The 46,522-nt window shown below is 57.0% G+C and carries 65 protein-coding genes; 35 read left to right on the top strand and 30 right to left on the bottom strand.

Annotated elements, in window-relative coordinates:
- On the top strand, positions 1-2,385 hold a 2,385-nt coding region (locus tag G7020_RS19105; protein WP_219852763.1), incomplete at its 5' end, for a conjugal transfer protein TraG N-terminal domain-containing protein.
- A 27-nt stretch (positions 2,386-2,412) separates the two neighbouring features.
- Here G7020_RS19105 and G7020_RS19100 read toward each other — a convergent pair.
- The 7 genes from G7020_RS19100 to G7020_RS19070 form a co-directional block, all read right to left on the bottom strand.
- The gene (locus tag G7020_RS19100; protein WP_043859881.1) at positions 2,413-2,718 is read right to left on the bottom strand and encodes a hypothetical protein; all 306 of its coding nucleotides are present in this window, start codon (positions 2,716-2,718) and stop codon (positions 2,413-2,415) included.
- A gap of 184 nt (positions 2,719-2,902) precedes the next feature.
- A complete protein-coding gene (locus G7020_RS19095) occupies positions 2,903-3,274 on the bottom strand; it encodes a hypothetical protein (RefSeq protein ID WP_169715582.1) in 372 nt (123 codons plus the stop codon).
- Positions 3,275-3,292: 18 nt separating this feature from the next.
- On the bottom strand, positions 3,293-4,594 hold the full coding sequence (locus G7020_RS19090) for an RNA-guided endonuclease InsQ/TnpB family protein (RefSeq protein WP_028621615.1): 1,302 nt from the start codon (positions 4,592-4,594) through the stop codon (positions 3,293-3,295).
- 82 nt (positions 4,595-4,676) lie between these two features.
- Entirely contained in the window at positions 4,677-5,711 is a 1,035-nt protein-coding gene (locus G7020_RS19085; protein WP_013100922.1) for a hypothetical protein, read from the bottom strand.
- Between the two features lie 10 nt (positions 5,712-5,721).
- Positions 5,722-6,291, bottom strand: a complete 570-nt coding sequence (locus G7020_RS19080) for a transglycosylase SLT domain-containing protein (protein ID WP_013100924.1) — start codon at positions 6,289-6,291, stop codon at positions 5,722-5,724.
- Positions 6,284-6,556 (bottom strand): hypothetical protein, encoded by a 273-nt coding sequence (locus G7020_RS19075; protein WP_080922816.1) that lies wholly within the window; start codon positions 6,554-6,556, stop codon positions 6,284-6,286. Before G7020_RS19075 ends, G7020_RS19080 begins: the two co-directional genes overlap by 8 nt.
- A gap of 36 nt (positions 6,557-6,592) precedes the next feature.
- Positions 6,593-7,573, bottom strand: coding sequence for a ParM/StbA family protein (locus G7020_RS19070; RefSeq protein WP_181086671.1), 981 nt, complete (start codon positions 7,571-7,573; stop codon positions 6,593-6,595).
- A gap of 260 nt (positions 7,574-7,833) precedes the next feature.
- Between G7020_RS19070 and mobI the strand changes: the two genes are divergently transcribed.
- The 13 genes from mobI (at position 7,834) to G7020_RS19005 (ending at position 17,367) form a co-directional block, all read left to right on the top strand.
- A complete protein-coding gene (gene mobI / locus G7020_RS19065; RefSeq protein ID WP_124097840.1) occupies positions 7,834-8,328 on the top strand; it encodes a conjugative transfer protein MobI(A/C) in 495 nt (164 codons plus the stop codon).
- An 822-nt stretch (positions 8,329-9,150) separates the two neighbouring features.
- Positions 9,151-9,318, top strand: coding sequence for a hypothetical protein (locus G7020_RS19060; protein ID WP_181086670.1), 168 nt, complete (start codon positions 9,151-9,153; stop codon positions 9,316-9,318).
- Positions 9,308-9,664: a hypothetical protein gene (locus G7020_RS19055; protein WP_181086669.1), complete on the top strand. Its 357-nt coding sequence runs from the start codon at positions 9,308-9,310 to the stop codon at positions 9,662-9,664. The genes G7020_RS19060 and G7020_RS19055 overlap by 11 nt, the downstream gene beginning before the upstream one ends.
- A 94-nt stretch (positions 9,665-9,758) precedes the next feature.
- Positions 9,759-10,235 carry a hypothetical protein gene (locus G7020_RS19050; RefSeq protein ID WP_011154398.1) on the top strand — a complete coding sequence of 159 codons (477 nt, stop codon included), beginning with the start codon at positions 9,759-9,761 and terminating at the stop codon, positions 10,233-10,235.
- Between the two features lie 29 nt (positions 10,236-10,264).
- Positions 10,265-10,966, top strand: a complete 702-nt coding sequence (locus G7020_RS19045; RefSeq protein WP_124097842.1) for a DUF2786 domain-containing protein — start codon at positions 10,265-10,267, stop codon at positions 10,964-10,966.
- A 319-nt stretch (positions 10,967-11,285) separates the two neighbouring features.
- Positions 11,286-11,915, top strand: a complete 630-nt coding sequence (locus G7020_RS19040; protein ID WP_103406875.1) for a hypothetical protein — start codon at positions 11,286-11,288, stop codon at positions 11,913-11,915.
- 73 nt (positions 11,916-11,988) lie between these two features.
- Positions 11,989-12,201 carry an exodeoxyribonuclease VII small subunit gene (locus G7020_RS19035; RefSeq protein WP_013100931.1) on the top strand — a complete coding sequence of 71 codons (213 nt, stop codon included), beginning with the start codon at positions 11,989-11,991 and terminating at the stop codon, positions 12,199-12,201.
- Entirely contained in the window at positions 12,188-13,582 is a 1,395-nt protein-coding gene (xseA, locus tag G7020_RS19030) for an exodeoxyribonuclease VII large subunit (protein ID WP_147811511.1), read from the top strand. The genes G7020_RS19035 and xseA overlap by 14 nt, the downstream gene beginning before the upstream one ends.
- An 89-nt stretch (positions 13,583-13,671) precedes the next feature.
- Positions 13,672-14,142 carry a ParB/RepB/Spo0J family partition protein gene (locus G7020_RS19025; protein ID WP_147811510.1) on the top strand — a complete coding sequence of 157 codons (471 nt, stop codon included), beginning with the start codon at positions 13,672-13,674 and terminating at the stop codon, positions 14,140-14,142.
- A gap of 15 nt (positions 14,143-14,157) precedes the next feature.
- Positions 14,158-14,388, top strand: coding sequence for a hypothetical protein (locus G7020_RS19020; RefSeq protein ID WP_181086668.1), 231 nt, complete (start codon positions 14,158-14,160; stop codon positions 14,386-14,388).
- A gap of 105 nt (positions 14,389-14,493) precedes the next feature.
- Positions 14,494-16,434 carry an AAA family ATPase gene (locus G7020_RS19015; RefSeq protein WP_128655747.1) on the top strand — a complete coding sequence of 647 codons (1,941 nt, stop codon included), beginning with the start codon at positions 14,494-14,496 and terminating at the stop codon, positions 16,432-16,434.
- Positions 16,435-16,640: 206 nt separating this feature from the next.
- Positions 16,641-17,138, top strand: a complete 498-nt coding sequence (locus G7020_RS19010; protein WP_060765407.1) for a hypothetical protein — start codon at positions 16,641-16,643, stop codon at positions 17,136-17,138.
- 34 nt (positions 17,139-17,172) lie between these two features.
- Positions 17,173-17,367, top strand: a complete 195-nt coding sequence (locus G7020_RS19005) for a hypothetical protein (RefSeq protein ID WP_060765406.1) — start codon at positions 17,173-17,175, stop codon at positions 17,365-17,367.
- 324 nt (positions 17,368-17,691) lie between these two features.
- Here G7020_RS19005 and G7020_RS19000 read toward each other — a convergent pair whose 3' ends face one another.
- The 14 genes from G7020_RS19000 to G7020_RS18935 form a co-directional block, all read right to left on the bottom strand.
- Positions 17,692-19,467 carry a phosphoadenosine phosphosulfate reductase family protein gene (locus G7020_RS19000; RefSeq protein ID WP_128655749.1) on the bottom strand — a complete coding sequence of 592 codons (1,776 nt, stop codon included), beginning with the start codon at positions 19,465-19,467 and terminating at the stop codon, positions 17,692-17,694.
- Between the two features lie 123 nt (positions 19,468-19,590).
- Positions 19,591-20,709 (bottom strand): phosphoadenosine phosphosulfate reductase family protein, encoded by a 1,119-nt coding sequence (locus G7020_RS18995; protein WP_128655751.1) that lies wholly within the window; start codon positions 20,707-20,709, stop codon positions 19,591-19,593.
- A 205-nt stretch (positions 20,710-20,914) separates the two neighbouring features.
- Entirely contained in the window at positions 20,915-21,103 is a 189-nt protein-coding gene (locus G7020_RS18990) for a hypothetical protein (RefSeq protein ID WP_084341291.1), read from the bottom strand.
- Between the two features lie 18 nt (positions 21,104-21,121).
- Positions 21,122-21,532, bottom strand: a complete 411-nt coding sequence (locus G7020_RS18985; protein WP_084341292.1) for a hypothetical protein — start codon at positions 21,530-21,532, stop codon at positions 21,122-21,124.
- 73 nt (positions 21,533-21,605) lie between these two features.
- Entirely contained in the window at positions 21,606-22,067 is a 462-nt protein-coding gene (locus G7020_RS18980) for a hypothetical protein (RefSeq protein ID WP_128655753.1), read from the bottom strand.
- Between the two features lie 48 nt (positions 22,068-22,115).
- On the bottom strand, positions 22,116-22,370 hold the full coding sequence (locus G7020_RS18975; RefSeq protein WP_161565788.1) for a hypothetical protein: 255 nt from the start codon (positions 22,368-22,370) through the stop codon (positions 22,116-22,118).
- Between the two features lie 233 nt (positions 22,371-22,603).
- Positions 22,604-22,909, bottom strand: coding sequence for a hypothetical protein (locus tag G7020_RS18970; protein ID WP_128655755.1), 306 nt, complete (start codon positions 22,907-22,909; stop codon positions 22,604-22,606).
- Positions 22,910-22,979: 70 nt separating this feature from the next.
- A complete protein-coding gene (locus G7020_RS18965) occupies positions 22,980-23,162 on the bottom strand; it encodes a hypothetical protein (RefSeq protein WP_128655757.1) in 183 nt (60 codons plus the stop codon).
- 94 nt (positions 23,163-23,256) lie between these two features.
- Positions 23,257-23,418 carry a hypothetical protein gene (locus G7020_RS18960; RefSeq protein ID WP_161565789.1) on the bottom strand — a complete coding sequence of 54 codons (162 nt, stop codon included), beginning with the start codon at positions 23,416-23,418 and terminating at the stop codon, positions 23,257-23,259.
- Positions 23,419-23,550: 132 nt separating this feature from the next.
- Positions 23,551-23,799 carry a hypothetical protein gene (locus tag G7020_RS18955; RefSeq protein ID WP_124097854.1) on the bottom strand — a complete coding sequence of 83 codons (249 nt, stop codon included), beginning with the start codon at positions 23,797-23,799 and terminating at the stop codon, positions 23,551-23,553.
- Between the two features lie 203 nt (positions 23,800-24,002).
- Complete coding sequence (locus G7020_RS18950) at positions 24,003-24,692, bottom strand: hypothetical protein (RefSeq protein ID WP_124097855.1); 690 nt, start codon at positions 24,690-24,692, stop codon at positions 24,003-24,005.
- A gap of 105 nt (positions 24,693-24,797) precedes the next feature.
- Positions 24,798-25,106, bottom strand: coding sequence for a hypothetical protein (locus G7020_RS18945; RefSeq protein WP_124097856.1), 309 nt, complete (start codon positions 25,104-25,106; stop codon positions 24,798-24,800).
- A gap of 56 nt (positions 25,107-25,162) precedes the next feature.
- Positions 25,163-25,453: a hypothetical protein gene (locus G7020_RS18940; protein WP_124097857.1), complete on the bottom strand. Its 291-nt coding sequence runs from the start codon at positions 25,451-25,453 to the stop codon at positions 25,163-25,165.
- A 194-nt stretch (positions 25,454-25,647) separates the two neighbouring features.
- The gene (locus G7020_RS18935; protein ID WP_124097858.1) at positions 25,648-26,205 is read right to left on the bottom strand and encodes a hypothetical protein; all 558 of its coding nucleotides are present in this window, start codon (positions 26,203-26,205) and stop codon (positions 25,648-25,650) included.
- A 128-nt stretch (positions 26,206-26,333) separates the two neighbouring features.
- Here G7020_RS18935 and G7020_RS18930 point away from each other — a divergent pair, with 128 nt between their 5' ends.
- Positions 26,334-26,633 (top strand): helix-turn-helix domain-containing protein, encoded by a 300-nt coding sequence (locus G7020_RS18930; RefSeq protein WP_124097874.1) that lies wholly within the window; start codon positions 26,334-26,336, stop codon positions 26,631-26,633.
- A gap of 1 nt (position 26,634) precedes the next feature.
- On the opposite strand, the gene G7020_RS18925 is transcribed toward G7020_RS18930, so the two are convergent.
- The 6 genes from G7020_RS18925 to G7020_RS18900 form a co-directional block, all read right to left on the bottom strand.
- On the bottom strand, positions 26,635-27,408 hold the full coding sequence (locus G7020_RS18925) for a PRTRC system ThiF family protein (protein ID WP_124097859.1): 774 nt from the start codon (positions 27,406-27,408) through the stop codon (positions 26,635-26,637).
- The gene (locus G7020_RS18920) at positions 27,405-28,109 is read right to left on the bottom strand and encodes a PRTRC system protein B (RefSeq protein WP_124097860.1); all 705 of its coding nucleotides are present in this window, start codon (positions 28,107-28,109) and stop codon (positions 27,405-27,407) included. The genes G7020_RS18925 and G7020_RS18920 overlap by 4 nt, the downstream gene beginning before the upstream one ends.
- Entirely contained in the window at positions 28,099-29,373 is a 1,275-nt protein-coding gene (locus G7020_RS18915; RefSeq protein ID WP_181086667.1) for a hypothetical protein, read from the bottom strand. The genes G7020_RS18920 and G7020_RS18915 overlap by 11 nt, the downstream gene beginning before the upstream one ends.
- A gap of 195 nt (positions 29,374-29,568) precedes the next feature.
- The gene (locus tag G7020_RS18910) at positions 29,569-29,781 is read right to left on the bottom strand and encodes a PRTRC system protein C (RefSeq protein ID WP_017516400.1); all 213 of its coding nucleotides are present in this window, start codon (positions 29,779-29,781) and stop codon (positions 29,569-29,571) included.
- Between the two features lie 11 nt (positions 29,782-29,792).
- Positions 29,793-30,266, bottom strand: coding sequence for a hypothetical protein (locus G7020_RS18905; RefSeq protein ID WP_181086666.1), 474 nt, complete (start codon positions 30,264-30,266; stop codon positions 29,793-29,795).
- A gap of 14 nt (positions 30,267-30,280) precedes the next feature.
- Positions 30,281-32,041 (bottom strand): PRTRC system ParB family protein, encoded by a 1,761-nt coding sequence (locus tag G7020_RS18900; protein ID WP_128655761.1) that lies wholly within the window; start codon positions 32,039-32,041, stop codon positions 30,281-30,283.
- Positions 32,042-32,211: 170 nt separating this feature from the next.
- Here G7020_RS18900 and G7020_RS18895 point away from each other — a divergent pair, with 170 nt between their 5' ends.
- Together G7020_RS18895 and G7020_RS18890 are read left to right on the top strand one after the other, a co-directional pair.
- Positions 32,212-32,484, top strand: a complete 273-nt coding sequence (locus G7020_RS18895) for a hypothetical protein (RefSeq protein ID WP_033039663.1) — start codon at positions 32,212-32,214, stop codon at positions 32,482-32,484.
- 9 nt (positions 32,485-32,493) lie between these two features.
- Positions 32,494-32,835, top strand: coding sequence for a hypothetical protein (locus tag G7020_RS18890; protein WP_128655763.1), 342 nt, complete (start codon positions 32,494-32,496; stop codon positions 32,833-32,835).
- A 78-nt stretch (positions 32,836-32,913) separates the two neighbouring features.
- Here the strand turns inward: G7020_RS18890 and G7020_RS18885 are convergent, their stop codons facing one another.
- From G7020_RS18885 to G7020_RS18875, 3 genes are all read right to left on the bottom strand, one after another.
- Complete coding sequence (locus G7020_RS18885; RefSeq protein ID WP_128655765.1) at positions 32,914-33,252, bottom strand: hypothetical protein; 339 nt, start codon at positions 33,250-33,252, stop codon at positions 32,914-32,916.
- A 97-nt stretch (positions 33,253-33,349) separates the two neighbouring features.
- Positions 33,350-33,619 (bottom strand): nicotinamide mononucleotide transporter, encoded by a 270-nt coding sequence (locus G7020_RS18880; protein ID WP_078459335.1) that lies wholly within the window; start codon positions 33,617-33,619, stop codon positions 33,350-33,352.
- 285 nt (positions 33,620-33,904) lie between these two features.
- A complete protein-coding gene (locus G7020_RS18875; RefSeq protein ID WP_096079078.1) occupies positions 33,905-34,138 on the bottom strand; it encodes a hypothetical protein in 234 nt (77 codons plus the stop codon).
- A gap of 214 nt (positions 34,139-34,352) precedes the next feature.
- Between G7020_RS18875 and G7020_RS18870 the strand changes: the two genes are divergently transcribed.
- From G7020_RS18870 to G7020_RS18785, 18 genes are all read left to right on the top strand, one after another.
- Positions 34,353-34,808 (top strand): RDD family protein, encoded by a 456-nt coding sequence (locus G7020_RS18870; protein WP_083377966.1) that lies wholly within the window; start codon positions 34,353-34,355, stop codon positions 34,806-34,808.
- Between the two features lie 115 nt (positions 34,809-34,923).
- On the top strand, positions 34,924-35,343 hold the full coding sequence (locus G7020_RS18865; protein WP_084341312.1) for a hypothetical protein: 420 nt from the start codon (positions 34,924-34,926) through the stop codon (positions 35,341-35,343).
- A 7-nt stretch (positions 35,344-35,350) separates the two neighbouring features.
- Positions 35,351-35,575 (top strand): hypothetical protein, encoded by a 225-nt coding sequence (locus G7020_RS18860; protein ID WP_084341313.1) that lies wholly within the window; start codon positions 35,351-35,353, stop codon positions 35,573-35,575.
- Positions 35,576-35,787: 212 nt separating this feature from the next.
- The gene (locus tag G7020_RS18855) at positions 35,788-36,621 is read left to right on the top strand and encodes a hypothetical protein (protein WP_084341314.1); all 834 of its coding nucleotides are present in this window, start codon (positions 35,788-35,790) and stop codon (positions 36,619-36,621) included.
- A gap of 7 nt (positions 36,622-36,628) precedes the next feature.
- Positions 36,629-36,871, top strand: coding sequence for a hypothetical protein (locus G7020_RS18850; RefSeq protein ID WP_033039694.1), 243 nt, complete (start codon positions 36,629-36,631; stop codon positions 36,869-36,871).
- A 114-nt stretch (positions 36,872-36,985) separates the two neighbouring features.
- Complete coding sequence (locus tag G7020_RS18845) at positions 36,986-37,357, top strand: hypothetical protein (RefSeq protein WP_181086665.1); 372 nt, start codon at positions 36,986-36,988, stop codon at positions 37,355-37,357.
- 67 nt (positions 37,358-37,424) lie between these two features.
- Entirely contained in the window at positions 37,425-38,195 is a 771-nt protein-coding gene (locus tag G7020_RS18840) for a hypothetical protein (protein ID WP_084341315.1), read from the top strand.
- A 23-nt stretch (positions 38,196-38,218) separates the two neighbouring features.
- Positions 38,219-39,463 (top strand): DUF1173 family protein, encoded by a 1,245-nt coding sequence (locus G7020_RS18835; protein WP_124097871.1) that lies wholly within the window; start codon positions 38,219-38,221, stop codon positions 39,461-39,463.
- Positions 39,464-39,556: 93 nt separating this feature from the next.
- Positions 39,557-39,991 carry a hypothetical protein gene (locus G7020_RS18830; protein ID WP_047296950.1) on the top strand — a complete coding sequence of 145 codons (435 nt, stop codon included), beginning with the start codon at positions 39,557-39,559 and terminating at the stop codon, positions 39,989-39,991.
- Between the two features lie 11 nt (positions 39,992-40,002).
- Positions 40,003-40,239: a hypothetical protein gene (locus G7020_RS18825; protein ID WP_047296951.1), complete on the top strand. Its 237-nt coding sequence runs from the start codon at positions 40,003-40,005 to the stop codon at positions 40,237-40,239.
- A gap of 16 nt (positions 40,240-40,255) precedes the next feature.
- Positions 40,256-40,510, top strand: coding sequence for a hypothetical protein (locus tag G7020_RS18820; RefSeq protein WP_047296953.1), 255 nt, complete (start codon positions 40,256-40,258; stop codon positions 40,508-40,510).
- 32 nt (positions 40,511-40,542) lie between these two features.
- A complete protein-coding gene (locus G7020_RS18815) occupies positions 40,543-40,866 on the top strand; it encodes a hypothetical protein (RefSeq protein WP_047296954.1) in 324 nt (107 codons plus the stop codon).
- Between the two features lie 415 nt (positions 40,867-41,281).
- Positions 41,282-41,731, top strand: a complete 450-nt coding sequence (locus G7020_RS18810) for an antitoxin Xre/MbcA/ParS toxin-binding domain-containing protein (protein ID WP_011078033.1) — start codon at positions 41,282-41,284, stop codon at positions 41,729-41,731.
- Positions 41,728-42,165 carry an RES family NAD+ phosphorylase gene (locus tag G7020_RS18805; protein ID WP_011078034.1) on the top strand — a complete coding sequence of 146 codons (438 nt, stop codon included), beginning with the start codon at positions 41,728-41,730 and terminating at the stop codon, positions 42,163-42,165. Before G7020_RS18810 ends, G7020_RS18805 begins: the two co-directional genes overlap by 4 nt.
- Positions 42,166-42,516: 351 nt before the next feature.
- Complete coding sequence (locus tag G7020_RS18800; protein ID WP_016502323.1) at positions 42,517-42,876, top strand: hypothetical protein; 360 nt, start codon at positions 42,517-42,519, stop codon at positions 42,874-42,876.
- Positions 42,877-43,081: 205 nt separating this feature from the next.
- Positions 43,082-43,855, top strand: coding sequence for a tellurite resistance protein (locus G7020_RS18795; RefSeq protein ID WP_011600753.1), 774 nt, complete (start codon positions 43,082-43,084; stop codon positions 43,853-43,855).
- Between the two features lie 10 nt (positions 43,856-43,865).
- On the top strand, positions 43,866-44,984 hold the full coding sequence (locus tag G7020_RS18790) for a toxic anion resistance protein (RefSeq protein ID WP_086223399.1): 1,119 nt from the start codon (positions 43,866-43,868) through the stop codon (positions 44,982-44,984).
- Positions 44,984-46,372, top strand: a complete 1,389-nt coding sequence (locus G7020_RS18785) for a tellurite resistance protein (protein WP_124097872.1) — start codon at positions 44,984-44,986, stop codon at positions 46,370-46,372. The genes G7020_RS18790 and G7020_RS18785 overlap by 1 nt, the downstream gene beginning before the upstream one ends.
- Positions 46,373-46,522 lie beyond the last annotated feature (150 nt).

Raw genomic sequence — 46,522 nt, 5'->3', positions numbered from 1 at the left:
CCGGTTGAGTGGCCGGATGGCCGTGGAATCAGTGGCCGGATGCGCGTGGAATGGGTGGCCGGATCAGCGTGGAATCGGTGGTCAGATGCTCATGGAATGGGTGGCCAGATGACCGTGGAATCCGCAGTCGATGCCATGAACCATTGGCAAGAGCAAAGAGCCGCAATGGCTCTTCGCGAATCGCTCAACCAGCAAGAAATTCAATGGGCGGGGAAGGGCGACAGCTTCAAACACTACATGAGACCGATGATCGCCTTCTTCGAGGGCATGCTCTATGCGATGACGCCGTTCATGGCCTTTGCTTTGCTCCTGGGTGGGCCTGGCCTTTCTATCCTCGGCAAGTATCTCGTGTTGCCGCTGGCGGTGGGTTTGTGGATGCCGCTGTTGAGTATCGTGAATGCTTTTACCCTCTGGTATGCAGGCTCCCAGATGGAAGCCGTATTCAACGGCTACGACCCCACAGGTTCTGGTTTCGCAATGCTCCAACTCATGGACATAGACAAAGCCATCGGCAAGGCACTGGGTATTGGCGGTCTGCTTGCGGCGTCCGTGCCTCCATTGGCACTGTTCATCGTTTCCGGCTCTGCCATGGTTGCCAACAGCGTCATGAGCCAAATGACGGCAGGCGACAAATTCAAGTCCGAAGACGTGAATCCTCGGGCCCAGGATAGCGCACCTGTTCTCAGTCAAAATGCCTCGTTTACTTCCGACCAGGTAAGCTCCGGGGTGAGCAGAACGGGATCGCCGCAGCTTGCTGAGACGATAACCGGCGACCAAGCTGCGAGTGCAGTCCTTCAGAGCGCCCAAACCGCCTCGCAAACGGCCACGAGCCAGTACCAGAGCAACCTCTCAGCGGCAGGCCAGCAACTAGCCTCGACGAGTACAGGGCGCGAAGCGATGACGCAAATGGGCGAAAGCATCAAAGCTAGCGATGCTCTCAAGCAAAGCTCTTCCTATAACCAGGCAGTTGAGAATCTTCGAAGCAGTGGTTTCTCTGAGTCGTCGATAAACATGGCAACCGCAGCCTCAGCGCTTGGTGGGCAAGCCGGCCTGAAAGGCATCATGGCCAACCTCAAAACCAGTGATGGCAAGTCGCTTTCCGAAATGAGCGGCACAGAGCGTCGAACTGCCGAAAAATCTCTCTCGCAGTTAAGTTCTTCCGTGGAGAGCGCTAACACCCGTGACCTGACATTTGCCACCGGTGATGCCTTCCGTGACTCGTCGATGGCCCAAAGTAGTGTTAGCAACACTGATCAGATAAATCAAAGCCGCACTGAAGCTCTACAGGCACAGAATACGTACAGCCAAGCGGCTTCTCAGCAAGACACCATCAGGGCAAGTCAAGGCCTCAATCTTCGCGATGCAGCGATCAAGTCGCTATCGAGAGGCGGGGTATCTCGAGCAGAGTCTGGCTTAGAACTTCAGCGCATGGCTGGTGCAACTGATGAAGGGAAAAAGCTCTTCGCTGAAGCATTTAATAGCCAAAGCATCAAAGATATGTCGTCGAATACGGACGAGCAGAGGGCGATGGCGGCAATCCGGGCGATTAACCAGCAAGGCAGGCTCGGCGAATTGGTCATGAGCCAATTCAATCCATTCGACTTCAACGTAGCTCAGGGTAATGCGGGAGAGTTTGCAAACATAGCAGACAAAGCCGGCGCAGCAACGGCCGGGAACTCAGGTTTGCAAGGCGAGTTCAATTCAAGATGGCAGGGTAACAGTGACGCATATGCAGGTGCTCAGGACATGAACATTTCTGCTAAGGAAGCGGCTGAAGACCAAGGTGCTGAGCTTGTCGGAAACCGTCATGCGGAGAACAGCCTAGCCCCACAACTCGCGCATGCTCGCAACAGTGAGGATGTTAGAGGGGCGGCAGATTCAGAGGCCGCGCAGCAACTATCGACCTTCGGTAAGAACTACGATGATAAGGGCTTGATGATCAAGGCCGCATCGGCGGTTCAGAGCATCCAGTCGGGCGGCAAAACGCTTACGAACTTCCTGGCTGGCAACGAGAACACACAATTCAGCAATGACGTTTCTGAAGGGCAGCAACTGGGGCTGACAGATAGCCAAGCCGCACTTCGAGCAGCTAGCCGGGCAGGCATGCCAACGGACTCTGATATTTATCAGTGGTCCTCCTACCACACCTACTCGGAAGCCATGATCGCGTCTGGCGGGGATGAAGACTATGCGAAGGGCGTCCATGCTTCATTGACGTACCAGGCAGCAGGAAGTGATGGAACATCTGCTGACCGGCCGGTTGTGGAAACTGTCGCTGCGGGCAATCGTCACAATCCCCTGCCCAAAAACTTTAGACCTGCGGCAATTGAAAATGCTGAACAACCCAAACAGGCCAGCGGACCGAGGAGACCGTCAATCGAATGAGTAAAAAAGGGGCTTTATAGCCCCTTTTTAGTTGAAGCCGACAAAGACAAATCGGTAGATCGCCATGACAGCGAAAAAGAGGGCGATTCCACCAATGATAGTCAGCTCCAAAGAAATCGCTCGAAGCCCAAGAATGGCATCACGACGCAAGCGAGCAAGCCCGCTTTTCCGAGGCATCCCATTCCACTCCTCGCTCAAACAGAAGGGGCAGATGCTTTTGAGAGGCTTCTCACCCCCGACCTGCACACCATCGACATAAATCGATCGCTCCATAACCACACGTGGAACCATCATTTTCTTGCAGCATTGGCACTCAGCCTTGTCGTTTCGCATCTCGTTCACCCCTCGAAAGTTCTTACCCTAAGAATCTCACAGCGCGCTGTAAACCCAAGCGAATCTACGTAATGGCAGGAACTGGCTAGGGCAGGCCTCTCCCTGGATGGGTAGACACCTCACCTTCGCGACTGCGGGCGAGCCTGGCGCACAACGAAACCTTTCTCTCTATCGACTGCCCAATTCATCCCTTGAAGAGTTCGGCCAGCCAACCCTTCACCGCGATGGCAATTCGCTCCCGCAACAGGAACATCAAAACAGACAGGCCAAGGCTCACGCCCAACGCCTCGGCACCCAAGCGGGCGAACACGACGATGTTGATCAGAAGCAACACCATGATGCCAAAAAACTCAGCATTCGCTTTTGCTCCAGTGAGAACCTGCTGCTCAGTCAGCATCCACTTGGGCGACAGGCAAAACGGACAAACCGAAGACTCCGGGTCCCGGCCACCAACGGGGACGCCGCTGATGTAGAAGGGGGCGCTAGTGACCACCTTCGGGACCATCATTTTCTTGCAGCACTGGCACTCAACTTTGTCGTTTCGCATCTCGTTCACCAATGAACTCTTCCGCCACTAAACCGCATGTGCGGTTGTCGTCGGAATTTCGCGGGTCGTTGACTTGGGCTTGACCGCTTGCGCGGACAGCGGCTTGAGTCTCGCCGTCACGCCCGTCCCAGGCGTGTCTTGCAGTATCCAGGCGTCGAGCAGTACGACCCTGGCGCTGTTCTGATCCCTCGGCAGCACGCAGCCACAGGCACAGCGGTGCATGCGCTCACTGAGCAGTTTGGGCACGATGGCCCAGCAGGCTGAACAGCGCTGCGAGGGTTTTAATCGGCGCGTATCGGACAGATGCAAAACGGAACCAGCTTCGTGCGCTTTGTAGGTGAGCATCTGATGCGCCATGCTGAAGCCGGCCGAGAGAATTTCCCGGTTCAGTCCAGCCTTTTGCCGCACGCGACGGCCCGGTTTCTCAACCGTGCCCTTAGCGCTGCGGCTCATGTTCTGGGGTTGCAGTTCTTCCGTGGCGATCAGGGCGCAGCGCTGCACCAGGGAAGTCGTTTGTTTATGCAGGAAGTCGCGCCGTCCATCTGCAATGCGCTGGTGCAGACGGATGATTTCCTGGCTTAGCAGCCGATAGCGGTGCGAACCCCGCTTCCTTCTGGCGCGTTGTCGTTGCAGGTTGGCCAACTGGGGCAGCGCCTCGCGCAGCCAGCGGGGGTTTTCGATCTGGCTGCCATCATCAAAGTTGGCCCAGTGACTGACGCCCAGGTCGATACCAATTGCATCGTCGCCTGTTCGCTCACGCCGACAGGCGGACTCGGGCACCCGTAGGGTGATCGAGGCATACCACTGATCTTGGCCGGTGGCGTGATTGCGGCGGCGGCTGAGGGTCAGGTCATTCGGCGTGAAATCGGCGAAACGGTGGCGGCCCCGCAGACGAATCATCATCGCGCCCTTGCCGCTGCCCAGCCGCAACGTGCCGCCGCGCTGGCCGAGCTGCTGGAGCTTCCAGCCGGCTGGATCGGGGTAGGAGAAGCCCGAGTAGCGGGCGCTGGATTTGAAGCGGGGAAATCCCGGTGACTGGCCAGCTTTGACCCGGCGAAAGAACGCCTGAAAGGCTCGATCCAGTCGGCGCAGGGTCTCTTGCAGGGCATGACTACCCAGCTCGACCAGCTCCGGCCGAAACTGTTTTATGACGGGTAACGTGTTCTGTTGGTCGTAGTAGCTGATACTGATACCAGCTTTGCGGTACGCCTCGATGCGCTCCTGAAGCGCAGCGTTGTACAGTTCGGCGTGCAGGCGCACCCAGCCGTCCAGCCGTTCTTGCTGGCTGACATTGGGGTAAAGCCTAAAGGTCACTTTTCGCCTTTGCATGCTTCCGACCCTACAGCATCTCACCCATAACCCAAGTCGTCCGCTTGGCATGCCGCCTGGCTACGGGCCTGGCAGAGGATGTTCAGTGGTTGCACCAGATGCATCGGCCGGGCTTGAGCGCGTAACGAGCATTGATCTCCTTGCACTTGCTGCATGGGGTGAGAGTGATGTCTCCGGTCTTCATTGCGTTGCTGAGCTGGTAGCCATTGGAAGGGGAGATCATATCGCTGGCCTCGACGCCAACCGCTTTACACAGCTCCACATACTCACGATGAGCCGCAACCACCGCGCGAGCATTCGTCCGCCGAAGAGGATTGTCGGCGAGCAGCCTGTACACAGTGAGGTAGAGCAGGCTGTGAAGAGGGCTTTCAGCCAGTGTCTTATTCGGTGCCTGTATGCGCCCGCTTTGGGACTGGACAAGGGGGGTATCCCGTAGCAAGGAGCGCTTCATCCGAACTACCTCGTCTGCATTCAATCCTGTCCATTGCGCGACCAGCTTCGGCTGTAGCTTCTGCTGAAGCAACTCGGTCGCAACCACATCGAGGGGCATCGTAGACGGATAGTCTTTAACCCGGCCTATGCCACTTACGCCAGGCTTCAGGAAGTACCGAAGGTCGCCAAGCAATACGGTGGTCACGTCTCTCAGTTGATCATCTGGCGATGATAAGTTCATCCTCAGCTTCCTGAGGTTGCACCTGGTGCCAATCGAGAACCCGCCGCGGCTCACCAGCATCATGCGAGAGTCGAAAGATCCTGCCTCGAACACCCGATACCCAACATCGTCGAGGCCTACAGCCAGAATAGGGCTTGTTTCGTTGACGCGGGAGAAATGACAAAACTCCATGAACATGACCATCTTGTTGCCAATCTCCCTGAACTCCTCATCGTCCAGGTAGCCCCTGCCGACTTTCAGGGTGTTGTAGTGAACACGGTAGAGAGAAACGGGAAGGGCATCTACAGCGTTCAACTGACGCTGGTTCGCGCTCAAAGACGAAAGCCAAACCATATCGCTTTGAGTCAAGCGCTGCTCGGCGAGAATGACATTGAAATCCCGCAAGCCAGATGTCAGCCAGCGCAGGCCCATTTGTATCATCGATGCGTTGATCTTAACTCGCATGTCCCTGCCCTTACTTTAAACGCTGTAGTGAACGCCAAATGCTGAGCACATTACTCGCATACTCGCGTGCGTCAAGTTCACGCTTTGGGTTTCGTGTATGGTACCCACCAATAGCAAGTTGCATATCGACAGGATATTGAGCAATCGACTCGCAAAGTATCTGAGCACCAACGCGGATGTTCACCTCGGGGTCAAGAAGAAACTCCGGGCGCGCTACTCTATTGCCGTTCCAACGATAGTTTATTTGCATAATCCCTATGTCGGTGAGGATGTCTTCGGCAATATATTTGCCGAGTACAGCCTTGGCATCCATGTAGGTATTAGGGTACAGAGCGCCACTAGGTTCATTGCGAAGCGCAAACGGGTGTGGTGCAATCATCCCTTTTCCGGCAGATGTTTTAGATTCCTTTAGAGCTAGTGAATATAGAAGCAGAGGGTCCGGCTTGCATGCGGAGGCCATTGACGCTCGCTCCCACATCGTTCCTTTTAATGAAAAGCCATTAGCTTTAGCGCTCACTGAAGTACCTATGGCAATGCATGCAGATACTGCAATAAAAGAACTGATACGGATATTAAACATTTGCCCCCCTTATCCAGCTGGCAACTGGACGAGAGGCTGGCTCATTACTGACCTGTTCCTTTTTGTCATCAGCAACAATATTATCTTGCTGAGTATCTGCTTGCTTGCTTTTAGCATCTTCGGTCGCACTAATCATGCTTAGATATAGCGCTGCCATTGCAACAAGTCTTTTACCCCGATAATCGGGGTCAATAGTTTCAAGATGCGCGTGCAATTCTTGTGTCGCTGGCGTGACTCGACATTGTAGTCTCATCGTTTTATCCACATTCCCTCCTTAGCGCGTCCTTGCGCACCCGTTAAATTAAGAGCGTGCGATATGCCAGAAACCTTCGGCATTGCTTTTTACGCTGTTCGCGGGCTTGACTACCAATGCGTCGGGAAATTCTTTTCTGGCAAACTGCTCATACAGTGAGGCTCCCCCGCCGCCGAGGATCACGCAGTCGATCGCACGGCCTTTCAGGAATCGAAGGCCTTGTTTAATCTCAGTGAAAACGGATGGGATAACACGCTCGGCAGCACGCTCAAGATATTCTGCAAGTTCAACCTTGCGGCCATAAACAAGGATGTATGACTTACCCGACTGGAGTGCATGTTCAATCTTTTCAACGCCAGGAATGCCGCCATGATCCTTCGCAATTTCTTCATTGCACGCTTCAAGTACAACAGACATAGCCTTGAGGCTGCTGCTGCTGGAGTTGACTACCAGCTCGCGGTGGTCAAATACGACCCAATCAACACTGAAGAATCCTGGATCGATAATGATCGAAACTGACTCCTCAATAACTTCAGATGCATCTGAGTTGCAGTAGATCTCCGTCAGAGTCCCGATCGGTTGAGCAACCACCTCGACGCGCTTAACGGTAACCTCTCGCTTTGGCGTAATGCGATGTGTCCCAGTCATACGCTTTACTAGGGCTTCCACGTAGGCCTTATCGCGAGCCTGCGAGACAGGAAGACCAGTTACCAAGCAGTCAACCACGTCTTTATCACCCGCGGCATGCAGCAGAGCCCCCTTAAACAGGGCCTCATAGGCGTGCGAAGACGTGTAATCCTCGTGCAGTTCACGTCCATCTTGAACACGGCCGGGCGCGGCAAATGCCACCCAGGGCGCGCCATCAACCTCCACGATTACCTCACCAGCACGTAATCCAGAATCCCCAGGCAGAACGCTCAGGGGAGCGGCCTGCGAGGGGCGAATAATCGACTCAGGATGCCCATCCCCGCTGCCAAAAACGCCAATCACGTTGCTGTAACCAATATCCAGACCCAAGGCGTTACCCATTTGAATGCCGCTCCCAGCAAATAATGACAAAAGAAGTGCGCCAGATGACGACGCGTATGACCCCGTAGCACATGAAACCCCACACCCACAGAATCCCAAGCGCTATACCTGCATCAACCGGTCACCAGATGACGACGCACCGTAATAATCAGTCTTCCTGAAAGCTTTGGGCTCCGTTTTCAGGACGTTTTTGCGTCTGAAAACGAGCCACGCCCTCTCTGTCGACCCGCAAAATGCTCCCATCCACAAAGGAGCAACATATGAACTCACCCTGTGAAGCCCCAAAGCACCCAGCAGTAGCTGAGCTTGATCGTGTCTATTCCAGCCTGGTAGGCCGAGCGGAGGAGCTGCGCGACTCTTTCTTCCAGACAGCCCTTTCACTGCACGCAGGTAAGCCAGGGCACATACCGATCGTGATCCGTATCCGGCAATCCAGCCCGAATGCCGTCACCATCGAATGGGCGAAAGTCATCTTGCCGAGGCTCAGGGAAGGCGAAGCCAAGAAGCCGCGGGTCATCCGGACAATCAACAAGGGCCAAGGAAGCAAGTACCAGGTCTCGTCGTTCTCATTCGTGAAGGAGCCCTTGAAGAACATAGTTCGGGCCTACGAAATCCAGCTCGCCGAGATCCGGGAAACGTGTTCAGTCATTCAGCGAGTCCGCCGTCAGCTTGTCCCTGCGGTAAAGAAAGCTGGCGTGGTTGACGGCTCAATTTCTGCGTTCATCACTCATGATTACCCCGCAACGTCCGACTAAGCGTGTCGACTGTGAACGGTGCCGAAAAAATGCTGGAGCCCAACAAAATCAAGGGTTCCGGCCTACAACACCCCTTCACGACACCCCTTCACGACGCCCTTCGGCAATGACGACACCTCTTCACAGTACCCTTTGCTGCAAACCGACCCGGCTGAATAGCCGCGACGCCTTAACGGGCGGGCGTTTCAGGCCAGCAACACCCCTTCACAACACCTCTTCACAACACCCCTTTGGCGATGACGACACCCCTTCAAGGCAACCATCTGAGGTGGATATCCCTACACCCCACGTGGCGCGGGCCTTTCAAAGCGGTGAGCATGAAACCAGCCCCAATGCGATTTTCTCTCTATGTGAGGTGAACCGTCAGACTCCCATAAGCAAGCGAGGTGGTGTGAGGGTCGCTTTCCTGAACATGTGTCGCGAAGCGGATGAAGGCTGTGTGTCGGAAGTGAGCAAACACCAGCGGGCGGTAAGAGGGCGGCGATCGGAATCAGGACGCATTAAATCCTTGGGATTGGATGCGATGGTGGGAGCATTGGCACAGCGCAAATTTGCGGGCTGGAGAAAGCGGCCAGGATTGAGGGGGAGTAAATCTCATGCTCGGGAGCGAACAACTGGAACTGCTGCTTGGATCAATCGGCGCATTGAGTGCCGGGTTAGCAACCGCCTGGCTGACCTACTACGGATCGAGGTATGTACTCAGCGATGCGAAAACCGACTGCGCGAAACTGCGGGCGGCGATGAAAGCCTTGGCTGGCAAATCTGCGAGCGCAAGGGGAGGGTCTAGCGAATGATTTTCGTGAACTTGCCACAACTGGGAGCATGGACATCAGCCGTCCACGGGATGATTTTCGCTGGCATGTGCGTGATCGGCCTGGCTTGCTGCGTAAGCCTGTTGATCAAGTCAGCATTGGTTGTCACCAGCGTGATATCGAACATAAAGAGCCGGCTAAACACGGCAATGAACAGGCGGTGACATTTGGAGTTTAAAAAGAGAGGTGACGGCAGGTTATTTCCGCCGGTACTACCAAACGGCGATTTCATAGGCGTTGCCCACGGGAGCCAGCTCCGGCAGGTTCTTTTTTCAGTGCGGGATGAAGGCCTGTACGGGGAGGGTGTATTTCTCCTATGGCACGAAATATCCGGCGTATCCATCACTGACGCCAGAGGATTTCAGATTCGGAGCGGAAAATATGCCAGCGGCGGAATTGGATTTTACGCAGGGGCATCTGCTCTGCTCGATTTGACTGGGGAAATCGTTACCCGGATAGATGGATACACTGTCGACTACTGCCTGATGAACCGAATCAGTTACGAATCAAACAGGAAGATCTAGTTCGATGCTGCGTTCGTGCGCTTTTAAACGTGTCGCGAAGCGGATGGATGCATGTTGTTAAGGTGAACCACAAATTTAGGGACAAGGGGATTTTATGTACGGCGTTAATGAGTTGATCGGGGCCAGCGGTAGTTTTTCTCTTGAAGGATACAACCTCCCTGCGGATAAGGAGTGGTCTGAGGAAATATTGGAGGTGCTGCATGCAGACATTCCGGGCAGTCATGATCTTCTAATTGCAATCGTACTCACTCAGGAGTGCGCAGGGTTGCGTGAGCGGAGTTCTATGGCGATGGCGGTAGTGCTTAGTGAATACGAGTCAACGCTCGGGCAAGCGGATGCGTTGCGAGCAAGAACGTTTTTTGCCGCCGCTATCACAGAGCTGAAGATGGTTCTCGATGAACTTAAAGACCAGCCGCAAGCAGAACAGGAAAAAGTGTTGTCGCGTTTGGGGGAGTATTTCGGGGCTGGCGTCCAAAAGTTGGACACCTCTTTTGAGGGGATGGAGCAAGTATACTTGCTGAGCAACCCGAATACGGGGAGATATTGGTTGTCGCTGAAGCGTCATGCTTAATAACGTGTCGCGAAGCGGAGGATTGAGCGGTGAGTGAGTGCGCGACTGGAGACAAGAACAAGCGCGCTCGCGCACTGGACAGAATCAAGAAATGTTTTGCGCTCGCCAAATCCAGCAACCCGCATGAGGCCGAAGCAGCAATGCGGCAAGCCCGCAAACTTATGGATAAGTTCAAGCTGGAAATAGGCGATGTGCATGCCACCCAGACGGAAGAATTTTCCCTGCGGATCGGTAAAGCCAAAAGCGTTCCGCCACAATGGATTCGCATGTTGTCGATGACGGTTTCTAAAGCGTTTGGCTGTGTGAGTTTCTACAGCTATGGCCCTGACGGGCAATCGCTGATTTTTATTGGAGAAATCGGTAGCGCTGAAATGTCGGCTTATGCGTATGAGGTGCTTATCCGGCAACTGAAAGACTCCAAGAGAAAATACCTCTCAGGAGTCAGTATTCAGGGCACAGTTCAAAGGCGCAAAGCGGGGGTGCTGTATGCGGAAGCATGGATCATCGGCGTACACAAACGAGTAGAGGAATTTTCCGGCGTTACGGAAGAAGTGGAAAGGGCAATCCACGCTTATACGCAGAGAAATTATCCAGGTGTTCCGGTCACAAAGATGAAACGCCGAAAACTGGATATGGATGCGTACCGAGCCTACATTCAGGGCAAAAGGGACGGTGAAAGCGTTTCTCTGCACAAACCCATGGGGCGTGACGAGCACATGCAGTTGGAATGAGGTCACGCCAGGAATAAGTCCCGCTCGAGCGGGATTTTTTTCGTCCGAGGTTTGTCCCCGGAAAGTGGGGGTAAGCCTGTGGATAAAGTCCTGGCGTGGCGGCCTGGGAACGCTCCCCCGGCGATGCTCAAATTTCAACCAGCCGGGCGAAATCGACATCACGCTTGACGTTCGCAATCGAGACAGAGATATTCCCCTCGGCACACGGGTAGGTGCCTGCCGTCCACACTGGCAAAGCGAAAGCACTACCGACAAACCAACGGAACCCTTACGGGTGCTCCGAAGTGGACACAGAGCATCAGCCTTTGGAGGCTGCCGTATGCAAAACCCAATCACACTCCGCGATATCGAAAACCTCAAAAAGCTCGCCAAGCAGGCAAAGGTCCGTCACCCAGGACTGAGCCATACGCAGCGTCTCAACCTGATGGCGCAGCATCATCTTCAGGCACGTAGCTACCACGAAGTTCGCAGGTGGGTCGCCCGCTCGCTGGAGCAGCACTACGAGCGGAAGGACGGTGGCGTGGTCTACTGCAAGCTCTGCCGCTTTTCTTTCGTCCCCGGTATAGCCGAGGACTCGACTACTCACGAGAAGCGTCACCTCAATTTTGAGGAAGCTCTTTTCTCCCTCGGTGCGTTACCAGCTGCACATGCCACCCGAGAGCAAAGGAAACGCGAGGCGCATAACCTCATCCATTCCGCGCCGTCCCCCGGCGAGGAACTGGCTGGAGTCGAGCAACTGGTCAACGCCTGGTATGACCGTTCGCTGGAATCCGCGATCGGCAATGGCGACTGGAAGAAACACCCTAGCCTTGCCGAGTATGCCGCGATGATCGTTCCAACCGTTGAGGCCTGGTTGCGGCAGAGCAGGGCGTTGTACCTGTCCAAATACGGCTGCAATCGAGGCGTGATTCCAGAGGGTCAGACAACGTGGGTTCAGCCTGAGAGCTGATAGGGTTGGGTCTTTTGGGGAAGCTGCGACAATCGGCACGTTGATTGATCCCATCTTCCCCAGGACTTCCCACATGAGCCGAGATACCTACGAAGCCAACATCGCCTTCATCGACCAGACGGTAAAGCGCCTGGAGCGCAATGAAGTCAGCATCGACGAGTTGGAAACCCTTGCTCGCGAATTTGCGGATGCCCGTAAGTTCTGCGCCGACCGGCTTACCCGTATCGAGGGCGTTGTTCAAGCAACCTTGGGCGCTGAAGAAGGACAGGCCGGTGAGCGCACCTGATCCGATTGAGCAGCACCTCACTCTCAGCGCATACCTTACCCAGATCCAGAAGGCCATCCGTGCTGCGGTGCCAGACAGCTGCTGGGTTGTTGCGGAACTCAGCGACTTCAAGCGCCGCCCGAACGGCCACTGCTACATGGACATCTTGGAGTCGCGTGAGGGAGCCGAGGTCGCGAAGGCGCGGTGCACCATGTTTGCGAACGTCGCCGGCAAGGTACTTGGTGAGTGGCAGCAGGCAACCGGAGGCCTGCCCCAAGCAGGAATGAACGTCCTGCTGAAAGTGAGGGCGGATTTTTCCCCTCAGTTTGGCTTCTCCCTGATGGTCACCGGCATCGACCCGAGCTACACGCTGGGTGACATGCAGGCCAAGATGCAGAAGATCATTGCCTCCCTGAAGGAGCGGCAGTGGTTCGACCTACAGCGGGGGCTTCCCTCTCCAGGGGGCTTCTGGCGCGTTGCGGTTGTGGCTCCGCACGAGGCCGCTGGACTGGCCGATTTTCGGCGTGATGCAGAGCAGTTGGCTGCGGCCGAGGTATGCGGCTTCGAGTATTTCTCAGCGACGTTCCAGGGTCGTGATGCATCAGATAGCATCCGCTCTGCGTTGCGGACTGTTCATGAACAACATCAACAGCAGCCATTCGACGCCGTATGCATCATCCGCGGGGGGGGAGCGAAAAGCGATCTGGCCTGGCTCAACGACGCGAACCTTGCGGCTTGGGTCTGCCGGTTGCCTGTCCCGGTATTCACCGGCATTGGGCACGAGGTCGACGAGTGCGTGCTTGACCTCGTGGCGCACCGCCGGTTCGACACACCATCGAAGGTCATCGGGTTCATCAAGACAGCGCTCATGTCTGAGGCCTCAACTGCTCGGGCTCAGGTCGAGCGGGCCAACGGCATGATCTTGCGCCTGGTGTCTGGCCAAGCCCCGCATCTGGATCGCGCTTGGGGCACCTTCAGCCGGCGGGTGACGGAAATGCTCCATGGGGAGCACCGGCAACTGTTGCAACAGCAAAGCAGCCTCGACAAAGGCCGGGACCGCCTCATCAGCCAACAGCGCATGGCCCTCCAGCTCGCGCAGGATCGATTTTCAAGGCTCGGGGCTGGTCTGTGTGTAGCTGAGCGCCAAAGGGGGCTGTTTGCCGCCTCGAGGGTGGCTTCCCTGAGTAGGGCGCTGATCACCAAGGAGTTTTCGCGCCTGGAGCTTGCATGCACGGTCTACGACAAGACAAACCCGCTTGCACTGCTCGGGAGAGGCTTTGCCTTAGTCCGTGGCCCTGGTGGGGAGATCATCAGCAGTGCCCAGCAGGCTCGCGATGTCAGCAAGCTCGATCTGGCCTTCGCCGATGGCCATGTCATTGCGGTAGTGGCAAAAGCGCAATGACGCAGCAGAAATATTCCATCTGAATTGCCGAAGAAGGCTGCGAGTGGCGAACCGCAGAGCACTACCCCGAAAGGTCGAGGAAAACAGACTTGAAAAACCCCACGGCGGTCCAAACGAACAAGCTGGTGCGAAGCAAGCTCAGCCCAAAAACTCCCAGTCAGGCCCAAGTCGATGCTATGGCTGAGAGCATTCTCAGTTACGGAATCATGGAGCCCCTTTTGGTTACCCGTCTTGGTGACCGCTATGAGATTACCCCTGGCGGTGGCCAGGTTCGCTGGCTGGCAGCTAAGCAACTGGGTATGGATATAGTCCCTATCCGTGTCGTGGAGCTCGATGATCATTCCAAGGCCGCGGCAGCCCTTATTTGCAACACTGTCCGAGAGAATATTGCGCCAGAAGAGGTCATCAACAGCCTTGAAAGGTTGGTTTCCGAGTTCGGGATAAATGCGGCCGATATTGTGACTGAGCGACTACCTGAGCTTCAGGAGATATCTGCTGAGCACCCAGAGTTTCAAGACCGGATCAAATCCTTACTTGATAGCTGTGAAATCGAAAACTGATCAAGGAAAGCGGATATGGCCAGCCGACGCCAGCCCTTCACCCCATGCAAGCTGTACATCGATGGCGCTGACGACCTGAGCGCTGGCGACTACATCCTCACTTCCGGTGGGTCGGCCTACCTGGTGCAGGCTACTCGGCCCAGCCCGAGCAAACCTGAGCGTCTGTATCTGGATTGCCTGCGCTGGCCACCCGATCAGATTCCCGAGGACGCCAGGTGCTACCAACTCAACTGGTACCGGCGTTGAGACAGTGTGACCTCAGGCTGGCCTGGCATACACTGGATAGCTGGGCCCGCCGCCGGCGATAGTGCTGGTGGCGGTCGACGATGTTCATTTCACCGAGATAAAAGTGTGAGCGACCCGGTTCTTTACATCCCACTGCTGGCTTCACAGGCCGACATCTTGGTTGATCCGAGTAGTTCTGCTCGTGTCCTACTGGGGCAGTGGGACGTGCCCCAAGTGGCTTCGGTGGCTGTCATCCAGAATTTACCGGCCCTGGACGGAAAGCCGAAAAGCGAAATGCTCGTTGAGAAGGCCCTGGCCGAGTTGATCTCAGTCGGAACGGAACTGAGCCAAACGCATCCACCTGGTACGTTTTCTAGCCTGATTGCCGGCCGATTTAAGCGAGAGTTGTTTGAGCGAGGGCTGGCGCTTATGCCTCGGCTGCGGCTGCGCTTCCTGGATGAGGAGACGCTGGACGCGAAGCAATTCCTGAATGGTGGCCACTGGGACTTCAACTTCTGTGCGGCGCACACCCAAAAGCTCAACCCGCTCAAGCATTCGTTCGAGACCCCATCGGGGAAAACAATTTCTCTGTCGAATCAGCAGAGCCGGACGTTTCGCGTTATTCACGCCGAACCCGATGAGAGCATCCATATCCAGGGCCTGGCTGGTACCGGCAAGACCCACATGATCGAACGCTTGGTGGACTCGCTTTCATCATGTCGACCACTCGTGCTGGCGTTCACCGCGGTGCAGCTCCAGGCCCTGATGCAGCGAATCGGAGCCGCGAACGTGAGAGGAATGACGTTCGGAGATCTCGCCAACTACGTGCTTGAACGAAGTGTCGGTTATTACAGGCCGGGCAAGCGGGCATCCGCTCGGCACCAGGTTACCCCGGAAGACATCGCTTCCCGGTTAGGCTTCGGGTCGATAAGTAGGCTCAGTCCAGCCCAAGTAGCCACGGCCTGCGCGAGGATGGTTGCCTCCTTTTGCAACAGCACTGACCTTGCCTTATCAGAGCAGCACATCCCCAAAGGGCTTACCCTCGATGCCGTAGATCGGTTGGTGCTGGTAGGGTATGCGCAAAGGCTGTGGGACCAGACCATAGAACCAACCGATCAGCGCCTTCAGCTCCCGCTTCGCGGCTATCACCGAATCAAGCACATGACCCTTCTTCATGAGGCGGTCATAGGTCTGGAGTTCACCCACATCATTGTCGATGAAGCTCACGACCTGAGCTGGCCACTCTCGGTATTTCTCGACCGCTGTACCCAGCCCGTGATTACCCTGGGTGACGCCTGCCAGCGCCTGGATGGGAGCTACTATCAACGGGCTAGCACACTCCGCAAGCACGAGATCACCCACTCCATTCGCGCCGGCCGGCAGATCGAGGGAGTCATAAACCCCCTCATCGACAAACACCCGATACTGAAATTGGCTTCGCTCGAGGGCAACAACGGCATCGAGACAAAGGTTGTCTACTACGACAAGCCAGAGGTTCCCTCCGGGGCCGTGACGATACTGGTTGATTCCGAGTGGGGATTATTCGAATGGTTTCAGCGCCTGGGGAGCGCTGGCGCGACTTTCAGCTTGCTACCTGGAGCAATCAACACCTTCCGCCGGTTCATTCTCGATTGCATTGGCCTGTTCCATGATCAGGTGCGGCCAACCCACAGCGCGCTCTTCAGGTACACCCACTGGGATGATCTCCGGGCGGACATGGGCAGCAAAAATAGTAGCTTTCAGCGCATCGACCGGATGCTCAGTAAGGGCTATAGCTCATCAGAGTTCGAGGCATCGTTACTCAACCTCGATGCGTCAGGGACAGCCCCACTACAGCTCGGCCGGGTCATGGACGCACGCAATTCAGAGATCGACGCTGTGATGCTCGCACCAGACTTGCTCAGTCAGGTAGGGCCTGGTGACCGCATTGCAGCGAGCAGGGCTTTTGCAGCCCTTTACACGGGGGGATCGAGAGCTCGTCACCAGCTCATCGTCCCTGGTTATCTCCGGGACTGGGCGTCTGATATGTCCACGGCGGCGAAAGCTCAGCCTACTCCATCCCCCTGAAGCCCCCGCCGGCGACCTGGACAGCAGATTGGCCTGGGTCGTACAGGGGCATATCTTCCAAATCCGAGGGAAACGTTTTCTGACCGCTTTGCGACCTGATTACGGCCTTGCTGGCGCTGACGGCGTGGAATAATCGGTCGAAATCAGCGATCAAGGGTTCCCCTCCAATGAATGCTCTATCGAAAGGCCTGCTCGGGTTAGGGGCTATGCCCATCACGCTGCTGGGCTCATTTGCTGTGTTTCCGGTTTTCGATGCGCCCAGCCAGGGAAACTGGATAGTCGCCGGTACCGTCGCTGCTGCTGGCGCTCTCGGGGCCTGGTTTCTTGAATGGACGGAGCGGAAAGTGGTGGCGAATCGCGTCGTCATCGACCTGAAGCCGAATCAGGTGATCGTCAACGGTGTGTCGATCGACTGCGCGTTTTCCTCCATGACTCATTTCTTCAGGAGCCGCGATACGCTTGCCGAGGCTGTTCGTCTCGCCGTCAACGAGGCCATGCTCAAACAGGAGAAATTCCTTGTCGCTCGAAAATCGGCGCTCATCAGGATCTGGCCGGGGAGCTTTCAGGTAACCGACTTCGAGCTGGAGGCGTTATCCGCGGCCATGGGTGCCGAGTTCATCTCACCGGCGTTTGAGCTGATGGGGCAACCGATGGCTCCGCAGGAAAGCCGCAACCTTCCCAGTGCACCGGCAGTGAATCCCTGAGCACACAACACCTTTCGGACGGAGAAGTCGAACAGTGGCCATCAACGAAGAAATTCAGGCGGTACTAAGCAACCCAGGAACCAGTGACTGGCTGAAGAGCAGTTTGGAGAAGGCGATCCACCGCGATTGCGTGGATGCGGCCAATGATGCCGAGCTGCTGCACGACCTGCTGAATCGGCGGTGCGATGCAGTTCTGAACGCCGCAGCCGGGCACGCCATCCCTCGCTGAGAGGGATGGTCAATTACAACAGAATGCCGGGTACTCGCTGGCGATCCATCGACTCGGCTTTCGAGGCAGGTACCAACTCCTGACAGTGCCACCCATCAGCGAGCTGGATGCAACCCGGCGCGATCATCGCAGCCGACCTCACCCCGGCAGGCACCGCCTGGTTTTGTATCGGCGCGCTTGTACAGCCACTGGTGAGAATTGCGAGCAGAGCGAGTAGCAGAGCCTGGCGCGGCATGGGATGTATCCTCTGGGTTGAGTTCGAGCCGAATCATGCCGCTCGGAACGAGAATCCCAAGCTGACCAATGCGTAGCCGAGCGGAACGGTCAGAACAGATCGATCTGGCCCAGTGAGTTACCACCCAGGCGGGCTATCAGCGCAGCGCGGTCATGCAGAATGGGCTGAAGATCGCTTCTGAAAATCTGGTTGGACATCCGCATCATCCGATCCCAGTCGCCATGGTCGCCCTTGTAGATCGCGATGGTTCCCAACCCCATCAGGTAATGGAGTCCCGCAGTCGGAGACTGGTCGAAAGTCACGCGGGACAGGGCGTTATCCAGCTCGAAGTTCACGAACAGCTCTGCACCTTCGCGATCGATCTCGAATCCGCTGCTGGTCACCACGTCCATGACCACCATGCCACTGCGTGTTGTGGTCAGGAACTCAGCATCGGCAGCAGCATGGGAAATACTGCGCAAGCCGTTGAACATCCCCTGGTACTGATCATCACAGAACGGCACTTCGACTTCGGGGTATCGCAGGTCTGCCTCGGTATACTTTGGCAGCGCCGCGATATCTGGGATCTCATAGCGAACACCTTGCTCGTAGACCTCCAGGAACACCCTCATTGCGGTAAACGGCTTCTGGTATCCATACCGGCCCCAAAGCGCCTCGACCGCCAACAGTTGCTGGATATCCAGGAGCGTGAAGCGTGGCTTGATACCGGCTTGCTCGGCGGCGTCAAACTCGTCGAGCTGGATCGTGAGCATGATTCCCAGCAGCTCTTTGGTGAAGGCCGGCGAGTAGGAATTCGGAGCGATTTTTATCGTCCCCGTTTCCTTATCAACCGTGCGAGCCAGCCAGCATCGAGCGCTCGGATCGAAGTGGCGGGCCTTGATGTAGTTCCGCAAGTCGTTCAGGGGCTTGAGCCAGTCGTACTCGCCGCCTTCCTTGGCGATCATGCTCTCGGCCGACGAGTCTCGAGAGACGCGGGTACATGACCAGCAGCCTGTACGATGGCCACACGCGGGGCGTTCGGATTGTTTCCCAGCCAGGTAGACGTTCACCATGCAGTCCCCGCCATTCATGTCGCGGTAGACCTCAACCAGCTGATGAAAGCTGTCGTAGCACTCAATCCGACCTGCTATCACCTGGCCGATGTAGCTGAACACGTCCATGGTGGTCATTTCAGCGATAGGGCTGAGTACCCAGTCGTGCCCGCCGGCGTCGGCGGCGAGATTCACCGCCTCAAATGCGCTCTCGCCGCGCTCGGACATTTTCCGCTCGCGCTGCACCGATTCATCGAACCGGGTACCGATCAGCGAAACGATATCGTCGTCAGTACACTTGCGGCCGAGGCGAGCCGAGACATCCCGGAGGATTGCCTTCTTCACCCGCTTCAGTGGATCTGCTTTGGTCATTTGCTGGCATTTGGCGTTGGAGCCTACGCTGGCGATGATGCGCCCGCCGACCAAGCTAACCAGGTAGTCATTGCTCAGGCCCGGCTTTGCTACCCACACCTTCACCTCGATGCCGGCAGCCTTCGCGTAGGCCTGCATTTGCTGCATCTGGCTCTGGTTGTAGCAATGGATCACCGGGTTTTCCATGCGGGTGTCGGAGTGCATGACGTTCAAGGTTGGCACCGCGAAACCTTCGGTGGCCAGCTCGCGAATTGCAGTGAACGCGATGTTCAGCGTAACGCTTGAGTCCTTGCCGCCACTCCACGCCACAACAGGCTGCTTGCCGGCCCGCACGACGCGCTTCACAGCGTCGACCGCACCGGCAATCTTCTCGGTCAGGGTCTTCTCAGGCCCACGAACAACATTGGCAGGCATCTCCTGGACGCCAGCGGAAGAGAACAGATCGACATCGAACAGCTGCATGACAAGCTCCGTGCTTGAATCCGGCTCCTCACTGGAGCTGATGGATTCAAGGTACGGCAGGCATCGGAAATCCCAAGGAACTGAGGCCGGGCTCGGTTCAGGAGAAATCCGCGGAGGAGTTTTTTAAATCGATCCGCAGCCTTCGGTTACGAATGCTCCAGCTGGCAACTGCCAAGCCTTGCCCTCTGGCGTGAAGATCGGCAGTACGTACTCGCGCTGGCGCGCCTGGGCAAGTGCGTCCAGATCAGTGATATCGAATGCTTCCGCTGTGGCCGACAGATCCACCACGTTGATTTTCTGCCGGCTGATAGTGCAGCCGAACTCGTCCTCGTAACCGGCTATCGGGGTGACCCGCTCAGGGAAGTATTTTCTGATGGTGGCCCATACCTTCGGGGAGTTGTAGATGCACGTCATGCAGCTGAAGCGACCCCAGCCCAAGCGGTAGGGGACAGGTGCCTCCACTCGGTGGCGAGCAAGCAGCTCCCACACCTGTTCTTCGCTGTAGTGCAGCACCGGTCGCCAAGCATCTACGTGCCGGCCGAGGCGACCCTTGCGCCGGTCGACGGCGTGAGGTTCCAGCTGATTGTATTTGCTGCGGTTGCTCGACTCAGCACGGCGCTCACCAGTGACGAACAAGGTCTTGGTACCGAGAAAGCGCTCCTGGTTGGTGATGGCCCGGCGGCCCACGTCGATCTTGGCCGCGGAACTACACCAGCGCGTTGTCAGGCTGGCGCTTTGCTGAGGAAACCGGCGGCGGGTCGCCGGTGAAGTCCGACTGGTATCCCGATCCAAGCAAATAATTCCGCCTGGAGTTTCGACCATGTGAGGTTTGGAGTAGGCGTCCATCTTGAGCATTTCGCCCTCAATGCCGCCCTGCAACCAGGAGAAATAGACCGGCAAATTGAATGCCTCGGCGAATTTCTCAATGAAACTGTCATTAAAAGCCCAGTCCATGAGGGTGCTCCCCTCTGCACCATCCACCCGGTGGTGCCAGAGCTCGACACGACGCAGATCCACCCCCTGCTCGATCAGGGCCAGCAGGCAAGCGATGCTGTCCTTGCCTGATACACAGACTACAACGTGGTCGTAGCTGTCCAGATCCACTGTCGGCGCATCGAAATAGGTGCCATCGGCCAGTACCGTAGGCTCAGGCTCGAACCCAAGCAGGGTGAGCTGCTGGCCCAGTGCCGGGATAACTACCTGGTCGTCGAACTGGTGTGCGCGGGAGATTGACGGGTGCATTGGCTGTCCTCTGAGCACCTACCTGGTGCCTACAGACTCAGCCTACGGCGGCAACCGAGAATCCCAAGTGATGGGTGGCGGAGGTGGGCGGCTCCTCCTTGCGACAGGAGGAAGCCGAGGAGAAATCATCTACAGGAAACAGAGCACGATCGGCTGCTACTTGTCAGCGCTTCTCCTGGATGGGATGGCTCTTTCGTGGCCGGGCTCACCAATCCGACCGACTCAGACGGTACGTGCCTGGAAGGCAGTTCTCGGCATGGCTCAACTTCGCTTCGGCTTCGGCCTGATCGTCCGCGCGGTCGATGGCGATCCAGTCGCCGTTCAGCTGGCGCTCCTCCACGAACCACACAGGGTCATCTTGTTGCTGCATCAAATCGCTGGGTACGTTCGCCATCGTGGTCTCCATTCCGTCTTATTCGTCGATCCAGCCCTTTTCTTTCATCCGCTCAGTCTGGCGCTCCAACCAATCCAGCTGCTCGTAATAGTCGCGCTCTGAGCCTTCGGCATACTGCTTCGGATTGATCGCGCGGTGCTCGGCAACCCGAGCCAGGTGTTGACGGCCGCGCTCGCGGCGATCGCTCCACATGGCCGCACCGACCTCGAGCAGATGCGGATCGTTCTCGCGGTGCTGATGGTAGTAGGTGGCCATCTCGACAAAAATCGCGAAATGCTGTTGGTCGAAGTTGGCCAGGGCGTCGCCCCGGAACTGCCCGAGCTGGCCGTTGTAGCAGCTCAGGGCAAAATCTTGGAGCGCGCCGGCGGCGCTATAGGATTGGTGGAGCAGGATTTCTCGGTGTTTCAGAAAAGGGGACTCACTGGCCATATTGGCACTCCTCCGTGTCGGTACCGCAAAAGCCCGCTGGAAGCGGGCTGGCAATGGATGGCTCGACTGCCGGTTATATCGCGCCAGTCTGCTTCACGAGAAAGTAGGCCTTGGTACCACTTTTCAAATCTCTGAGGTCTAGGCCAAGAGCGCCACTTTCGTCCACCAGATCGCCGCCGAGAACGATGTCGCTGATCGAGCCGTCACCCTCTGTGCAGGAAAGAGAACCTTCCCCGTTACCGAAGTTACGATAAATCCTGCTTTCATCGAGCTTCCGTATCACCTGGATCGTAATTCGGCATTCGCGCTTGACCAAGTTGTCGATGAGCTTCTTGTTGGCCTGTTGGAAGGTGCCTGCGGCATGGTTCAGCCCATCGAAGTCCTGGACGTTAGCCGTGGTGAGCAACCCCGGAGAAACGACGATGACAGGGATCACTGACATGGAAGGGATTAACGTCAGCTGCTTATCCGAGGCCTGGGCAAAGGAAAAGGTTGAACCGAGCACAGCGGCGAGTACGAACGCAAAATTTTTCACAGTACAGTTTTCCTTAGAGATGCTGATCAGGCGGGCGATTCATTGACTCTACTCGTCTTCTGAATACCAGAGGCGGACGCCAACGGCGTTCGTAGATACCGCGCCTCCTAGGCCGGCCCAACCCATGCTGGACGAAGTATCTACCAGCGTTTCGACGTTAAAGGGCTTAACAGATCGTTCCTTGAGCCACGCATTCATTTCCAGCATGGATTGGGCCAGGGCTGAATCCCCTGAACCACCAGCACGGAAATCCTTCCGTTTAATTTGCATACTGGTCCCCGTGCTGGTGGTCTGCTGGCTCACTGTTTTCGTCCGATTCCCACTCGATTACGTCCCAGTCATAGCTCAATTCGCAAAGGTCGCCGGCAGTTCGCCAGCTGCAATCGTCCTCGACCACACGAACCAGACGATGCTGCTGGATGTCTCCACTGCTGCAATGCCTGAGTTTGCACTGCACAGGCACACCTGGCGTAGGCATGAGGTCTTTCGTCTTGATCCAGGCCAATGTTTTCGCCTCCGTATTTTCGTCACACAGATCAGTCGTCAGCCTGATTGTCGGCAGTGAGAGCGTTCAGCACGGTATCGTCGTCGTCGAAGTAGCCGTCTTCCGCCAGCCCCAGATTTCCATCGAGGATGACGCATACGGCCAGAGCTGCTTCCGCAGGATCTGCGCCGTATTCACGAATCACGCGCTCAATCTGTTTGCGCAGAAGGGAAGCGGACTCGACGTGGCCAACGCCACGCTCAGCTGCTGGATCTGCAAGCTCTAGGGGGTACGGTGCCTCAGCCATAGGGTCGGCAGTGACAGTGGCACCGGACTGGGTGCGAAATTTCATTTCCATGGATGTGCTCCCTATTTCTGGAACTTGATATAGCCGGCGGCGGGCAGACGATCACGCCTGAGCGCCCGTGCTAGATGGCTACCAATTCGTAGTAATTCAGCTTGTGCATACGCAGAGCTTCCTCTGCTGCCTTCTGGGCTTCTCGCGCCTCGAGCTTGTCGGCAAGCATTGTCACCTTCTTCACTTTCGATTTTGCGCGAGTTGCTGCGCCTTGCAGTCGAGCTGCTTCTTTCTTCCACTCAGCATCGGTCATTGCGGGCATCCTGGGGTATCCGAGGTCTTATTGCTAAGCATCTCAAGGATCGCCTGAATCCCAAGGCTATGACTGATACCGAGCACGTGGCTGCCTACTTTGAGTTGTCGTCGGTTTGAACAGCGTGCGCAGCGGCGGCTGGGTCTACGAGCTGGATCTGCACCTGGCAGTTGGAAAGAATCGCATCTGCTGCCTCAGCGGACAGTCCCAGCAAATCCTGGGTGTCGGTCGTCACTACGACTTCTTGGTTTGCCATGATCTTTTTCTCCTCGTTTTAGCCAGGGACTAGCCCTGTTCTGCTACTCCGCCGACAACTGGTCGCCAGCAGTCCTGATTCAGATTGCTAGACCGCAACGCCCTGGTAGGGCTGATTTGACGTAATCCGCCGTTATGCGCAGTCGCCGGGGTCTTGCTCGGTCACGGCGACCCACTCCAGGCCCCCGCCCGTGATCCGCGCCGCAGCCATCTTCGCGCCGCGCTCGGTCTTGTAGGCGCGCGGCAGCTCCATATAGGACGGGCTGCCGTTGCGCAGCCGGTTGCAGTCCAGGGTAAACGGCAGGTCGCGGCGGCCGTTGCGCTCGATGCGCAGCACGGCGCTGCCGGCCTGGGCGGTGTACAGGGTTTCGGTCGCGGTCATAGTGGGGCGGACTCCTTAGCAGTCTGTACACAGAAACAGCCGCTCTTCCCTACTGCGCGGGTCGCGGGCGTGCTGGCCGCAATTCATATTGCAGACCTTCGACGCCGGGTCGAAGGTCGCCAGCTCGGCCGGGTCGGCACGCGGCCACTCAATAGGCATTTCAGACGGTGCCTGCACTGGCTTTGGCTTGCGGGCTTTCGTACTCATAACCGGGCGGGCTCCTCTGCAAAGTCTTCCGCCACTTTAGCTTCGCTTTTGATTTTCAGGATGACATCTGCGAGCTGCTGACTTGAGCCTGTATCGTTGTGTGGCCATGGGCCAAAAGGCTGCGATGAAAGCCGGTTGAAAACGATCAAACCAGGGCAGCGGTATTCAAATGGGCCAGTGGATTGGAACCGGACAAAGGCAACCGGGCTTGTGCATCCCGGCATATCGGTTATCTCCCCGATTTCCTTCATGAGCGCAACATCCGCCCATCCTGCTTGATCGGTGTTGAAAAACGTTAGATGGTCGTATGCAGATTTGCCCCCTACGAAACATGCCAGGGCGACCAGCGTGAGCTGACCCATCGGCCAAAAGCCTTTGGAGTTAGCAGCTCTTTTCCACAGTGAGGGGATGTAGAAGAGTAGCGCCACTGAGGCGGCGAAAAGTAGGTATACGGTTAGCCGCGCACTATCGATGCCGAGAGTTTCCCCTGGAGCGCCATCTGGGCCAAAGAATAGGTAAAGCAATGGTGCGCAGTAGGCCATGCCCACCGCATAGGAAACCAGCACGAGAGCCATTTGCTGTAGCCGCTGACTTGGGCCGGAGGAAACCAAGGCCTGCGTAGCGCGAGCGACGTTACCAATGACCACGATCAGCAGAACAACGGAGCATAGGAGGATGTAAAGCATTATGACTGGTGCCTTTTGCGGGGTTCGGTGGATCTACCGCCGCAATGTGTCGGACCTGCGTCAATGATCGTGATTGGTTGTTTGGTCATGTGGATTTCCTTGAGATTAACGATCTTGAATCAGTGGACGCCGTGCAACCCATCCCGAAGGCTCATCGTTGAAGGAGGTCAGCTTGCTGTATTCATGCAGGCACACAGGAGTGTCCTCAAAGCAGAACCGTTTTTGGTAAGCAGCCTCGTAGGTCACTCCAAGACAGATGGCATACGTGAACATTAACGGCAGGACGCCGGCATAGGTGCCGTCAGGTAGACGTTTTGCCCCGACGAAACGTGCATTAGGGCCACGCATCCATTCGGTGAACTCGTCCTGCTGGCCGGGGCCTTGCGGGTTCAGCGTTTCGTGTACCGACTCCACAGTATCTTCCTCGACGTTCGGTTGGGCTTAGTGCGCGACGTGGATCGCGCAGTGGCCTACGGCAAAACCTGGTCGATGAGATCCCAGGCGTCGCAGCAGGAACTTTTGCCGCGAATATGCTCAAGAACATCTTCCAGTTCGGATTCGCGAGCTGTCTTACTGGATTTTGTTGCAGCCAACTCATCAAGCAGATCGTTCACACCTGAACCGCCGAACGGCCCAAGCACGCTAGTGGCATCACACCAGGTACCAGGTTCATGACCAGCTCCCTGGCTGAGGTACTGCCAACCTTCCTCTGTCTTGCGGAGTTCCAGAGGGCCGAACAGCATCGTTACTTGATCGGTCATGATCGCATTCCTCCTATTCGCTTTCGACCAGGATAAACGCTATCGGAAAAACCCCAAGTCAGTGATGGCTTTTCCCACACCGATTGAAGAGGAGTTAATTGGGGGGAGAGATGCAGATAGGCAGGAGGCATCAAGGAACCTGCGCCAAGGCCCGAGGTGGATCGAACTAGATTGGCGCGGCTTTCAGGACGGCGTTAGGACAGCGAACTTCGGTGCAGTGCCGACAGTTCTGCCAAAACCCACTGCCAGTATCCAAGCTGGGTCTGGGTGTTGCGCACCGCTTGGAGCCACTGGTAATTGGTCAGGAAAGGGTGGTTGTGGCCACGCTGTGCATATTTCCCCTCCAGTTGCGTCGGAGTGAGATCGAGGTCGGGACAGTAGACTTCCGGCAAATGAGTCGGCACCAAGGCAAAGTCGTTTATCGCTCGCTCAATCGAGACTGATATTTCCTGTCCGGTTTCGTCACAGCGGAGAGTCCTGACTTCTCCATTGCGACCGATTACACGCCACGCATATCCAGCCGGGGTCACAGTCGCAGCGTTGTCCGTGGAGGAAGCATCGTCTTCGCCGTAAACGACGGACTCCAGTGGAAAAAATATCTCTGCAATCATGCGGTCAAGCTGATCCAGTGTCCGGCGATGGATGCCAGAACCCTCTGCCTCGATCAGTGCCAGAAGGGTCGCTCTCGATGCGTTCAGCTCTTGGTAAAGCTCTGCCAAGTGCTGAGGTACGGAGGGGTCAACGTGAGTCATATCTTCGGTTCCTAACCAGGGAGTGTGCATACAAAACCGCTCCGCTGGCCGAACGGGCATAGCGTAAATAGCGAAACGGGTATTCTTAAACGTGGTTTTAATTGTTCCTGCCGATAACGCTCCTGTCTATGGAGAAGCGACCACCCGCACGCGGGCGACCGGCTGGAACATCGAGCTTTGACCCTCAGGTGGCAGGAGCTTTCGGCAATGTCGTACGTGAACAGCGCATCAAATCAGGCCTGGCTCAGGAGAAACTTGCTCTCCTGGCTGGGATTGAGCGGGCGCACCTGGGAAAAATCGAGAGGGGGGAAAGTTTACCGACTCTCCCACTGATCTTGCGGCTCTCAAATATCCTCGAAGTCAAAGCCGCAGACCTCATAGCGCAAATGGAGCAACGCCTCGATCAGCTCGGACGCGATAGCCCTTGACCTAACCGCATCGCGCAACGGTGGGGAAGGGGAAAGTGTTCTGGCAACCGGACGCTAGATCCACGGTGATCCAGTGCTTGTCGGTTTCACCAGTCCGCAGCAACTCCCACACAATGCTCATTCCGGCAGTCGTGACCGCACGGTTGACCAAACAGTCCTGTGACCGTATGGCTTCCGCGACCGAGCAGGACTTTTTGGTGTCATCCTCGAGCGTTTCGATTTCGGGGTAAGCATCCATCACATTGGGGTAGAGGCCGCGCCTGTCTTTATGCGCAGCCCCGAACACAACCTGCCCATGTCTGGCCTCGTTGCCGAGGTCAAGCCACATGCAGTGCTTGGAAAGCACCGAGCTGCTGGCAATTGCACGCCGTGCCGAAGAAAGGTCAACAGCGGAAATGATCAAGTCGGCGGCGCGCATCACCTCTGTCGTCTCGCTGCTTGGGAATCGGAAGGGTAGGGCCTCCCAGGACGTACCCAGCATGAGGTTGTAGCGATTCACCAAGCTGATTGCTTTGAATTGGCCCAAGTCACACGGCCAGAAACGCTGACGTACGAGATTCGGCTCGCGCACGATTGCATCGTCAATGACCGTGACCTCCAGACCCTCTGGATGGCCGAGGGAGCGAAGCGCATGGTGGAAGCTGGCCAGCGCATCAACCACCTCGCTGCCATTGCCACCGGCCCCGATAACCACAATGCGTGGTGCGCGTTCAACCCACGAAGCTGGCGTCTTGTAGATCGGGGATTGCTGAGCCGTGATCGGATGAACGCTCATCGCGCACCCCCTTTGATAGCTTGTGCCAGCGTTAGCGGGCCACTGTACGACCCAGCTGAAACCAGTTTCGAGGCTGGGAACCGCTTCGATCCTTTCTCACTCAGTGCTCGATAGAACTCCTTCAAGGCTTCAAACGAGCGGCAGCCCGCCACCGGCTCAACCGTGCCGCTGTGGGTATTGTCGCTTTCCAGCACGAAGTTTTCCCAGGCCGGGATATTCTCACGTCGAACATCGCGAGGAACGTGGCCGCTGCCAGTGCAGAAGGTTCCACCTTGGTAAACATTCCCCAACGGGGCATAGAAGAGTTCCGTTTCCGGCGTCGGGCGCTGATTACCCTTGAACGCAAAGCAACGGAAGGATTGGTTGGCCGCAGCGATGAAGACCAAGCCTGGCAGCGGGGCGCGTAGGCGCTCGCCAAGGATGGGGATATCGTGCAGACCGGGGCGACGGTACCAGGCCAAGACGGTGCGTGAGCTGAACAGGTAATGCTCAGGGAGATATTCCGCCCCTGCATCCTCATTCAGCAGCAGAGCCGCCAGCTCGGATTTGTCGTAGGCGCTGAATGCCCTCCCAGCGCCCAGCGTGAAGCCGGCCTTACCATCTTCCAGCGCGATGACGCCGTGACTGGTGACCGTGACCACGCCGGTCTGGCTGTGGTGGTGTATCAGCATGGCCTTGCTCGAAACTTTTTCACTCAGCATTACCGCATTCCTCTAAAGCGTCGGCGATTCGCTGCAACAGACCTAGCGTCAGCGAAAGCGCATCTAGAACTGGCAGGGTGACGGTGCGCAGTTGATCAGGACTCAGCGGTAACCCAATTGCAGGGAAGCCAGAGCCGCTGACAATGCCGTCAAAACCGTCATAGCTACTCTGCTCTAGATTTGGAAAATCCCTAGTCAGGCACACCAGAATGCTCTCGAAAAGAGAAACCCCATCACCGGCTGTGCCTGGGAAATCGTGGGGGTTGAACTCTTTGAGCGATCCACTGGCCTCATGCTCCAGGCAGTGCTGCAAGGCTTCCGCCAGCACTTGAACCAACGGGGCGTGTGCATCATCACGCTCACAGATTTGCCGCGCTTGATCGAACAGCTCCTCGATCTCACACCGATCTCCCTGGCCAAGCGTGGCTCCAGCTATCTGTTTCAGCTCATCCATCTCGTAGATGGCGTCAAGCAGGCTGTTTACAGAGTCCTCGTCTTGGCCATGGCAGTAGAGATATTCGGCGATGTAATCATCATGCTCGACCGAATCATCCAGCAGGAAGGCGCACAGTTCCTCTCTAGAGTGGGTTGCCAAGCGCGGAGACAGCTCCTCGAAAGCCTCCGATAGACCGTGGTTGAGGTAGCTATGCGGCCCCAGGAAGGTCATTGGCGTGTGGAACGGCAGCAGATGGCGCGTCATCGCGTCGAGTGTTTTGAAAAGAAGCACTCGCAGTTCCAAGCTTGCTGGCGCTTGAACCGTGAAGGAAGCGAAGCAGCTCGACTCCAGAATGAAATGGCCGTCCTGGATTCCGAAGGTGTAGGCGTCCTCGACGGCTGTGGGCACCTTGACTCGACTGATCAACGAGCGCTCTAGCTCCGCCATTATCCTGCCAGCCCCATCAGGGCCTGCCTCGACATGAGGGGCGAGCGCATCAAGACCGATCAACCCTGCCTCTACAGCGCCTATTGCGTAGGATGCCGTCGCAACTGGATCGACGTACGGGGTGTTCAGCCGGTTCAGCAGGCTGGCGCGTTGCGGGAAGAGGCCTTCATCGTTGATGGCAAATGACGCACCAAGGCGCTGTACAACCTCGCCCGTGAGGCGGTGCAGCCCATAGCTGTTTGGGTACTGCCGAAGCCATTCGATTGAACTTTCAGCTACCAGACCAGCTTCCAGGGCCTCTCGGCACAGCATGCTATGAGCCTGGTGGTCGACCACCCCTGCATAGTCCCGGCTGAACAGTTTGGCCTGTGCGTCACGCATCACAGGCCCAACATTCGGCAGGCTAAGAGGTGTCAGCGCGGCAGGTGGAAGTCGATAGTGCCGGGGTTGGCGGGGGAGGAGAGCAACTTCCATAGCCTTTGTCTCTGCTGGTGGTCTAAACAATCAGGTTCGGTACCGGACGGGAGGTGGCGATCCAGTTCGCCACGCTCCCACGCTTTCAGGACTTCAAGCGGGTCAACCTTTTGCGCCGAATCCGCCGTCTCGGAACTCGTAGACATAGCTGTCATTCTCCACAATGGGGTCGATGATTTTCGCTCCGTTGAGCTTTGGGAACTGACGGGCATAGTGTTTCAGCACATCAGCCACGGACATTTCGGGCTGCGGGTCGGGGAGATCGCGACCGGCGTAACGAAAAACGCGGGCAAGAGAGATTTCAACAAGTGCCATGAATGCAATTCCTAGAAAGAGGCCGCAAGGTTCAGATTGGGTTCATCCGAACCACCATTTGCCTGCGCAGCGTCACCATCCTCGGCATCGGCATCGGCATCGGCATCGGCATCGGCATCGGCATCAAGGGCAGGCGTTGCAGACTGCTCAGTAGCTGGCGTGGCGGCTTTCGCCTGCACCGTCGCACCAATCGAGCGGATTTCATCCAGCAGGCTCATCCCCTCATTCAGCGCCTGGACATGCTGTGTCAGGCGCTTCATCAGCGCCTCCTCAATCTCAACAGCACTCCCTACCAGGATCAGCGGGCGGCACATGGCGGCGCGAAGCTGCACTTCGTGTTCGGATGCCTTCTCAGGTGTCGGGCCGAGGTCAGCGGTAACCATCACCTTCAGCGCATCAGCGGAGGCGGTTTCGATTGCCACATTGACGCGGTGCTGAGTGCCCGCCAGTGCAGCGGCCATTACGGAAAAAAAAGTTGATTGCATGATGATGTTCCCTGTCAGGCTTGGGTCGGTTCGGATTGCTGGTGAACGGGGTTCTTCCCGCCCTGTGCCGATAGTTGTAACGCAGGCGGCAAATAACCCAACCAGCTGAACTCTTTGAAGGCTAGGATGGCGTCGATCAGAGCGCTGGCCTTGCCGGTGGCCAGCCCCTCAAAGGCCTTTTCGCCCTTCGCCTCGTTGTAGGCGGCGGCAAAGCCTGAACGCTTGCAATCTTCGATAATGCCCGCCTTGACCTGAGCCTTGAGGTAGCTCTCGTTCATCACGAATCCTTTGGCCGGATCGACGTTGGCGTACTCCATAAACTTGAGCGACTGAGCACCCGACACGGATTTCTCGAATGCGTCAGCGCTATCTGTGCGGAATAGCGAGGCGGCAGCCATGCTGCCCATGAACGTGAGGAGTTTTTCCTCCCCGAGTTGCGCAAGCCGAATTTCAGCATCGGCGCGAGCCGTGGTCATCAGGGCGCTTGTGACACCCATGGCCTTTTCCATCTGTGCCCGCAGCTCGCTCTTGAGTTCGCTGCGCATCTCGAAATACATGCTGACGATGGCCACTGCCAGCGCTAGCGAGCGGTCATTGAGCACGACTTGCTTGCTCATGCGGGCGTAAAGGTCGAAGGCTTCACGGCGTAGCGACTTCTTCACCTGGGTGGGCTTTGCGCTTGCGGCCTTCGGCTTGGCCGGGGCTGCTCCAACAGCGCCCCCGGCAACGGTGGCTGGTGCTGTGTTCGTTACGGTGGCCAGGGCGGTTTTGTAGGCGGCGGTTTTCTCCTTGTGGCAAGGCTTGTTGAAGCACATGCCGCCGATCACGTCGCCTTCGCGCCCCCTCGACACCATGACCACTGCGCCGAAGCTTGCACAGGTAGCGCACGCCGCTGCCTGTTGCTCTCCCACACCATCCTCGCCCCGTGCGACGAGCTTCACGTATGAGTCCTTCGCGAGATTCAGCTCGCTATGAACCACCGCGTGCTCCTCCTGCGCCTCGATCAACCGAACAGAAATTAGCTGCTCGGTTTTCCGGTTCCAGCAGACAGAGTTCTGGCAGCGAGACGCCCCAAGGCTTGCCTCGAACAAATCGGCATTCGCGCCCGAGTTGTGGATGCAGCTCCGGCATTCGGTGGTGTCAAAGCGTGCAGTCGAAACGTCCCGAGTCAACTCCAGCAGGCGCGCCCTGGTCTGCTCGACGGAATAATTCTTCTCGATGATCTTCGACAGAATGCCCGCCTGATCGGGGGCAGGGAGACGACACAGCAATTCAGCGTGGCCAATCTTGATTTGCTCCTCCAGCAGGGCATCGGCCACCGCATCACAGGCATGGGCGAGCAGCAGGCGGCTGTCGAGCTTGGTTCTAGACCAATCCAAGGCCTTCATCACCGCCAAGTGGTCGTTGGCCATGTCCTCCAGCAAAATTACGGCATGCTGGGCTTCTTCGATTGGCGTCAGGTCAGCCCGCACCTGGTTCTCCAGCGCAGCAATCAACCGCGCTTCCTGATCGCTCATAGCGCGGATCAGGGCGGGAACCTCGATCAAGCCCGCATCGTGGGCCGCAGTCCAGCGCCGGTTGCCAGCGACCACCTCATGGTCGTAGTTCGGGTCATCGCTTACAGGCCTGACCAGAATCGGCTGGATGATGCCTTTAGCGCTGATCGAACGTACCAGTTGCTCATAAGCGGACTTCTTCCGGCCTTTACGCGGGTCGATTTGCGGGTTGCGGCGGATACGGCCGAGGGGGAGGACTTGGGCTACTTGCTGATTCACTTGGCTAAACTCCGTGTTTGCTATGAGTTCAGCTTCCCCCACTTTCTGGAAAACCCAAGTAGTAGCGGCCCATTAAATCCGACGAAAACGTTGCGTGAAAACAGCAAAATGAGCGCACGCTCCGAGCGAAAATTGGCCCCACATTCAGAGACAGGTGGACGCTCAAGCCAATGAAATTTTTCTCTGCCGTTTTGCTGATACTGGCTGCACCGGCGTCAGCGCTGGCTCAATCTTCGCTCCCACCCTATGTGGCCGCAGCAATAGCCGAATTCCACGCGAAAATCTTCATGTTCGTTGGGTGCTCGCTCGCTGGCGCATTGTTCGGAGCATTGCTGGCGCGAAGGATCGACAAGAAACGCAGGGCAATGCGGGATTTGACCTTTTCTGTATCGACGTTGGCTGGCTCCGTGGTTGGGTTGCTTTCGTTTCTCGGAAAACTGTAGGAGACGTATGTGGGACTGGACGATAGGGAGTACATGCAGGAGCGAGCGAGGCAACGCGCCCGCGAAGGGAATCAGACAGACCGCTCAGAGAACGATCCGGTAAAGGATGCCTACTACAACCCAAAAGATTTCCGTCGCGAGCGGCTTCGCATCAAAGTTCCGAACTGGGGAGGGGAAAGAGAGGGGGGCGAATCCAGTAGCCCAGGCGTTGGAACTTTGTACTCGGTCTTCCTGGTAGGGATCGTGGTGGGATTCTTTATCACCTGCCTGCTGGGCCTACTTCGATTCGAGCTTTTCGACTGGGGTATCCAGATAATGAAGCCGATAGCCATAATGTTCTCGAAAATATAGCGCTGACGAATTGCATATTGCAGGTAGCAAAAAGCCCGGTCTAGAGCCGGGCTTTTTGTTTTCAATCGAAACAGAGGGTCACTGAACAACAAGCACCGCATCGACTGCCGCCAATGCTTGGCGCGCACTCGCCAACTCTGGCTGTATCAGCTTTAAGCCCCCCAAGTCGTTGCTCATCACCGACACGCAATCCTGAAGCGCTTTTTTTGCCTCAGTGAGAGCAGCCAACAGAGCAGAATCTTTGGCCTCCGCAGTAGCCGATGCCCCGTCTACCACGCTGAGGCGTTTGCTGAGAACGAAGTAGATGTGCGGGAAAACCAACTCCTGGACAACACCCGCATTCTTCGCTGCTTTTGCTGACGCTTCTTCGACGATAGAGATCAGCTCTGCCTTGTGGATCGGGTTGAATAGTTGCATGTGGTGGCTCCCAGTGACGAATGCCCCCCAGCATGCCGACCATTCCGCAAAACCCAAGCCGTCAAGCACGCACTCTGCCGAAGGTCGAGCAAGCGGCCTACCCCTTGACGCCTGCATGGCAAGTTGAACGCATGGCCGACACAGCGGGGTACCACCAGCGGATCAGCCCGGTAATGTTCGTAGCAACGAAACAACCATTCAGCAGCAACAATCCCCAGGCCTGCGCGAGAACGGCGTAGCAGCAGAGGCTCAAGCTCGACACGAGGAATAGCCACCATCCCCACGGAGAAACACGGGTATTGGTGGAGATCATCAGCGCGCCGAGGACGCCACAGAGGCTTCCGATCCACTCGAAATAGAGGGTCATAGGTCAGTCCTTCACATGTTCCAGGGAGATTTCTTCGGCTCGAATTTCATTGATGATCCGATGAGCATTGAGCCGACACTGGACGGGATACGCCAGAGGATCGTGGCCTCGGCGTTCAAAAGCGACGATGAGCTGGGCCTTCCAGGCGATACCAGATGACTTCGGGTCGGGAGCTAAGCCGCTGCCAGCAGCAATGCGGGCTTGCCGGTAGCACCGACACCAATCAGCCTTGGTCGCGCTGTACCGGCCAAGACTGGGTTTACGAGGGAAACACATAGGCACCCCTCAGATGAGCGCAAATTTGCGGAGGGAGTCACCGAGCGTCCCTGTCCATACAGCGCCCGACTTCGAGCTTTCCCCGTGATAGACGTTGAAGTGCTCGCCCTTCTTGATCGAATTCGGAACACAGGCACGCCGCACCACAGGATGCCCGTCGATATCGAAATCCTGAAAACCGTGATGGGAGTTCACCAAGCGAGCGGTGAAGGTCAGTGGCTCTTTGGAGTTTTTCTGGCTCATGCAAATGACTCGATTGAACTGGATAGCCTTCAGGGTGAATGCGTCCGCAGAAAACCCAACTCCAATAGCCGGGCCGAATTTGTCCAACAGGCTGTTGGACGACCTCCATTTCAGGCACAAAACCAGCGTGAAAACGCGCCCGGCCTAGTTCCCAGCCCGATAGCATCAGGCCAAGCCAAAGTGGCTTGCCAACCAATCACAGGGAATATTTTTCATGCAGAACGAACAACTTGAATACGCGGGTTTCTGGGCGAGAACAGGGGCGTGCATTGTTGACGGCATCCTTTTCACCCTGGTTTCCCTGCCGCTCCTGATGATGATCTATGGCACGGGCTATTTCAGCAGCGACAAGCTGATCCAAGGGCCAGCGGATTTAGCAATCAACTTTGTCCTGCCAGCGATCCTGACGGTAGTTCTGTGGCGTCGTCTCCAGGCTACGCCGGGGAAGATGGCGCTGAAATTGCGGGTGCTCGACGCTGAAAGCGGCAACACCGCAAGCGTTCGACAGTGCATCGGCCGGTACCTCGGCTATGTAGTGTCGACCCTACCGCTGGGACTTGGCTTCTTCTGGGCGGCATTCGATCGCCGTAAGCAGGGGTGGCACGACAAGCTCGCCGGAACAGTGGTGGTACGCGAGCTCAGAACACAGCCGGTGAAATTCCGGAGCTGATCACCCTGCTCAGTTGAGCCGGACGTGGCGTTCTGGCTCATCCACCAGCCGTCCGTGGTTGGGAGTTTTTCAACCCATGGGATGCTGGCCACATCAACTGATCAAGGGAAGCGTAATGAGCAAGCAAACCAGCGAAGCCCAACCGGAGCTTGAAGTCGTAGCCACCATCGAAGTGATGAGCTACGACGAAGAGACGACCTACATCGAAACCCGCAGCGATCGGATCAACTTCGACAATGCAATCAACGATGATGCCCTGGTGTTCAAATCCGACGCCGAGCGCGTAATTTCTGGCCTGAGCTACAAAGCCGAGCTGTACGACGAGGTATGGGGCAAAGCCAAGGCGTTGGGATTCATGAATGTGACTATGGCGTTGGAGGAGGTGGAGAAGCTGCGCGCTAACCCTGCGATTGCCGGGCTGCTCGAGGCCCTAGGGAAAATCGCAACTGGCTCCACAGGCATCATGGATCGCGACTCCGAGCTTGCCCAGATAGCAGCGGATGCGCTCACCAACTATCGCACCAGTCTGTCCTGAAAGGGCGATGAGTAACGATCCCGGCCGCCATTCATCGGGCCATCTGAACCGCGAAATAAAAGACCTTGAGCAGCGTGCCTTGAACAGTTCGGCCAAAGCCAGCTCGCTGATTCGTAAGCTGCTAAGCGGCTCGCCGCATGCGTCCCTGGATAGCGTGGAGATCCAAGTCGCCGAGCTCCAGGCTGTCCGAAATGAATTGGCTGACCGCACTGGTCGGAGCGCATTGGAATAGGTAAAAAATCCCGCAACATCCCAGCCCCGTTCTTCGGGGCTGAGCCCGTAGGAAAGGCGCAATTCTTGCTCCTCCAATAGAGGATACAGTCAGACCGTCAGACACTGACAATGGATGGCCTTCTGATGCACGGCATTGGTTTGGAACATGCCTAGTGACATTTTCTATGTGAAAAAATACCTGACGGGCCGAATTTGAAGGAAGTTGGTGCAATGTGGGGACTCAAGATGCAACGGGTGCGTACAACAGTAAGCAGCATCCTGACTCGGAAAAAGGACAGTGCTGATCGGCCGTTTATTGGCCCATACGTTCAGCAGGCAATGGTCGGTGGAGCGAAACTCGCTCCCATGATGCCGCTCTACGGTCTGATGGTTTGGGCCATGGGCGATTACGAGGGCCTGCGGCAGTTCTTATCCTCGGCGAGCAGTGCTGAGATGAGCCAGACGGTATTGATGTTCATCGTCGCGGGTTTCGCGCTGGGCGGCGCTGTACAGGTGCTGGTTGACGCGAGCACTCCAAGCCTGAGCTCCCAAGGAGCTTGGGAACCAGACTTCGAGCGTACCGAAACTGAGAAGTGGTACTGGGCTCAGCGACCAAACGGTGAAGAGTGGGCGGTGCGGGAAGCCACAACTGAACGCTGCTCACCGCACATCGACGTGCGCTGGGCCATGGGCGATCTGATCAAGGAACTTCAGCGCCCCGAGAACCGGACTGGCTCTGACTTCCTCGATCACAAGGTGATGAAGCTGCTCGGCATGCAGGCCCAGGCGCAGGGCCTGAAGCCAACACAGAGGTTGGATGACGCCAAGCGTTTGCTTGAGTTGCGCTATGGCGGAGTGCCTTCCCGGCTTGAATGGGATGCCAAGGCAGAAGAATTGCCACCGAGCTTCAAGGCGTACATCACCGTGCGCGTGCAGTCGAAGGCCCCGGCGATGGAGCCGGAGCCCTGGCAGCGCTGCCTGATCGCGGACGGCCCGTCCGAGGCTCTAGCCGTCACCATCGCCGCGATTACTCGCGAGACCTGGACATTCAAATCCCAAGTGTGAGGTCGTTATGTTTCCGAAAGAGATCAAGGCTGAGCGTGAGCTGCTGGAAGGTGGCCGGTTTGCTTTCAACCTGCGTCACGACACCCTGGGCGAGCTGGGACGGATCGTGCTGCAACCTGCGCAGCTCGGCGGCAGTCACGTCTCCTATGAGGTCATCGATTTGCCTGATGGCCGCTTCAATCAGCGCAAGGCGATGATGGATTCGCTGGCCAAGACCGTCACGGCCGCGTTTGAAAAGGCCCGGCGCTAGCCATGGTTCGCTAAGTCATTGAAAACCCAGCCAACCTTGGCTCGCGAAAACCTTAGCGTACGAATTTTCCCGAATTCTGCGGGCTCCCGATACTCCCTCTTCAGTAGGAAAAGAATGATGATCGATGCAATCGCCCAGCGTTTGGGCTTCATTCGGGTGGCAGTTGTTAGGGATCAACTCCAGTTTGCTCGAAACATCTCCAAGCGACTGGATGAACATCGAGAGGTGGTTGAGCAGATCCAATCTCAAACGAATCTATTCACAGAATGCCCGTGGCACGTCAGCCACATGGCCACGCAAGACGACTACCTCATGCGGATCTATCGGATGGTGCATGGTGCCTGGCCCGACCATTCCGATGAAGTTCACCGTCAGCACTGGTACGGTGAATTTATTCGTCAGCGTCCCCAGCTGCTTGGTGGTTGCGGCTTGCCTGAGTACCGCCCGCAAGACAACGTGAGTAATTCCGACGCTCCAGCGTCCTGAAAACGAATCTCCTTCTCCTCCTCCCGCGATAGCCTCCTGATCGAATACACCAGGAGGATTCGCTCTCATGAAAATCCGCAGTCTCTGCGCCCTCGGCAAAATGAGGGCGTACTCCGCTGACCGACAAATGGTCACTCTCTCGCCCAAGGCATTCAGCATCCCCGACGGCGTAGATCCGCTTGAGCACGAGCCTGAAGCGATTCACGACTTCATCCAGAGAAACCGCTGGCTCCATGCAAACTGCATCGTCGGCCTGCACAACAGCCACAATCAGCTACTGGAACCAGGCGAGGTAGTCATGAGCGGTACCCGCTCGTCCCTGATGCGATGCCTGCTGCGATGGGAGGCGCTGCGTATCCTCCCTGTATGGATCGATGGCTTCGACAGCCTTTCTGATGATGAGCGCGCTACACGCGCCAAGCAGCTCGAATGCCTTGACCAGGCCCGCCACCAGCTCCTTTCCGTCGATAGCTGGTATCAGACTGACCAGGAACATTACGAGATAGCGCGTGCAGTCATGCGTACTGGTCACTGGGCGCTGGAAAACCTCCCCCCACTTGATGGGCTGGCGTGGCCAACCGGAGAGATCTTCGACCTGAAAAACCCCAGCCTTTCTGCTGAGGCCGTTGAGACCGGATACCTCGAAGGGATATTTTCCATGATTGAGCGAAAGGGCCGGTTTCATGGGGAGTGCGGGAGCATTCCAGCAGACGAATTGTTCGGTATTGCGCTCATGAGCCCCAAGTCCGGATATGAGTTGCTGGTCAAGCTGCATATACAGATCGAAGCAAACCGTGCTGAAGCAGCCTATGCCCGCCGGCAGCGGGCGATTGCCTGACCCGAATCAGGAGAGAAAAGATCATGCTCAACCGTCGATATCCCGTACTGATCTCTGGGAAACGTTACTCGCCGGAGTTCCAGACCGATCAGCAGTACGCAAAAAACTGGAAAATCGTTTTGGAGAAGGCCTACGGCACTCATGCAATTTGCCAGTGCCCAAGCAGCGGTTCCCGAAAACTCTCGATCAAGCGACGTGAAGATAGCGATGGTTTTCACCTGGCGCGGTTCGCCGGTACAGGTCATGAGCACTCAAACGATTGTCGGTACTACGCGCCGGCCCCGGAGCGTTCCGGTATGCAAGGGTATGCCGTTGGCGTAGTGGAGGAGGGCGAAGATGGCAGCATTCGCGTGCGCCTGGCTCGAGGCATTCGAGTCCAGGCCCCTCGATCCGAGGAAAGCGAAAGCACCTCGGTGACAAGATCGCCCGGAAAGAGCAAGCCGGCTATGACGTTGCTTGGGCTTCTGCACCTGCTTTGGTCTGAGTCTCGACTCTCTACCTGGTATCCAGCAATGGAGGGCAAGCGCAACAGTGGCATTGTGAACTACGCGCTTCTGCAAGCTGCTGAACGTGTAGCCGCAAGCCGAATGAAGTTGAGCGAAGTGCTGCTGTTGGCTGCACAAAAGGACAGCAAGGGGGCGGCTCGCAACCAGGCGATCGCCAAGGCGGCGATGACTCGAGATCTCCGGCTCGTCGCGATATCGCCGCTGGCCCGCTATAACCCTGAACGCCATTCTGGAGACATCAGCAGATTGCCTCTGGCCGGGCCCTTCGGGATGCCCATGCTGAATTTGCCCCCGGCAGCCTGGGCAACCGCCGCCCGCAGATTCGAGAGAGAACTTTCCGCCTGGAAGCGCGGAAGTCGAGTTATCGCCATCGCTCAGGTTACGCCGCGGAAGGGCGAGTCGTTTTCGCAAGCAGATGTCGTTGAGCTGGCCCTGATGCAGGTCAGTGAGCGTTGGATTCCTGTCGACTCAGATTACGAAGGGGTGATTGAGGCCATGCTCCACGCCGCTGGCCGCAGCTTCGATAAACCTCTTCGCTACGACGCTGATGAAAGTGAGGTTTTCCCTGACTTCTGGCTTTTGGACACGGGTAAGGACTACCCCCTGGAAGTGTTCGGCATGAGCACACCTGCCTACCTGGAACGGAAGGCCGTCAAAACGGCTTGGTACAATCGGGAGTACGGCGGGGCAGGGTGGTGGTCGTGGAATGCTGCGGCTGATCCGAAAGGAAGAAATATCCCTCCTTTCCCGGCCAAGTCCTGAGCGCCTTCATCGAAAGCATGCGTTCTTGGGTTCTCTAAATCTCGTGCGATGCTGAAAGCCTCAAACCCGAGACTGCCTCTCAAGGAAAACGTCATGCAATCCGTACTCTCGAAGAAGTCCACAGGGATGAAGAGCAGCTTCTGCCCAGTTACGCATTCGCCTTCCCCCAACGTAACGCGAAGCTTTGGCTCTGACGTTCACGTCAGTTACAACCCGCGTAGCGGCGACTATGGCAGTGATACGACAGCTATCGTCCTGCGCGAGCGCGTATTCTTTGTGCTCAACGGCGATCATGCCGAAACGATCTGCAAAGTCGCTGAAAACAATGGTGTCCATGGCTGTGTCGATTACTTCGTAGAGCACATTGCTCAGGCCAATAAACTCAGTGAGCACCTGATGGCCACAGGCGTAAGTAATGATCCCTTTGCTCTGATGCCGACTGCCTTGGAAATCCTTGGGCAAGAAGGCGTAGACCGCATCGCGGCGGCTGCAAAAGCTCAACTGGACTCCAAGATAGAAGGTGTTTGAGGAAACCCGCCATGTTGCACCTTGTGACCGAACAAGAAGCTGGTGAGCCGGATATCTTGAGTGTGGTAATGCACTCAGCGTTTGAAATCCGCTCGCTCGCCGGCGACGTGCTTGTCACGGTGCCAGCGCCTGAGTCCGGGTGGACGCATGCGCAGCTGGTAGCCACTGCTGTAGAGCATGAAGCGGTTACTCCTGACGGCGCCGATGGCTACTTGGGTGGCCAGTGGATCGGTAGTACCGAAATCTGACCTAGGAAAATGGACCATGCCCTTGATCAAACTAGACTCCGCGATGGTGACCCACTTACAGGCTCGGGTAGCCGCCTTGGCCGAGCTGCATCGCGATATCTCGACACTGATCGAGGCTATCGACCTGCCAGCTTTATTACACACGGCAGATCGTATCAATGACCGCCTGCGCGAGTTGCACCCGAGGGTAATCCGCGAACATGAAATGATGGACTTACGCGAGCAGGTTCGAGTCATGACCGAAGATTGTCGCCGGCTGCTGGACAACTGAGCTGAACACCACCCGAAGCTAGGGAAACCGAAATGACTGAGCAGAAATTGAGTATCGCGGCACAGATTGCAGCCCTGATGCCTGGCGGTGATGACAGCCGCATGTGGCGAAACTACTTGGCCAGCGCTCTTGAGCAAGTAGCCGCAACCGACGACCTTACCCTGCTCCGTGCCGCCAAAGGCGCTGATGAGTTCGAGGTGGGCTTTATGGCCTTCGTGTCCAACTTCCCTGGTGTCGAGATTGAGCCTGCGCCCGAGGGCGGCTTCTACGGTGTTGCCTTGGGGCTTGTGAAGCTGGATCGCGCGCTTCGCGGTGAGGTGCTGCGCGCCTATGCTGCCGTGTTGAGAACAAGTTAAGGGGATCAGCATGTCCTGGGCAGATCGCGCAGCACCAATTGTTGGGGAGGTAATTCGCCGCGTAGGGCGAAGCGACCAGCAGGCCCTCCGAAAGGCGCTGGCCGAGGCATACCCGTGGGGAGAACGAAAAAACACTCCCTACAAGGCGTGGCTCGCCGAGGTGCGCCGGCAGCTAGGCCACCCGCTCAACACGCCGAAAACAGATCCAGCGAACCAACAAGCAGACATGTTTGGCCAACGCAGCCAGTAGGCTGACCCACCAAAGGCGCTCCTCGAGCATCATCCTGGATGGGTTGAAAGTGACCGCCACATCTCTACCGGCAGGCGACCGCCAGCCGGGCCACCCAAACGGTAAGCTTGCATCCTCCGGCGTTTCCCGCATACTAACCGGGAAACGCCGGACAGGAGAACCATCATGCTTGCTGAAGTCCTACGCGACCACGGGTATTCAGCTTACCGTGCGCGCTTACAAATACTGCTGGAGATCCCAGAGTCTGCCAGCGACTTCGAGATTCACACCAGAATCAGCCATGGCTTTTCCGCAGCGCGGTTAATGAGGCTCACTGAAGAGGGGGTGGTTACCCCGCTGGAGCGAGACCAGATTATCCCGCTGCGCACCCTGAAAAACCGGATCGAGCGCGATCAGCCCCTCACTGTCGAGGAAAGCGACCGGCTCTTCCGATCGGCGCACATCACCGCGATGGCTGAGGCTATTTTTGGGGACGCCGACAAGGCCAAGCGATGGCTCTCCAAGCCCAAGGAACGATTCTCTGGGTTGACGCCCATGCAACTGCTCACAACTCAGCAAGGCACAAGCCAGGTTGAAGAGATGCTGCTGCAAATCGCCGAAGGCTTCGCTCTGTGATTCTGTGGCGGATCAGCTCATATGCTGACTTGAGCGGGACAGGCGGCTTGCGCGTGAGCGGCCGTTGGCACCAGGCCGGCAGACCGGTCGTCTACACCGCGACCAGCCCGCCGGGAGCAATGCTCGAGGTGCTTGTTCATCTGGAAATTGATCCAGAGGATTTTCCGGCGACGATGCAGCTTCTCCGTATCGAAGTGCCTGACTCTGTATCACAAGCCCAGATGCCCACTTTGCCGGCTGGTTGGTCGGCAGAGACCGAGCTCACCAGAGGCATTGGTAACCAGTTCCTTGATGAGTGCAACGCACTGCTACTGCCAGTGCCCAGCGCTATCATACCGAGCACGGTGAACTACCTGTTCAACCCTCGGCACCCAGAAGCACAGAGCGCGACTATTCAGGTTGAGCTTTTCACCCCTGATTCGAGGTTGTTCTAGCAAGCGCCCTGAACAGCAAAAAGCCCAGCAGAAGTGCTGGGCTTTTTGCTGTCTTGCCGCGATGAGAAAGTCACCGTTTTGACGATGCAGCCCTTGATTTCGAGGCCCGCGGCCTGCCTCGTCCGGGGTATGCAGACTTCTTCCCTTCCAGGAAGAGCTGGCTCAGGACACACCCACAGTCCGCTGCCGCAAAACCAAAACTCATCTGTCCGCAAAACTCGCAGGTCGCAGCCAGTTGCTTGCGGGTGCTCGCGCGGCAGGGCATTGGTGGAAATGTCTCGTCTTCTCGCATGCTTGGGATTCTTGAAGTCTCCGGTAAAACCGATTTCGAACAAGTCAAAGGAGACAGCTATGCCAGACACCAACGATCCCCAGCAAGACGAGTCGCGATTGATCGACCGCATGATGACCGACCTGCTTTCCACGATGGATCAAGACGACTCAGACATGCGCTCGACGCTGATTGAGAACGGTGACGACATCCGGGCCCTGGCCGAAATCTGCCGGCAGACCGGCGTTTTCGAGCATAGCCACGCAAAGTTCGCCGAATTCAAGCAGCACCTGGAGGATTCAACACCTCCTGAAGAACGGCTCGTCAAATCGTGGGCGTGGCTGCTTGACCGGATTGTCCATTCGCCGACCACTCTGCACATGCGGGGAGCCGTTCGCCTATGCGTGCCACTGGTTGCGCTCTACCTACCCCCTGAATGACTTCAGGTCGAAACTCGCATAGCTAGGGAAATGAGGCGATTATTCGCGCCATTTTGAAGCGACTCGGGGAGGTTTGGGTTATTTCGAGATCGCGATACAAAGACTTCGAGCTGCGCTTTCAGTCGGTAAAAGCGTCTGAAATAACAACCCGCCAAGGAATACGGCAGGTACGATCTCCAACAAATCCAAGGAGAAATTTTCCGCCATGACTCATTCAGTGGTCAACATCGACCACCTCAAACAGCAGGTACTCCCTGAGTTGTTTGCTTTCCCGGCTCGCCTCGGCGAGTACGGGGGCGTAGCGGATAGCTCTGCCAAAATCGATCAACTATCAGATCTCATGGAGAGCGGGTCGGCGGCAGCGCTTGCGGCCAAAATCGCAGAAATCCTCTCGAAAATGGCCGACGCCTCGCCGGAGCAGATTACCCGGAAGCCGACCTGGTTCGAGAAGGTTCTGGGCGGAGCCGTGGAAAAGCAGGTTCGCTATCAAGTCGCCCGGTCAACACTGGAACAGCTACTGGCCGAAGCTGAAGGACACGCCCAAGGTGTACGCGATACGGTCAGTGCCATCAGCAGAATGATCGTTGCCCACGCCGAAGAGGCGGAAGCACTGAAAGTGTTCATCCAGGCCGGGCGCGAATTCCTCGAAGAGAACCCTCTCATCGGGACGGTAGCGGAGGGGGAGATCGAGTTTGATCGGCCGCGAGAGCGGCTGGCGCGAAAGCTCGCCAACTTGGCAACACTTCTGGCCTCACACGAACTGAGCGTTAGCCAGATGAAGCTGAGCCGCGCCCAAGCCCTCGACATGCTCGATCGCTTCCGAGAGACAGTCACCGTACTGGTTCCAGTATGGCGGCAACACACCCTTACCCTGATCACCACCAAACACATGAGCCCGGCGATGGTCGAGGCTGCCAGCAAGGCGCATCAGGCGCTGATGGCCAGCCTGTCTGAAAGCCTGAATGGCGTGAAGCACTGAGGAGCAAAACATGCAGCAGGAAATTACCGTGACAGATCTCGCCACTACCAACACCGAGCTTACTCCAGCTGGGCTTCAGGCTCTTGGTCTCCAGGAACAGGACATCCCCCAGATCAAGGCTGTAGCGGCACTGATCCAGGCAGAAAACCCGCTCTCGGTTTCTCAGTTCGGCAGGGAAGTGGCAGAACACACGTCCTCCTACGCCGACAGCTTGCTCGACCAGGTTCGTAACAGCGACCTGGACGATGCCGGCGCAAAGCTGAGCGAGGTGGTTGCCGTCGCGCAGTCGCTCAATGTCAGCGCGCTTTCCAATCGCCGTTCGCGCATCCCTGTCATCGGCCCGCTGATCGACAAAGTAACCCTGCGCGGCAAGTCCGTCATGGGTCAGTTCGACACCACGCGAGAGCAAATTGAAAAGCTCGTTGCTGAAGTCGACCAAACACAAGCGGGCATTTCTGCTCGGAACACCGGCCTCGAGTCCATGTTCGTTGCGGTACGCGAGGAGCATCGCCTGCTTGGCATCCACATTGCCGCCGGTAAGCAGCGCCTTGCGGAGCTACAGATGCAGGTTTCTCAGCTTCGGGCGAACATCGGGAACGACCCGGCCCGCTTGCAGCAAGTTGCGGATCTGGATGCACTGATCTCCAACCTCGACAAGCGTATTGGCGACCTCACGGCGCTCCAGCAGTCTGCGATGCAGAGCCTCCCGACGATTCGGATGATTCAAGCGAATAACCAGATGCTGGTGGACAAGTTCCACACCATCCGGGAAATCACTGTGCCGGCCTGGAAGCGCCAATTCATGCTGGCTTTGACGCTGAACGAGCAGCGGAACGCCGTCCAGCTGGCCACCAAAATCGACGACACCACCAACGATCTCCTCAAGCGCAACGCCGAGCTGCTGCACCGCAACTCCGTAGAGACGGCCAAAGCTAACCAGCGATTGGTAATCGACGTGGACACCTTGCAGAAGGTCCAGGCCACGCTGATCCAGACCGTCGAAGACGTAATCAAAATTCAGCGTGAGGGCGTAGCTCAACGCAAGGCCGCAGAAAAAGAAATCCAGGGCATGCGTATCGATCTCCAGAAGCGCCTGGGCAGGACTGATGAAGTGAAGGAGCTTCACTGATGACAGAACCAGTCCAACTGTTCCGGTTGCGGGTCGACGGCCTCGTTGCAGAGGAAAACATTCCCGTAGCGCAGCTATCGGGTCTCTTGAATGACTATGGCGTCGTGAAGGACAGTACCTTGAATAGGCTGATGGCTGGCCAGAGCGAGCGCGTTCTCGGTCAAGAGCTGGAACTGTCGAGGCAGACGCCAGAGGGTGCCCCGCGGTTGTACACGCTGCTTGTTGATGGAAAAGTCGCTGCGAAGGACGTTCCTGATGCAGAGCTCGAAAAACTCCTCGCCAATTACGGTGCTCGTAGAAAGGAAATATCTCGTGGTCTCGTTGCCGGCAAGACACAGCGTGTGCTCGGTCAGGATCTGAAGCTATTACCCCAGGCAGTTGGGCACACGGTCCACGTCACCGCCCAGCACGAACAAGCCACAACGGAAGCGATAGCTGAGCCGACAGCGCCGAAAGCACCTCGAGCCCAACCCGAATCAGCACCGCCGGCAACAGCGCCGACGCCTTTTGACGCGCCCCTTCAGGAACTGATCTTGCGGGCGAAAAAGCTACGCAAAGGCACCCTAATCTACGGCGGTACCGCGTTGGGTCTGGCGATATTCGGGGGCGTATTTTACGCGCTGGGTATCGCCGCAGAGCCAACAACGGCTATTGACCAGATCCTGGTTCCTGATGCGATCGCCAAGGCCTTCCAAGCATCGGGCCACGAGGGCGGCGGTATTGGCGGGTTGATGGGGGTCGAATCAGCCGTCGACTCGATCCTCAATAGCACAGCGCTCAAAATGATCAGTGCGGTTGCAATGATTGCGGGCATAGGCCTTGCGGTCATTACCGGACGCATTATCAACATCGTTCCAGCTGTAATGATTGGCATGATGCCGCACGTCATGGGAGCGTTTCTGGGGATACTCGATCCGGGTACGACGAGCACAGCAAGTAAGCCCAGCGAGTTTTATTCCGCGGTTGAGTCGAAGAACCTACCGACGCTTCAGCGCCTGCTCAGCTCCAGAGAGGATCTGGACGAGGTGGCCAGGGCGTATGTGCTAGCCCAGGCATCTGTTGCCGGCGGCAGCTCCTCGAAGTGGGTTGTTCTGACAGCGAAGAACCTGCGAGAGGGCAAGATCAAGGGCAACTTTGCCGTCCCCGCCGGCATTGCCTACGCCATCGAGGCAACTGCGCTTGGCCCAGAAAGCCCGTCTCTGTCTGATCGTGCCGAACAGCATCGCCAGAGTGCGTTGGCCGAGGCAGGGAACTGGAAGCGCAACAGCTTCTGGGCACTTCTCCTGGCAGGGCTGTTTGGCGTGATTGCCACGGGTCATGAATCGATCGCGCAAATCATCTTTCGCAGGGTTCGCCGCATTGGTGAGCTGCTTACCCCGCTGCGGTAGCTACTGCGAGAAGCGCTCAAACCGGGGTTTGGGGAGCAATGGAACCAAAAACCAACGTAAGCCCTACCAACGCTTTTCGGTGTCTTCTTCCCAGGCGCCCATCTCGACAAAACAGTTGCGCATGTCGGCCTCCTGGCTGATCTCGGTCAG

Origin of the sequence: Stutzerimonas stutzeri, from assembly GCF_013522825.1 — a bacterium.
In the GTDB taxonomy this organism is placed as follows: domain Bacteria; phylum Pseudomonadota; class Gammaproteobacteria; order Pseudomonadales; family Pseudomonadaceae; genus Stutzerimonas; species Stutzerimonas stutzeri_AK.
Note: the sequence above shows the minus strand (reverse complement) of the source record. Positions and strands in the feature narration are given on the sequence as shown.

Bases quoted from the DNA above. Each gene is read 5' to 3' on its own strand.
- G7020_RS19100 (WP_043859881.1), bottom strand. From the start codon at position 2,718: ATGCGAAACGACAAGGCTGAGTGCCAATGCTGCAAGAAAATGATGGTT.
- G7020_RS19090 (WP_028621615.1), bottom strand. From the start codon at position 4,594: ATGCAAAGGCGAAAAGTGACCTTTAGGCTTTACCCCAATGTCAGCCAG.
- G7020_RS19085 (WP_013100922.1), bottom strand. From the start codon at position 5,711: ATGCGAGTTAAGATCAACGCATCGATGATACAAATGGGCCTGCGCTGG.
- G7020_RS19080 (WP_013100924.1), bottom strand. From the start codon at position 6,291: ATGTTTAATATCCGTATCAGTTCTTTTATTGCAGTATCTGCATGCATT.
- G7020_RS19070 (WP_181086671.1), bottom strand. From the start codon at position 7,573: ATGGGTAACGCCTTGGGTCTGGATATTGGTTACAGCAACGTGATTGGC.
- mobI (WP_124097840.1), top strand. From the start codon at position 7,834: ATGAACTCACCCTGTGAAGCCCCAAAGCACCCAGCAGTAGCTGAGCTT.
- G7020_RS19060 (WP_181086670.1), top strand. From the start codon at position 9,151: ATGGACATCAGCCGTCCACGGGATGATTTTCGCTGGCATGTGCGTGAT.
- G7020_RS19050 (WP_011154398.1), top strand. From the start codon at position 9,759: ATGTACGGCGTTAATGAGTTGATCGGGGCCAGCGGTAGTTTTTCTCTT.
- G7020_RS19040 (WP_103406875.1), top strand. From the start codon at position 11,286: ATGCAAAACCCAATCACACTCCGCGATATCGAAAACCTCAAAAAGCTC.
- G7020_RS19035 (WP_013100931.1), top strand. From the start codon at position 11,989: ATGAGCCGAGATACCTACGAAGCCAACATCGCCTTCATCGACCAGACG.
- G7020_RS19020 (WP_181086668.1), top strand. From the start codon at position 14,158: ATGGCCAGCCGACGCCAGCCCTTCACCCCATGCAAGCTGTACATCGAT.
- G7020_RS19010 (WP_060765407.1), top strand. From the start codon at position 16,641: ATGCCCATCACGCTGCTGGGCTCATTTGCTGTGTTTCCGGTTTTCGAT.
- G7020_RS19000 (WP_128655749.1), bottom strand. From the start codon at position 19,467: ATGCAGCTGTTCGATGTCGATCTGTTCTCTTCCGCTGGCGTCCAGGAG.
- G7020_RS18995 (WP_128655751.1), bottom strand. From the start codon at position 20,709: ATGCACCCGTCAATCTCCCGCGCACACCAGTTCGACGACCAGGTAGTT.
- G7020_RS18990 (WP_084341291.1), bottom strand. From the start codon at position 21,103: ATGGCGAACGTACCCAGCGATTTGATGCAGCAACAAGATGACCCTGTG.
- G7020_RS18985 (WP_084341292.1), bottom strand. From the start codon at position 21,532: ATGGCCAGTGAGTCCCCTTTTCTGAAACACCGAGAAATCCTGCTCCAC.
- G7020_RS18970 (WP_128655755.1), bottom strand. From the start codon at position 22,909: ATGGAAATGAAATTTCGCACCCAGTCCGGTGCCACTGTCACTGCCGAC.
- G7020_RS18965 (WP_128655757.1), bottom strand. From the start codon at position 23,162: ATGACCGATGCTGAGTGGAAGAAAGAAGCAGCTCGACTGCAAGGCGCA.
- G7020_RS18960 (WP_161565789.1), bottom strand. From the start codon at position 23,418: ATGGCAAACCAAGAAGTCGTAGTGACGACCGACACCCAGGATTTGCTG.
- G7020_RS18955 (WP_124097854.1), bottom strand. From the start codon at position 23,799: ATGACCGCGACCGAAACCCTGTACACCGCCCAGGCCGGCAGCGCCGTG.
- G7020_RS18950 (WP_124097855.1), bottom strand. From the start codon at position 24,692: ATGCTTTACATCCTCCTATGCTCCGTTGTTCTGCTGATCGTGGTCATT.
- G7020_RS18940 (WP_124097857.1), bottom strand. From the start codon at position 25,453: ATGACCGATCAAGTAACGATGCTGTTCGGCCCTCTGGAACTCCGCAAG.
- G7020_RS18935 (WP_124097858.1), bottom strand. From the start codon at position 26,205: ATGACTCACGTTGACCCCTCCGTACCTCAGCACTTGGCAGAGCTTTAC.
- G7020_RS18930 (WP_124097874.1), top strand. From the start codon at position 26,334: ATGGAGAAGCGACCACCCGCACGCGGGCGACCGGCTGGAACATCGAGC.
- G7020_RS18925 (WP_124097859.1), bottom strand. From the start codon at position 27,408: ATGAGCGTTCATCCGATCACGGCTCAGCAATCCCCGATCTACAAGACG.
- G7020_RS18920 (WP_124097860.1), bottom strand. From the start codon at position 28,109: ATGCTGAGTGAAAAAGTTTCGAGCAAGGCCATGCTGATACACCACCAC.
- G7020_RS18915 (WP_181086667.1), bottom strand. From the start codon at position 29,373: ATGCGTGACGCACAGGCCAAACTGTTCAGCCGGGACTATGCAGGGGTG.
- G7020_RS18910 (WP_017516400.1), bottom strand. From the start codon at position 29,781: ATGGCACTTGTTGAAATCTCTCTTGCCCGCGTTTTTCGTTACGCCGGT.
- G7020_RS18905 (WP_181086666.1), bottom strand. From the start codon at position 30,266: ATGCAATCAACTTTTTTTTCCGTAATGGCCGCTGCACTGGCGGGCACT.
- G7020_RS18895 (WP_033039663.1), top strand. From the start codon at position 32,212: ATGAAATTTTTCTCTGCCGTTTTGCTGATACTGGCTGCACCGGCGTCA.
- G7020_RS18885 (WP_128655765.1), bottom strand. From the start codon at position 33,252: ATGCAACTATTCAACCCGATCCACAAGGCAGAGCTGATCTCTATCGTC.
- G7020_RS18880 (WP_078459335.1), bottom strand. From the start codon at position 33,619: ATGACCCTCTATTTCGAGTGGATCGGAAGCCTCTGTGGCGTCCTCGGC.
- G7020_RS18875 (WP_096079078.1), bottom strand. From the start codon at position 34,138: ATGAGCCAGAAAAACTCCAAAGAGCCACTGACCTTCACCGCTCGCTTG.
- G7020_RS18870 (WP_083377966.1), top strand. From the start codon at position 34,353: ATGCAGAACGAACAACTTGAATACGCGGGTTTCTGGGCGAGAACAGGG.
- G7020_RS18865 (WP_084341312.1), top strand. From the start codon at position 34,924: ATGAGCAAGCAAACCAGCGAAGCCCAACCGGAGCTTGAAGTCGTAGCC.
- G7020_RS18860 (WP_084341313.1), top strand. From the start codon at position 35,351: ATGAGTAACGATCCCGGCCGCCATTCATCGGGCCATCTGAACCGCGAA.
- G7020_RS18855 (WP_084341314.1), top strand. From the start codon at position 35,788: ATGTGGGGACTCAAGATGCAACGGGTGCGTACAACAGTAAGCAGCATC.
- G7020_RS18850 (WP_033039694.1), top strand. From the start codon at position 36,629: ATGTTTCCGAAAGAGATCAAGGCTGAGCGTGAGCTGCTGGAAGGTGGC.
- G7020_RS18845 (WP_181086665.1), top strand. From the start codon at position 36,986: ATGATGATCGATGCAATCGCCCAGCGTTTGGGCTTCATTCGGGTGGCA.
- G7020_RS18840 (WP_084341315.1), top strand. From the start codon at position 37,425: ATGAAAATCCGCAGTCTCTGCGCCCTCGGCAAAATGAGGGCGTACTCC.
- G7020_RS18835 (WP_124097871.1), top strand. From the start codon at position 38,219: ATGCTCAACCGTCGATATCCCGTACTGATCTCTGGGAAACGTTACTCG.
- G7020_RS18830 (WP_047296950.1), top strand. From the start codon at position 39,557: ATGCAATCCGTACTCTCGAAGAAGTCCACAGGGATGAAGAGCAGCTTC.
- G7020_RS18825 (WP_047296951.1), top strand. From the start codon at position 40,003: ATGTTGCACCTTGTGACCGAACAAGAAGCTGGTGAGCCGGATATCTTG.
- G7020_RS18820 (WP_047296953.1), top strand. From the start codon at position 40,256: ATGCCCTTGATCAAACTAGACTCCGCGATGGTGACCCACTTACAGGCT.
- G7020_RS18815 (WP_047296954.1), top strand. From the start codon at position 40,543: ATGACTGAGCAGAAATTGAGTATCGCGGCACAGATTGCAGCCCTGATG.
- G7020_RS18810 (WP_011078033.1), top strand. From the start codon at position 41,282: ATGCTTGCTGAAGTCCTACGCGACCACGGGTATTCAGCTTACCGTGCG.
- G7020_RS18800 (WP_016502323.1), top strand. From the start codon at position 42,517: ATGCCAGACACCAACGATCCCCAGCAAGACGAGTCGCGATTGATCGAC.
- G7020_RS18795 (WP_011600753.1), top strand. From the start codon at position 43,082: ATGACTCATTCAGTGGTCAACATCGACCACCTCAAACAGCAGGTACTC.
- G7020_RS18790 (WP_086223399.1), top strand. From the start codon at position 43,866: ATGCAGCAGGAAATTACCGTGACAGATCTCGCCACTACCAACACCGAG.
- G7020_RS18785 (WP_124097872.1), top strand. From the start codon at position 44,984: ATGACAGAACCAGTCCAACTGTTCCGGTTGCGGGTCGACGGCCTCGTT.